This window comes from Streptomyces sp. NPDC050704, assembly GCF_040654355.1.
Classification (GTDB): Bacteria; Actinomycetota; Actinomycetes; order Streptomycetales; family Streptomycetaceae; genus Streptomyces.
On sequence record NZ_JBFAHW010000010.1, the window covers coordinates 56,545 to 114,215 of the forward strand.

Below are 57,671 nucleotides of genomic sequence, written 5' to 3' on the forward strand. Positions count from 1 at the left end.
CGCGGACGCGACGTCGTTCGACGTGTCGGAACGCACCGTGGTGATCGACTTCCGGGACGGCCGCGTCGTCGGCATCGACCTGCGCACGGGCAAGCCGCGGTGGCGCACGGAGACGGAGCCCGAGACCGAGACCGGCGAGGAGGAGCGGTCGCTCGCGGAGGCCATGCACGGCGGGCCGAACGGAATGAACGGGATGAACCAGCTGAACGGGACCGTGAGTCTCGCCGACGGCCAGGCCGTCACCGAGACGACGACGGCTACCGTGCTCGCAGTCTCCGAACGCGACGGCCGGCGTCTGTGGACGGCGAAGGCGCCCAAGTCCTGTCCCGACGTGAGTGTCCGGACCGCGTACGCCTTCCCGGACCACCTGACCGCCGTCCTGGTGGACTGCGACCCGACGAACCCCGAGACCAGTCACGAGCTCCTGCTCGGTGTGGACAACCGCACGGGCGACGTGCTGTGGCAGCGGCCCGCCGACTGGGGCAACCAGCCGCTGAGGGGCGACGAGAACACACTCGTCGCCCTCGACCCGAACCCGCTCACCCCGCGCGCCGTCCACCTGCTCGAAGTGAACCGCGACGGGGTCTCCGAGCGCGCCGACTTCTCCGTGACCCGGGGATACGGGCTCGCCGCCGCGGAGGGCGTCGCGTTGTCCAACATCGACCCGGAGATCTACCACCTCGACTCGAAAACCCTCCTGAGCGCCTACGCCACCAAGAACGGACACCGCATGTGGCGGGTCCGCGCACCGTCCGGCCAGGCGTACGGAGGCCCGGCGATTGCCGACGGCCGCGTGTACGTCGTGCGCCAGCCGATCTTCATCCATGTGAACGGGGACGGCGGAAGCCCGGCCCGGGCCGAGCTGCTCGTCCTCGACGCGGACACCGGACGCCTGCTCCACACCCTGCGGCTGCCCGGCCTGACCGTGCCCGAGGACGTCGACCTGGCCACGCTGAGCGTCTGCGGCATCGGCGGCGGGGCGGTGAGCGTCTGCTGGCCGGGGGAGACGCAAACGCGGATGATCGCCACGGACTGAGCTCTCCGGTCCTGTCCGGCCCTCACACTCCGGTGCTCACACCCCGAGGGCTCACCTGTCCGTCCGGTCCTCGGGCTCCGATGCGCGTCCTCACAGTGCGAAGAGCCGCGCCCCGTTGTCGTGGCACACCGCCCGGAGCCAGTCGTCGCCGAGGCCCGTCCGCTCCAGGGCCTGGAGCTGATGGACGTACGGATACGGGATGTTGGGGAAGTCCGAGCCCAGCAGAATCCGGTCCCCGAGCCCGGCCAGCCGGGGGAGCGCCCGCCGCGGAAAGGGCGCGAGCCGTTCGCTGAAGTCGGTGAACGCCATCGTCGTGTCGAGCCGCACCTCCCCGTACCGCTCGGCGAGACCGAGGAAGTCCTCGTACTCGGGCATGCCCATGTGCGCGACGACCAGCCGCAGCCGGGGGTGCCGGGCGAGCACCTTCTCCACCGGCTCCGGCCCGGTGTGCTTGCCCGGCGAGGGCCCGGACCCGCAGTGGATCACGACCGGTATCCCGGCCTCGGCGAGCAATCCCCAGGCCGGATCGAGCAGTTCGTCCGCCGGGTCGTACGCGCCCACCTGCACGTGCGCCTTGAAGACCCGCGCCCCCTCGTCCACCGCCGTCCGCACGTACGCCCCCACGCCCGGCTCCGGGAACAGGGTCGCCGTATGCAGGCAGTCCGGGGTCCTGCGGGCGAAGTCGACGGCCCACCGGTTCAGCCACTCGGCCATGCCCGGCTTGTGCGGGTAGAGCATCGCCGTGAAGGCACGCACCCCGAACTCCCGCAGCAGACCGACCCGTTCGAGCTCCTCGGCCCGGTAGGTGATGGGCCACGCGACACCGCCGGTCAGCGGCCCGAGCGAGTCGAAGTACGCCCACACCTTCCGCAGGACGCGGTCGGGCATGAAGTGGGTGTGGACGTCGACGAGCCCCGGAAGCCCGAGACGCTCCCAGAACCGGCGTACGTCGCCGGCCTCACCCTCATCTCTCACCCCACGCCCGTCTCCGACTTCACCTTCGCCGTCGCCCTTGCCGTCGCCCTCTTCCGCAACCGGGCCCGCGCCCCGGTCAGGGACCTCAGCCCTGCTCACGCCGGAACCCATGGCTTCGCTCGGCCTTGGCAACATTCAGGGTGCGGCTCTCGTAGCGCTCGGCGCGCCCGTGCCGCTGTGCCGCGCGGTGCTCGACATCGCTCCGCCATTCCTTGATCGCCTCCTCGTCCCGGAAGTACCCGACAGTGAGACAGTGATGGACAGCCCGAGGGTTGAACAGCCCGAGCGATGGACAGCCCGCCCGTCCCACCCGGCGTCCTCCCTCTCCTCCGGGCCGGTGCTCCTCAGAACAGCCCATCCTGGACGCCACCGAACTCCCGCACGGGAACGGTGAGCTGCCCCTCCTCCGCCCCGGCCAGCTGCCAGCCGGCCATGAGCCGCGTATCGAGGACGACGACCCCGCGCTCGGTACGCAGATGCAGATCGGGCCCGGCGGCCGCGACCAACTCCCCACTCATCACACCCCCCGCCACAAGTTCGCCGACCACACCCACGGCCGACGGCAGCCCACTCAGCCCGAACACTCCACCGTGATCGACCGCCTCGAACGGCATCCGCTCCAGGGCCTCCGGCCACCCCCCGAGCCGCACGGCCCGCCCATGCAGTTCGCGAACCTCCGCCACCCGCGCCCCCACCTCCGGCAACGCACTCCGCACGGCCCGCTTGGCGTCGTACGAGATCCGGTCCGGCACCCCCAACGCCGTACGCAACAACTCCTCACTCCGCCGAGCGGCCATCAGCGGGCCCCGCCCCAGCCAGCTGAAGACAACGGCTCCCTGCTCCAGAAGCCGTGCGGACCCACGCTCGACGGCGGTGATCCCGACCTTGACCATTCCCGGCCCGAACCACGCCAGATAGACGGAGTACGGCCGGGGGTCGTCGGCCAGGGTGTCAGCCGCCACGGAGTGAGCCCGGTCCAGCCGCCCGCACTCCTCACACCGCGCGTTGACACTTCGCCCGGCCACCACAGCTCCGACGGCCTCCGTGTCCCCCGTACCCCTCATGGGACAACTGTTCCCACGCGCCCCCACACATCTCCGTACACCCCCGTCGACTACGGCGAACGCGACCCTCTTCCCCCACGGCAACGCACTGCGACGCCCCCCGTCCCACATCAGCACAGGGCTTTCCCCGACCCACCGAAGCCCCGCGCACTTCCACTCCTGTGCCATCACTCACGAGCGTAGAGGCCGGCACTGACAACGGGCGGACACCTGAGGTCCGAGGTCAGGCGCCGGCCTCCGAGCCGCCGGATTCCGCGGTGACAGGCTCCGCGACGACGGGTTGCGATACGGCCGACTTCGAGACGACAGGTTGCGAGACGGTCGACTGTTCCGAGGAGAGAACGACCGCGGAGGCCCTCACCGGCCGCCGCCCCCGCCCGGCCAGCCGGCACCCCACGCACCCGGCATGCCCGTCCCGCGCGGCGCGGTCCCTCACCCGCCAGCCCCGCTCGGCCACCGGCCGGATCCCGGGCGGCTTGCCCCACCCCGACAGATGAAGTCCCCAGGTCACCAGCGCACTGAGCCCCACCACCGCGAGCCCCAGCCAGATCCCGGCCGAGGGCCCCACGGTCATCCCCAGCCCGGCCACCGACGTCCCGATGACGGCTATGGCGAAACCGGTCCATCCGGCAACGGTGTGCCCCTCGTCATGGTGGTGCTCGCTCACGTGCGTACCTCCGGTCGACCGGCGACTAGAATCACTTAGGAGCTAAGTAATTTATCTCACGAGCTAAGGGAATTCCAGATGTCAGGCAGGGAGAACGACAAGAGGGGGAGCGAGAGGGGAGAGGAGAAGGGAAACGGAGGGGAGAAGGGAAGCGGAGGGGGGAACGTGGAGGCTGACGCAAAGGCCCCGAAGGCCCCGGACAGGCAGGCCGGCGCACGCCCACCGGCCACACCGACGGAGGCCCTGTCGGCGATGGACCACCTCATCGCCACCAGCACGGTCGGCCAACAGGAGATGGCCCAGCGCCTGGGCCTGAACGTCACCGACCTGACCTGCTTCGCCTACGTCCTGGAGGCCGGCGAGAACCTCGTCACCGCGGGCGACCTGGCGACCCGTGCCCACGTCACCACCGGCGCGGTCACGGGCATCATCAACCGCCTGGAACGAGCGGGCTACGTGACCCGCCGCCCCGACCAGACCGACCGCCGCCGCGTACGCATCGCCGCGGTTCCGGCGGCGGTCACCCGCGTCACCGCTCTCTACGGCCCGTACTACGCCCGCCTGACCGAGCAGTTCAACGACTACTCCCCTGCCGAAATCGCCGTCCTGAACGACTGGTTCACCCGAACCGGCAAGTTGATGAGCGACTACCTCCAGGAAATCCGCCAGAACACGACGCCGTGAACGGGGCCGGGCCACGGCGCGACCGAGCCCGGAGCCACAACTGTGCGGGCCTTGACGCGTGTTCGCGCATCCCGGCCACCTCACTCCCGTAACCGACGAGCGCAGCGGAACGACGGAATCCGACGCCATCTAAGATCACGAAACACGCGGGCGATACACGTCAACGTGTCGACTGAAAGGCGGAGTTGACCCCCATGCGACCCCCCACGAACAAGCTTCTCCACCGCGGACTCGCCACAGCCGTCGCCGGACTGGTCCTTGCTCTCACCCAGGGCCAGCCGGCCACCGCGAACCCCGCAGTGGGACACGCCCACCGCACGGTCACCACCACCGACGGCGCCACCTTCGCCCTGAAACTGGCCGCCTCCCCGGTCACCCTGCCCTCCTCGGGAGGCACGGTCGGAGTCGCGGGCGCCGGATACAACACGGCACAGGGCATATTCCTCTCGTTCTGCGTCATCCCCGACACCGTCCGGGTCGGTGACCCGTCGACGTACACGTCCTTGCCCACCCCGTGCCTCGGCGGCCGCGAGTCCACGGACGGCTCGTCCCGCCGCATCACCGACACCGGCACGGGCACGCCCGGGGTGACCATCCCCTACGGCCCGAACGGCTCCTTCCACACCACGCTCAACCTCTCCCCCAAGATCGCCGACGACATCGTCTGCGGCACCACCGTGAAGTGCGCGATCGTCACCCGGGCCGACTTCACGGCCACCAACGACCGGACCTTCGACCAGTACATCCCGGTCCACTTCACGCGGTAACCGATCGGCGCCTTCGACACGTGGATGAACCTCACCTGAGGCGCGATCCAGATTTTTCGAAGTTCGGCAGTCCGCGGATGTCGAGAACGTGCCACCGGCTCCGTCCCAGGGACATCAGCGGCCACCCCCGGCCGCACGAGGAAGAAGGAGAAGCCGGCATGGCGATTCAGCGGATGGACAACGTGGGCATCGTCGTCGAGGACATGGATGCCGCCATCGCGTTCTTCGTGGAACTCGGTATGGAGCTGGAGGGCAGGGCGGAGGTCTCGGGCCTCGTCGCCGACCAGTGCACCGGACTCGACGGCGTCCGCTGTGACGTCGCGATGGTCCGGACCCCGGACGGTCACAGCCGGCTCGAACTGTCGAAGTACCACAGCCCCGCGGCGATCAGCGACGGGCCGCGCAACAAGCCGCACAACATTCTGGGCACACACCGCGTCATGTTCGCCGTCGACGACATCAAGGACACCCTTGCCCGCCTGCGCCCTCACGGCGCCGAACTCGTCGGCGAGCTCGCCCGGTTCGAGGACAGCTATCTGCTCTGCTACGTCCGCGGCCCGGAGGGCATCATCGTCGGACTGGCCGAGCAACTGCACTGAGAAGAAGCAACCGAACCACGCAGCCGAACGGCGCCGGGCGGTACCGGCCGATGAGCGGTACCGGCCGATCGCCGGCCGCCGCGGTTGCCGTACTTCGCTGCTGTACGGCACGGAAACGCAAGAAGCCCCGGATCTCTCCGGGGCCTCTTACCTGTGTGCACTCGGCAGGATTCGAACCTGCAACCTTCTGATCCGTAGTCAGATGCTCTATCCGTTAAGCTACGAGTGCTTGTGTGTTCTGTTGTGTTTGCTCTTCCTTCCGGGCTTTTCGGCCTGGTCGGCGTTGCGGGAACAACATTACATGACTGGCGGCGTGAGGCGAAATCCGTTTGTCGGACCCGGCCCGACCTGCGAAAACGACCCAGAAGCGGCCTCGGCGCAGGCCGGCGGCCACCCCGAAACGATCAAGGAACGAGCGAAGCCCCGGTCACTGCTGACCGGGGCTTCGGGATCTTCGGCGGAGGCGGAGGGATTTGAACCCTCGATGGGATTTAAGTCCCAAACCGCATTAGCAGTGCGGCGCCATAGACCGGACTAGGCGACGCCTCCAGCACAACCACCCGCGCGAGCGCGAATGGTGCGTGCAGATGATGACACAGCCGAGCGTGGTGTCACCAATCGCCCCCCACGGTACTAGGCGGAAAGGTCGGAGGGCAAAGCCCTTCTCGCGGCGCAACGTCACGGGGCGGGCGGCGTTAGAAGGGTGGGGCGCACGCCCCTGGCGGACGGAGTCTCGTCAGGACCCGTCAGGGCCCGTCGCGAACCGCCAGAGCTGGTCAGGATCTGCCGCCGAGGCCGATCAGGATCTGCCAGAGGTCATCAGGGCTCGTCAGCGTCAGTCAGCCGTCAGCGGGTTCCTCAGGGAAAGGGAAAGGGGCCCCCAAGATCGCTGCCAGTCCCCCAAGCCCTTCTCCAGTCCCTCTCCAGCCCTTCTCCAACCGCTCCTCCAACGCGTCCCTCCAGAATCCGCCCGCACCCCGTGGAGTTCCCCTTGTTGCGCCGTCTCGCCCTCACCGCCGTCTCCGCCGCCGCGTCCTTCGTCGCGCTGTCCGCCGCGCCCACGGCCGCCGCGTATGCCGAATCGCTGCCCCTCATGCCGCCGCCGGTCAGCGGTGCGGACGACGCCGACCATCTCACCGTGACCGTGCGCGACTCGGGCGGCGGTACGGACGGGACGTACGAGCTGGACTGTCATCCGGTGGGCGGCAGCCATCCCGACGCCCCGGCCGCCTGCGAGCAGTTGGACCGGAAGACCTCCTGGGGCAAGGGCCCCTTCGCGCCGGCTCAACCGGGCGGCATGTGCACGATGCAGTACGGCGGTCCGGCCACCGCGCGGGTCACCGGGACCTGGGCCGGGCAGCCCGTGGACGCGACGTACGAGCGCGGTGACGGGTGCGAGATCGCACGGTGGGACGCCCTGGTACCCGTGCTTCCGCGACTCGGTTCCTAGGCAGGACATGGATTAGGCAGGACATGGATATGGACAGGGCGCGGGCAGGGCATGGGCCGAACACGGACGGGGCAGGGGCGGAGCCGGCCCCGCTCGTGGTTCCGGCAGGTGGGATGGGTGGTCACAGCTTCTCCGTGTCTTCTGTCGTCGTTCTGCGTCCCATCTGCGTGCGACCTCCCTCTCATCCGGCGTCGCGAGCGCAACCACTGCCCGTAGACTCCCTCGCGTGACACGTCGCGGACCGGTTGGCAAGATGGCCCCCGCGGTCGGAAGGGTGCGGTAACAGGGAGGAAGCGTCTCGTGAGCAGCAGGCCATCCCGAGGCGCTGCTCGCCTCGCAGCCATACTCGACGCGCTTCCTGATGCGTTGGTGCTGGTCAACGCCAATGGAACGGTCGTCAACGCCAACACCATCGCCCTGGAGGCCTTCGAGGCCCCGGGCACCGCGTTGGTCGGGCGCGGGCTGCTCGATCTGCTGCCGCAGTTCGACTCCCGGCTCATCCCTGGCACCATGCGGCGGCCCGAGACCGTCGACGAGAGCGGCCGCACCAGGCCCACCCGGATGATCGCCCGCCGCACCGACGGCAGCGAGTTCCCGGTCGAGGTCACGAGCGCGAATCTTGAAAACGGGCAGCAGGCGTACGACGGTTACGGCTACACCAACGACGAGCTGCTGATGCTCGTCGTGCGCGACCTCTCCGGCACCGTCGACACCGAGGCCGAGCTCGCCCGTTCGCAGCGGCAGACGGAGATGATCCTGCGGGCCGCCTCCGAGGGTGTCGTGGGGACGGACACCGACGGACGGGTCGTCCTCGTCAACCCGGCCGCCGCGCAGATACTCGGCTTCCGGGCCAGCGACCTGGGCGGGCAGGAGCTCCACCCGCTGATGCTGCACTCGCGCGCCGACGGCGAGCCCTTCCCGTACGAGGAGTCGCCGCTCGCCGACACCCTGCGCTCCGGGCGCAAGCACCGGGTGCGCGGGCAGGTGGTCTGGTCCAAGAACGGCGACAAGGTGCCGGTCGACCTGACCACCGCACCCGTACGGGACGGTGACCAGCTCGTCGGGGCCGTGATGACCTTCACGGACCGGCGGGCGTACGACACGCTCGCCGAGGAGAAGGACGCCCAGGCCCAGCGGCACCAGGAGGAGCTCGACCGGACCGCCGAGGAGCACGCCGCGGAGCTGGTTTCGCTCCGCGAGCAGCACGGCAGGGAACTCGCCGAGCTGCACGAGGGGCACGAGGAGGAGCTGGCCGCGGGCGACGACCGGTACGCGGCACTCGGCGAGCGCGAGAAGGACCGGTACGAGGCGCTGTCCGCGCGGCACGAACAGTTGCTCGCCGTGCTGGGGCGCTCGCTGCGCGGGCCGCTGGATCAGCTGCGCAATCAGCTCGCGACCCTCGCCGCGGACGACGCCGGCCAGTTGTGGCCCGAGGCCAACCAGGTCCTGCACCACCTCTCGGCCGGCTACTCGCGCATCACCACGCTCGTCGACAACGTGCTCGCCTACCAGCGCCTGGACTCCGGGACCGAGGAGGTCACGCGTACCAAGGTGATGCTGGACGCGGTCGTCGCGGCCGGTGTCGACGGGGCGGTCGAGCTGATCGGCCCCGGGCGGGTGCAGTTCGCCGTGCACGCGCCGCCCATAGAGGCCGAGGTCGACGCGCGGCAGTTGGCGACCGCGCTCGCGCATCTGGTCGCCGACGTCGCCGGCGTCGACTCGACGGGCAACGCGCCCGTCTCGGCCGGCGGCTACATGGACAACACGGTCGTCGTCGCGGCGGCGCAGCGCGGTGAGGTCGTACGGATCGAGGTGCGCGGGCCGTACGCCGGGGGAGACCCGGTGCACGAGCCGATCGTGCGGGGCATCGTGCGCGCCCACGGTGGGGTGCTGCAGACGCATGAGGTGCCGGGGATGAGCGGCAGTGCGTTCGTTCTGGAGGTGCCGATCGGGGGTGGTGCCGGGGCGGTTCCGGCTCCCGGTACGGACGCGGGCGTGGGTGCCGGTGTGGCTGTGATCGCGGGGTCGGACGGAGGCTCGGGCCCGGTTCCGGATGGCGGCGGGTCCGGGGGTCCGGCGGCCGGCGGGGTCGGTTCCGCGCTCGCGCTGCCCGAGCAGGCCTCGCCTCAGGGGGGCGGGCGGCGGCGGGCTCGGCGGGCTTCTGTCGATGCCTTCCTGGAGAGCGGGGACGTGCCCTCGACCGAGACGGCCGTGCCCACCGGGCGGCGCAGGCGGGCCGCCGGGGACGGGGCGCAGGAGGCGCTCGCGGCTCAGGGCGTGCAGGATCCCGCCGATGACGGCGCGGACGGTTCCGGTGGGACCGGGCGGCGGCGCGGGCGGCCGAGTCCGGCCGAAGGCGACGGGGTCGCCGAGGGCGCGGTCGTGACCGCTGCCGAGCACGCGGCCGGTGCCGCGGCCACGGGGCTCGGCGCGACGGTGCCTCCGCAGGGTGTGCCCGCGCCCGGTGGCGGACAGCGTGCGCGGGGAGACGTCGAGCGGCAGGCGCTGCCGGCGGCGCTGCCCGCGGCTCCGTCTGTTGCACCGGATGGGAGTGCGGCTCCGGATGGCGTCGGTGGCGGGGCTCAGCCGAGCGGACGGCGTCGCAGGGCACTGGCCGCCGCGGCGGAGCGTGCGGCGGCTCAGGACGCCGGCCCTCGTGCGGTGTTCGCGCTGCCGCCGGCCGAGGCGGACCGCTCTCCCGAGTACGCCGCTCAGTACGCCGAAGGTCACGGTGCCGAAGGTCACCGCGCCGAAGGCCACGGTCAGGCCGACGACGGGCGTCACGATGTGGCGTTGCAGAACCCGGCCGACGACCACACACCACCCCAGCCGCATCCTCTGCAGGCCCCCAACGGGCGTCGGCGGGCTCGGCGCGGACCTGCCGAGACAGGCGGGGCAGGCGGGGCGGATGGAGCTGCCGGGGCACCGGCGGAGACAGCTGGAGTTTCGGCGGCCAGGGTTCCCGGACAGCAGGGGCTGCCGCAGGGACAAGGAGTTCAGGGAGTTCCCGGGCAAGGCATCCCTGGGTATGCAGGCTCCACGCAAGGTGCCCCTGGTGCTCCCGGCCAGGCCGTGTCGGTTCCAGGCCAGGCCGTGTCGGTTCCCGGGCAGGGTGTGCCCGGGCAACTGCCCCCCGCGCAGGGAGTCCCCGTACCGGAAGTCGCCGTACCGGGCGTTCCCGGCACGCACCCTCAGGTTGCCCCCGGCCAGCCCGTATCCGTGCCTTCCCAGGGAACCCCGGGCCAGAGCGTCCCCGCTCAGGGCGTTCCAGGTCAGGGCGTTCCTGTTCCCGGACAAGCCGTTCCCGCCCAGGGCGTGCCCCAGCCGGGCGCCCCGGGCCAGGCGCTCCCCCCGCAAGCCGCTCCCGGCCAAGCCGCACCCGCAGCTCCCCCGGCCCCCGCGAGTCCCGCGGCTTCGGCACCTTCGGCAGCTGCTTCCGCGGGCGGAGTACCGGCACCGGGCACTCCCGCCCAGGGCAGCCCCGCAGCCGCGCCGCAGGCCGACCAGCCGCAACCGCCCCAGGCCGCTGCCGCGGCAGCGGCCCAGCAGCCGTGGCCGGGCACGGCCGACGGCCTGGCCGGTCCGGAGCACAACCCGGTCCCGGCCCCCGAGCAGCCCCGCGCGGCCCAGCCCCTCCCCGCAGAGGCCGCCGCGCCGCCCATCGACCCCAACTCGACGCAGGGGCGCGCGATCAGCGTGCGCACTCTCGGGCAGGGTGTCCCCTTCGGCCGGCGTATGAACGACGCGCAGCAGCCCCGGCCGAGCCAGCCCGCGCCCGCGGCGCCCCAACCGCTGCCTCAGGCGCAGGCCCAAGGCCAGGCCCAGCCCGCGGCGCAGGCGGGAGCCGCGCCGCAGCCGCAGGCCCCGACGCCTCCCCCGAACGCGACCAACGGTTCCGGTCGGCGCCGGAAGCTCGGCACCCGCCCCGAGCCTGTCGCCGAGCAGGCGGAGGCCGCGGCCCGTCCGCACCCACAGACCGGACCACAGTCCCGGCTGGCCAATACCACCGAGGGCACCGGCCGTTCGTACGCCATAGGAGCTCCCGACGAGAACGCCGACGAAGGTCCGGAGCCGCTCGACGGTCCCGGCGGTGCGGTCGAGGTCGCGAACCGGCCGCAGCCGCAGCCGATGGACGACGAGCTGCCCCCCGAGCCGCTGGACAATCCGCGCCGGCTGCTCGTCTGGCCCGCGCCGGACGTCACCACCCAGCAGGCGCTGAGCGACCGCGGCTATCGGCCCGTCATCGTGCACTCGCGCGAGGAGGTCGACGCGCAGATCGCCGCCTTCCCGGCCGCGCTCTTCGTCGACCCTCTCACCGGTCCCATCACGCGTACGGCGCTCCAGTCACTGCGCCAGGCCGCCGTCGCCGCGGAGGTGCCGGTCCTGGTGACGGCGGGCCTGGGCCTGGCGACGCGCGAGGCGGCGTACGGCGCCGACCCCGCCGTACTCCTCAAGGCTCTCGCCCCTCGTGACAGCGACCAGCACCCGCCGCGCGTCCTGCTCATCGAGGAGCACGCGGAGATCGCGCTCGCGCTGACCTCGACCCTGGAGCGCCGCGGGATGCAGGTGGCACGCGCCTCGTCCGACGCGGACGCTGTCACGCTGGCCGGGCAGATGCGGCCGAACCTGGTCGTGATGGACCTGATGCAGGTACGCCGCCGACGTGCCGGAATCGTCGACTGGCTGCGCGCGAACGGACAGCTCAACCGCACGCCGCTCGTCGTCTACACCGCCGCCGTCGACCCGACCGAACTCCCGCGCCTGGCCGCGGGGGAGACGGTGCTGTTCCTGGCCGAACGGTCGACGAGTGCCGAAGTACAGAGTCGGATCGTGGACTTGCTGGCACGGATCGGTACGAACTAGGTCGTTTCTGATGGCTCTTGTGCGGTGGGTGGATCAGCTTCTGGTCCGGGCAGGCGTCGGGCATGGTACGGCGACATGAACTGACCGATGCGCAGTGGCAGAAGATCGAGTCCTTGCTGCCGGCTAACGGTCGGCCTGGCGGGCAGTGGTCCGATCACCGGACGGTGGTCAACGGGGTGTTGTTCCGGGCCCGTACCGGGGTGCCCTGGCCGGACCTGCCGGGGCGGTACGGGCCCTGGCAGACCGTCTATGAACGGCATCGCCGCTGGTCGGCGGACGGTACCTGGCAGCGGATCCTGGCCGAGCTGCAGATCGAGGCCGATGCCGGCGATCCGGATGGCGCCCTGGCCCGCGAGCGGGAGCGGGAGCGGGAGTGGGCGGTGAACATCGACTCCACCTCTTGCCGGGCTCATCAGCATGCGGCCGGGGCCCGGCACCGGCCGCCGCGCGACTTCCCGGAAAAGGGGGCGGGGCGCGTGTGGAGGCCGATGGGCGGGAGGCACTGGGGCGCTCACGGGGCGGGCCGACCACCAAGGTCCATCTGCTGGCCGACGACCGGGCCCGCCCGCTGACCTGGCTCACCTCGCCGGGCCAGCGGGGCGACAGCCCCATGCTCCTGCCGGTGCTGGAGACGCTGCGCGTTCCTCGCCGCGGACCCGGCCGCCCGCGCCGCCGCCCGGACCGGGTGCGCGGCGACAAGGCGTACTCCAGTCGCGACAACCGTGCCTACCTGCGCCGTCGGGGCATCAAAGCGACCATCGCGGAGCCGGACGACCAGCGGGCCCACCGCCGCAACCGTGGCCGGGCCGGCGGCCGTCCGCCCGCCTTCGACAAGACCCAGTACCGGCGGCGCAGCGCGGTCGAGCGCTGCGTCAGCAAGTGGAAACAGTTCCGGTCCGTGGCCAGTCGCTACGACAAGCGTGACTACATCTTCAACGGCACCCTCACCATCACCGCGATCCTCATCTGGCTCCGCGACACCGTCCAAGAGCCATCAGAAACGACCTAAGCGTGTGCAGACGTGGGTTGGGGCACTGTTTCACGTGAAACAGTGCCCCAACCCACGGACTGACTGGCCCAAAGCTCATCAGAAAGCAGGCAGTTCAGCAGAGCAGACCGTCAGATCTGCGTGACGTCCATCTCGCCCTGCGCGTACTTCCTGCGCAGTACCTTCTTGTCGAACTTGCCGACGCTCGTCTTCGGCACCGCCTCGATGATCGTCCAGCGCTCGGGGAGCTGCCACTTGGCGATCTTGCCGTCGTCGGCGAGGAAAGCGCGCAGGGACTCGAAGTCGGCGCTGGAGCCTTCCTTCAGCACGACGGTGGCGAGAGGACGTTCGCCCCACTTGTCGTCCGGGACTGCGACAACAGCGGCTTCGACGACGTCCGGGTGGGCCATGAGGGCGTTCTCCAGGTCGACCGAGGAGATCCACTCACCGCCGGACTTGATGACGTCCTTGGCGCGGTCGGTGAGGGTCAGGAAGCCGTCGGGGCTGATCGTGCCGACGTCGCCGGTCTTGAGCCAGCCGTCCTCGCTGAACTTGTCGGCGGGACGCAGGACTTCGGCGTCCTGACCGCCGTAGTACGCGCCGGCGACCCACGGGCCGCGCACCTCCAGCTCCCCCGCCGACTCGCCGTCCCACGGCAGCCGCTCGCCGCCCGGACCGGTCAGCCGGGCCTCGACGCCCGCCGGGAAACGGCCCTGCGTGAGACGGTACGCGAACTCCTTGTCCGTACCGACCGCGTCGGCCGGAGGCCGTGCGATCGTGCCGAGCGGCGAGGTCTCCGTCATGCCCCAGGCGTGGCAGACACGCATGCCCAGCTCGTCGAAGGCCTTCATGAGCGCGGGCGGACAGGCGGAGCCGCCGATGGTGACCTGGGTCAGCGAACTGACGTCCCGGGGCTTGGCCTTGAGCTCCCCGAGCAGCCCCTGCCAGATGGTCGGGACGGCGGCCGCGTGCGTCGGGCGCTCGCTCTCGATCATCTCGGCGAGCGGGCCGGGCTGGAGGAACCGGTCCGGCATCAGCACGTTCACGCCGGTCATGAACATCGCGTGCGGCAGCCCCCAGGCGTTCACATGGAACTGCGGGACCACGACGAGGGACGTGTCCGCGTCGGTGAGACCCATGGACTGGGCCATGTTGACCTGCATCGAGTGCAGGTAGATGGAGCGGTGCGAGTAGATGACGCCCTTGGGGTCGCCGGTGGTGCCGGAGGTGTAACACATGGCCGCGGCCTGGCGCTCGTCGAGCTCCGGCCAGTCGTAGCTGTCCGGCTTGTCCGCGATCAGGTCCTCGTACTCGTGCACCTGGACCGTCGCCCCGGCGAGCAGCGAACGGTCGCCCGGCCCGGAGATGACCACGTGCTCGACCGACTTGAGGTGCGGCAGCAGCGGCGCGAGCAGCGGAAGCAGCGACCCGTTGGCCACGACCACCTTGTCGTCGGCGTGGCTGACGATCCAGACAAGCTGCTCGGGGGGCAGCCGGAGGTTGAGCGTGTGCAGGATCGCGCCCATGGCGGGGATGGCGTAGTACGCCTCGACATGCTCGGCGTTGTTCCACATCAGCGTCGCGACCCGGTCGTCGTCACGGACGCCCAGGTCTTCGCGCAGCGCGTGCGCCAGCCGGGCCGCCCGGACTCCGATCTCGGCGAAGGAACGCCGCTGCGGCTCACCCTCACCGGTCCAGGTGATCACCTGCGACGATCCGTGGATGGTTGACCCGTGGGTCAGAATCCTCGAGATCAGCAGCGGTACGTCCTGCATCGTGCTCAGCACGGCGTCCTCCCGGGGGCGACATTGCCTACGCGGTAGTAAGGGTTGGGCTGATTCTGCTCACATACCGCTCGGTATGTCACTAGTACCGAGAATGATCGATCAAGGACAGGCCTCTCAGGCCGTCACAGGCGTCCCGCTGCTCGCACGCGGCTTCCACGACGGTGCCCTGCCGGTCAGCGGACAGGACCGAGTTCGGGGTCCTCACGAAGCTTGCCCAGTGCACGCGACACCGCCGACTTGACCGTGCCGATCGACACGTCCAGCACCTCCGCCGTCTGCGCCTCACTCAGGTCCTCGTAGTACCGCAGTACGACCATCGCCCGCTGCCGCGCCGGCAACTTCATGATCGCGCGCCACATCGCGTCGTGCAGCGCCTGCTGCTCCGCCGGGTCCCCGGCAGGCGGAGCCTCCGGCTCCGGCAGTTCGTCGCACGCGAACTCGTCGACCTTCCGCTTCCGCCACTGCGACGTCCGCGTGTTCAGCAACGCCCGCCGCACATAACCGTCGAGCGCCCGGTGATCCTCGATGCGCTCCCAGGCGACGTACGTCTTCGTCAGCGCGGTCTGCAGCAGGTCCTCCGCGTCGCTCGGATTCGCGGTGAGCGAGCGCGCGGTACGCAGCAGCACCGGTTGGCGAGCCTTCACGTACGAGGAGAACGACGGGTACGCAAGGGTCCGCGTCGCCGCATTCGAAGCGCTGGTGCAGACGGTTGTGGTCATAGCTCCACGCTAGGAGTGCCCCCTACTCCAGCGGATCGGCCGCAGGTCCCGAAGCCGTGTCCGCCTCAGGTTGTAGGAAGGGGGTTGACCCCACCTCCTGAAGGTGGACGCCAGGGCCCGGCACCCTGAGGGTTCACCCCTGAGAGACGGCTCCCCTGGTAGTACCCCGGGACCCGGAGTGGTCCCGGGGCAGTAGGGCCTCGCTCCGCGACGGTTCCGGGGGACCAGGGAGGTGCCACTGCCGCGCAGTACACACGTGCGGGGCGAGGACCGCGCCGCGGGGCAGCCGCACCGAGACTCGGCGACAACCCTGCCCAGCCTCCCCGGACTTCACTCGGACCCTGACCGTCACCCCCGGCCATTCCGGGGACCGCGGGGTCCGCAGATCCGCGGGTCCGCCGGGCCGGCCGGGTCCGCCAGGGCCGCCAGAGCCGCCAGGGCCGCCAGGGCCGCCAGGGCCGCCAGGGCCGCCAGGGCCGCCAGGGAAGGCAACACCTCCCTCCGGGAGCGGGAGCCCCGGGACAACTCGTCCCCGTCAGCCGATGCGCGCGACCGGCGCGTGCACCAGGTTGCGGTCGATCAGAAGCGTGCGGCCACCGTGCCGCTCACGTGCGTTCCCCGCGTACTGGTGAATGCGCCGCGCCGGCACCCACGCGGACGGCCGCAGCACGGGTTCCCGGTACAGACCGGCCCGTACTCCCCACCGCGCGAACCACATCACCGACGGAAGATCCCGCACCCCCGCCCGCCGTGCACTCTCCATGTGCCGGACCCCGGACTCGGCGCTGCTGTAGAACCCCGGCAGATACCCCCGTCGCCACACCTCCCGGTCCCAGCCCCGCACGAACAGGAGCGTGGATCGAGCACACCTCTTGTTCCGGTACCCATAAGCCTCCATGTCCAGGTAGATCGGGCTGCCCGGCCGAATACCGAGCGCCGCCGCCTTCCGTACCGCGTCGCGCGCCTCCGCCGTCCCCTGCCGCCAGGGGTGCCGGCCGATGCGTACGTTCCTCTTGTGCTCCGCGAACACACAGGTCGCCTGCGAGCCCACGTACAGCGGCAGCACCTGCCAGCCCTGCCCCCGCACCGCCCTCATCCATCGGTGGCTCAGATGCGGCTGCGCCCGGCAGGCCCGCCCGCGCCCGCCGATGTAGACCCCCACCGCCCGGTACCGCGACGCCCGCCAACGCCGCATGGTCTCCGCGGACGGCGCGAGACAGGTGTCGAACGCGCGGCCCTTGAAGACGGGCGCCTTGGGCCGTGCCCGGGGATCCGGGGCGTGAGCAGCCACCTCACCGCCAGCCCCGGCACCGGCACCGGCTCCACTGTTGGCCCCCGGTGGGCCGGAGGCACCCGCCCGGCCTGCCCCTCCCACGGCTCCCGCGGCTCCCGGTGTCCACGGGCCCGCCTCCGCCGGTGGTGCCGCGGTGAGCCCCAGCAGGAGCAGCACGAACCCGAGTCCGACGGTCACCCTTTGACGACGCAGCCAACGCATAGGGCGAGTGAACGGTCCCGCACCGGCCCCCGGCCCAGGACACGCACCGCGTTCATCCGTCCGCCCCCGGAATCAGCCCCGATCGTCCGAACCCAGGATCAGCCCCGACGTGGGAACCCCTGTCCCCGCGGTCACCATGACCCGACGGGCGCCGGGTATCTGGTTCACGGACGTCCCGCGCAGTTGCCGTACCCCCTCCGCCACGCCGTTCATCCCGTGCAGATACGCCTCCCCGAGCTGCCCTCCATGCGTGTTCAGCGGCAGCCTCTCCTCGGCGACGAAGTCCGCGGCCTCACCCGGCTTGCAGAACCCGAACTCCTCCAGCTGCATCAGCACGAACGGCGTGAAGTGGTCGTACAGAATCCCCACGTCGATCCCGGCCGGCGTCAGCCCCGACGTACGCCACAGCTGCCGCGCCACCACGCCCATCTCCGGCAGCCCGGTCAGGTCGTCCCGGTAGAAGCTGGTCATCTGCTCCTGCGCCCGTCCCGCGCCCTGGGCGGCCGCGGTGATCACGGCGGGCGGATGCGGCAGGTCGCGCGCCCGCTCCACCGAGGTGACGACGAGGGCCTGGCCGCCGTCGGTCTCCTGGCAGCAGTCCAGCAGCCGCAACGGCTCGACGATCCAGCGCGAGGCGGCATGGTCGGCGAGCGTGATCGGTTTGCCGTGGAAGTACGCCGCCGGGTTGGTCGCCGCGTGCTTCCGGTCGACCACCGCCACATGTCCGAACGCCTCGGGCGTCAGTCCGTACGTGTGCAGATACCGCTGGGCCGCCATCGCCACCCATGACGCGGGGGTGAGCAGGCCGAAGGGCAATGACCAGCCGAGCGCGGCGCCCTCAGCCGACGGCTCCCGGCGCTGCACACCGGAACCGAATCTCCGACCCGACCGCTCGTTGAACGCCCGGTAGCAGACCACCACTTCGGCCACCCCCGCGGCCACCGCGAGCGCGGCCTGCTGGACGGTCGCGCAGGCCGCCCCGCCCCCGTAGTGAATCCGCGAGAAGAAGGACAGCTCTCCCATACCGGCCGCCTGTGCCACGGTGATCTCCGGGCTGGTGTCCATCGTGAACGTCACCATCCCGTCCACATCGGCCGCCGTGAGCCCCGCGTCGTCGAGCGCGGCCCGCACAGCCTCCACCGCAAGCCGCAGCTCACTGCGTCCCGAGTCCTTGGAGAACTCGGTGGCCCCGATCCCGACGATCGCCGCCCGTCCGCCTAGGCTGTCCCTCGTCCGTACGCTCATGACCGGCCCCCGGACCCGTCCGAAGCCGCGGCGCCGACACCGGCCGTGTCCTCCGCCGGAACCGCACCCGAGGCCGCCCCGGCAGCCGAGTCCTCCCCGGCAACCATGCCGGCCACCGGGAGAGTGACCGTCACCGTCCCCGTGACGTGTCTGCCGATGCCGTTGCTCCCGACGACCCGCACCGTCGCCCTGTCGCCCACGACCTCCTCCACCGTGCCGGTCAACACCATCGTGTCGCCCGGGTAGTTGGGGGCGCCCAGTCTGATCGACACCCCGCGCAGCACGGCCCCGGACCCGAAGTAGTCGGTGATGTAGCGGCCGACCAGCCCGTTGGTCGTCAGGATGTTCATGAAGATGTCCGGCGAACCCTTCTGCCGCGCGAGCTCCGCGTCGTGGTGCACGTCCTGGTAGTCGCGCGACGCGATCGCCCCGGCGACGATGAGTGTGCGGGTGATCTCGATCTCCAGCGGCGGCAGTTCGTCCCCTGCCCGCACCGGGCCGACGTCGGTGTTCACGCGTCCCCCTCTCCGTGCACGATCAACTCGCCCAATTCCTGGAGCACTTCGCTCCCGCAGCCCAGATACGCGTCCAGCTGCCGCCCCCACAGAAAGTGCCGGTGCACGGGATGGTCGAGATCGGCCCCCGTGCCGCCGTGCAGATGCTGCCCCGTGTGCACGACACGCTGCCCCGCCTCCGACGCCCACCAGGCGGCGGTCAGCGCGTGCGTGGCGTAGTCCAGCCCTTCGTCACGCCGCCACGCTGCTTCGTACGCCGTGACCCGTATCGCCTCCGTGTCCATGTACGCGTCCGCCGCCCGGAGTTGGACTCCCTGCTTGGCCGCGAGCGGTCGCCCGAACTGCTCACGGCTGTTGGTGTGGGCCACCGCGCGGGCCACCGAACCCGCGCACACCCCGGCCTGCAGCCCCGCGAAGGCGGTACGAGCGGTGGCGAGCACATCGTCGTACGCCCCGGCGTCGTCCGCGTCCGGGCCGCCGAGCCGCTCGCCCGGAGTGCCGTCCAACGTCAGCCGCCCCGCCGACCAAGGCGCCGTCAGCTCGACGGGCTCGCACCGCGCATCGGCGGTCCGCACCAGCCACAGTCGGCGTTCGTCGTCCGCGACCAGGACGTGCGTGGCGTCGCCGAGCCACGGCACCACAGGGACAACACCGCTCAACTCCCCGGACACGCCCGCCTTTACGACAGCGGCAGCTTCGGGCAGCGCCCCGCTCACCACCACCGTCCCGTCGCCCATCCCCGGCAGCAGCCGCTCTCGCTGCTCCGCCGAACCGTGTGCCGACACCGCCAGCAGCCCGTACACGGCGCTCACCGCGAACGGCACCTGCGCCGTCGTCCGCCCCTGTTCCTCCAGCAGGAGCACCAGCCCGAGAAGGCCTGTGTCCTCGACGGCGGCCAGAAGCCCGGCCTCGCACAGTGCCTTCCACAGCTCGGCGTCACTGCCCGTCCCGGCGGCAGCCAGTCGCTCGGGTGTGGACAGGTCGCCGAAGATCCGCGCCGCCAGGTCACGAGCCGCCGTCTGCTCCTCCGTGGGCGTGAAGTCCATGTCAGCCACCGCTCCCCTCGACGGCGCGGAAGAGCGGCAGCTCCAGCTCCTCGTCCACCCGCTCGAATTCCAGCCGCACCGGCATCCCGATCCGCACCCGGTCGTACGGCACCCCCACCACGTTGCTGATCATCCGCACGCCCTCGGCAAGCTCGATGAGCCCGACCGCGTACGGCCTGGCCACGTGCGGTCCGGACGCGGACGACCCGGACGCGGACGACCTGGACGGGCCGAACGGGCCGGACGCGGCCGCGCCATGATCGGGCCCGGAGAAGGCCGGGAAAGGCGGGTGATGCATCACCACGTACGAGTAGACGATCCCCTCACCGGCCGCCTCGACGGTGTCCCACTCCAGGCACCCGCACGCGTTGCACCCCGGCAGCCAGGGAAAGCGGAGCGTCTTGCATCCGTCGCAGCGCTGGATGAGCAGCCGGTGCCGGGACACGCCCTCCCAGAAGCCGGCGTTGTCGCGGTTGACGACGGGGCGAGGACGCCGGGGGCGTACATCCTTCGCGCCCGCCTCCCCAGCCGCCGGTCCCGCCCGTTCCGCCGACTCCTCCGAGGCCCCGGTAGTCCCTCTAGCCCCGGTAGTGCTGGTAGCCCCTGTAGCGCCGGTGACCGCGATGGTCCTGGTGGGCCCCAACGCCGCCGCCCCTCTCCCTGCCACCGCCCCTGCCCCCGCCTTGGACGCCGTCTCCGCTCCCCTTGGAATCGCCCCCGCCGTCTCCGTAGTACTCGCTCTCCGCGCCGCAGGCACGTACTTGAGGATCCGGAACCGGTGCGTCCCCGCCGGCTCACCGCCCGCCCGTACATCCATCCGCGTCGTGACGAAGTACCCCGTCCCCAACTTGGTCGTCTTGCGCTCGGAGACCGACTCGATCACCGCGTCGAAGGTGATCTCATCCCCTGGCCGCAGCGGCCGCAGATACTCCTGCTCGCAGTCGGTGGCGACGACCGACGTGTACCCCGCGCCGTCGAGCAGCCCGAGCAACTCGTCGTACGCCTCGGAACGCCCTCGCCCTCCGCCCCCGTGCCCGGACAGACCCCCCATCGTCCACGCCTGGAGCATGGTGGGCGGCGCTACGGCGTCCGGCCCCGCATACGCCGGATTCGTGTCTCCCATCGCCTCGCACCAGTGCCTGATCATCGGCTCGTTGACCAGGTCCTTGCCGACACCCCCGACGGCGGCCGCCCGCCCCTCGTACGCCTTCAGCCGCGCGTACACGTCCTCATGGCCGCCCCGGCTCTCAGCCGCACCCTCGCTCCTCACGACCGTGCCCTCTCCGCTCGAAGCCGCGCCGTCTCCCGCCGCCACCGCCCCGGACCTCGAACTCACCGCCGCCCCCTCACCATGCCGAGCCGCATCGTCGCCACGATCTCCCGCTGCACCTCGCTCACGCCGCCCCCGAACGTGTTGATCTGCGCCGCCCTGTTCATCCGCTCCAGCTCGCCGTCCCCGAACACACCCGGCGAACCGGAGCGCACCAGCGCGTCCGCTCCCACAATCTCCTGACACATTCGGTACACCGCGACCGCCGATTCGGTTCCCGCGAACTTCACGCCACTCGCATCGCCCGGGGCCGGCCCACCGGCCCCGGCGTCACCCACCAAACGCCAGCTGAGCAGGCGCGTTGCCGCCAGCCGGGCATGCACCTCGGCCAGCCTCGACCGCACCCACGGCTCGTCAACCCGGCGCCGCCCCGTCACCGGATCGGGTGTGCGGGCAGCGGTCAGCGCGACGGCGTAGAAGTCCTCGGCCTGCATGCCGATCGCCGCGAGCGCGACCCGCTCGTGGTTCAACTGGTTGGTGATGAGCCCCCAGCCGCCGTTCTCCTCACCGACGAGGTTCGCGGCCGGGACCCGGATCCCGTCGTAGTACGTGGCCGTCGTGGTCAGCCCGCCCACCGTCTCGATCGGCGTCCACGAGAAACCGGGGGCGTCGGTGGGCACGAGCAGGATCGAGATGCCCCGGTGCTTGGGCGCGTCAGGGTCCGTACGGCAGGCGAGCCAGATCCAGTCGGCGTGCTGGGCGTTGGAGGTGAAGACCTTCTGCCCGTCGACGAGCCACTCACCGCCACCACCGTTCCCGCCACCACCGTTCCCGCCGCCGCCACTGTCAGGGCTGCTCCCGGGCCCGGGAGCGATTCCGGTCCCGCCCCCCACCCGCACAGCCCGCGTCCGAAGCGACGCCAGATCCGTCCCCGCGGACGGCTCGCTGTACCCGATCGCGAACACGAGTTCCCCGCGCACGATCCGCGGCAGGAAGAAGTCCTTCTGCTCCTCGGTGCCGTACTTCATGAGCGTCGGCCCGACCGTGTTCAGCGTGACCATGGAAACCGGAGCGCCTGCTCGATACGCCTCGTCGAAGAAGACGAACTGCTCGTCGGCGCCGCGCCCCTGACCCCCGTACGCGACGGGCCAGCCCAGCCCCAGCCACCCGTCGGCGCCGATCCGGCGCAGCAGCGCGCGTTGTCGGCGCGCGTCGGCGGTCGGCGGCCCGTCCGGCATCAGGTCCCGGAAATACGCACGGAGTTCGGCGCGCAGTCGTCGCTGGCGCTCGGTGGGGGCGAGATGCACGACGACGGCCCTCCCGGACCTCGTACGAACAAGGGTTTCTGACTGTCCGTCAGATACGTGCGACTGTCAAGGTCACAGACCTCGGCCACCCCGAGCCGCGCGGGCGCGCGAAAACGTCTGCGCGGCGGCACCGAAGCACCGCCGCGCAGACGCGTTACCACCCCACAAAGCACCCCACGAGGGAGGCGTACGACCGCCGGGGGTCTCCAGTCCCCGGCAGTCGCCGGCTCACCAGAGGTTGGTGAAGTTGACGGCGGTGTTCTCGTTCGACTGGTCGATGGCCGTGAACGCGGAGCCGTTCACCTGAGCCGTGTTGCTCTGGTTCGAGGCGCCGGAGCCGACGGCCTGCTGCTGTGTCGTGGACGACGTCCCGTAGTTGTCGCCACCGACACCGCTGCCGCTGACCGTCGCCACAGCCGCGTTCGATCCGTTGTCCGCGAAGGCGCCGTTGTCGGCCGCCGCGACACCCGAGAAGAGGGCGGCCGCGAGCGGCAGGGCTGCTACAGCGGCGAGAACGCGGGCGGTACGGATGCTTGCCATGTCTATTCCTCCAGAAGCGGAAGTACGCACCAGCCAGGGCCGGCTAAGTACGGCTTGTTCCCAGGCAGTTGGCCGACCGCCTCGGTGTGTGTCACAACGTCGCGAGATCAGGATTGCCCACCGAATCCCCGGCGAACCACCCCGGAAGCCACTATTCGCTCGCAAGCGTGAGGACATGTCGATAAACCCCCTTCACGCCCCCTAAACCGCAGTTCAGGACGGTACGGGCCGCTCAACCCCATACGCCGCAAGGGATGAAGCGTTCCGGCACATTTTCGGCCAATCTCTCCGGGCCGGTTTCACCCCGTCCGTCGGACGCCCCTCTCCATCCACCGGACGACCCCCTCCACCTCCGCACCCGCCTCGCCTCGCTCCGCCCGCCCCGCCTCACCCGGGCCTCCAGGACCGAGCCGCCCTCTTCCTTTTTTCGAACACTCGTACGAACATGGAGTCATGGCCACCATCGACCGGCAGGCCACGACGCTGGCCCTCGCACACGCCCTGTCAGCCGCCGAACGCGGACTGGCCGTCATCCCGCTGTCCCGGACCAAGCTCCCGGCGCTGCGCTCACCGCACCGCGACGACCCGACGGCACCGCCCTGCCACGGCGAGTGCGGCCGCTTCGGGCACGGTGTGTACGACGCCTCGACCGATCCACGGCGCATCCGCGAGCTCTTCGCCGCCGCCCCCTGGGCCACCGGCTACGGCATCGCCTGCGGCCTGGAGCCGCACCACCTCATCGGCATCGACCTCGACACCAAGTCGGGTACGGACTCGTCGTCCGCCCTCCGCGAGCTGGCCCTGCGCCACCTGTTCACGATCCCCGCCACGGTCGTCGTGGTGACCCCCAGCGGTGGCCGGCACGTCTGGCTGAGCGGCCCGCCCGACGTCGTCGTCCCCAACTCCGCGGGGCGCCTGGCCCCCGGCATCGACATCAGGGGCGCCGGCGGCTACCTCGTAGGACCCGGCTCACGTACCGAACACGGCGTCTACAGCACGGCTCCGGGCACCGCCCACCTGTCACCCGCCCCCTGCCCTCCGTCCCTCCTGCGCCTGCTCATGCCGCCGCCCCGCAGCCACCACCCCACCCCGGCATCGACGGGCCAACACGGCCAGGGCCTCGTCCAGTTCGTCCTCGCCGCCCACGAGGGCCAGCGCAACACCCGCCTCTTCTGGGCCGCCTGCCGCGCCTACGAGAACGGCATCGGCCCCAACCTCGTCGCTCCCCTGGTCGACGCCGCCATCCACACCGGCCTCACCGAACGCGAGGCACGCGCCACCATCGCCTCGGCGGCCCGGATGACGGGACACCATCCCTGAGGGGCCATCGAGCGAAGGGGAAGGCGGTGAACATGGACCGAGCGAACGGCAGGCTGCCCCCATGACCACCGCATCGGACCCCAAGGCCGACCTTCACTTCTACCTGCAGTCCGCCCGCGATGCCCTGCTGTGGAAGCTCGAAGGGCTCTCGGAGTACGACATCCGCCGCCCGCTGACACCGACCGGCACCAACCTCCTGGGCCTGGTCAAGCACGTGGCCAGCATGGAGTTGGGCTACCTCGGGGACACCTTCGGGCGCCCGTCCGGCGAGCCGCTGCCCTGGCTGGAGGACGGCGCTGAGACCAACGCGGACATGTGGGCCACCGCCGACGAGTCGCGCGAGCACATCGTGGGCCTCTACCGCCGGGCGTGGTCGCACTCGGACGCGACGATCGACGCGCTGGAGCCGGACGCGATCGGCAAGGTGCCGTGGTGGCCGAGCGACAGGGACGAAGTGACGCTGCATCACGCCGTGGTACGCATGATCGCCGAAACACACCGGCACGCCGGGCACGCCGACATCGTCCGGGAACTGATCGACGGCGCCGCGGGAATGAACAAGGGCAACGACAGCATGGCGCCCGGGGACTCGGCGTGGTGGGAGTCCTATCGGGGCCGACTGGAGAAGGCGGCAAGGCAGTCATCTGATTCGGCATAGGTTTCGGCCCGGGACAAGGGCGGAGTGCCTGGCTCCTGACGGGCTGCGGACGCTGTTTCAGCGGGTGATGCCCTATCCCGGCACCCTTCCTATGGTCGGCCGTCCAAGTGGCCCGGCCGCTCACCCGCCAGAACACCTCGGTCCGACGGCCCAAACGCCTCGGATGCCTCGGATCTGCGCCCTACTCCCACCCATAGGGGACCAGCGAGCTCTCTCATAGAACCGGCCGGGTCTCTCATGGAACCGGCCAAGCCGATCCGGTTCGGGGACCCGGTCCCCATCGACTCGGGACCCGGTCCACGCGCGGCCACGGCGGCCCGCCCCTGGCCCATACAAGTTGGAAGGGGTGCCCCTGGTCCGGGACGCCCCTTCTGACCAGCACATACGCAGAGCCGCTGCGGTGGGTGTGGGATTTGAACCCACGGTGACATCGCTGCCACGACGGTTTTCAAGACCGTTCCCTTAGGCCGCTCGGGCAACCCACCCCGCGCCGATCACAGATCGGCGCGGGAACAAGACTAACGGGTCAGCTGTCGCCCTTGCGCTCGCCCAAGGTCACTTCGGCCGTCTGCTGCTTGCCGTCGCGGGTGAAGGTGAGCTTGACCGTGTCTCCGGGCTGGTGGGTCCAGATCTCGCCGATGAGGGTGGGGCCGCTGTCGATCACCCTGTCGTCGAGCTTGGTGATGACGTCGCCGGGCTTGAGGCCGGCCTTGTCGGCGGGGCCGTTCGGGGTGACCGCGTCGGCGTTGTTCGCGCCCTCTTCGGTGATCTTCGCGCCGCCCGTGCCCTCCTCCAGGGTGACCGAGGCACCGATCACCGGGTAGACGGGCTCACCGGTCCTGATCAGCTGCTGGGCGACGTTCCTCGCCTGGTTGATCGGGATCGCGAAGCCCAGGCCGATGGAACCGGACTGGCTCGTACCGCCGAGGCCGCCGCTCGTGGACTGGATGGCCGAGTTGATGCCGATGACCGAGCCGTTCGCGTCCAGGAGCGGGCCGCCGGAGTTGCCCGGGTTGATCGACGCGTCGGTCTGCAGGGCGCTCATGTAAGAGGCCTTGCGGCTGGCGCTGCCGTCACTGGAGGCCACCGGACGGTTCTTGGCACTGATGATGCCCGTGGTGACCGTGTTCGACAGACCGAAGGGCGCGCCGATCGCGATCGTCGCGTCGCCGACGGCGATCTTTTCCGAGTCGCCGAGCGGCAGCGGCTTCAGACCCTCCGGCGCGTCCTTGAGCTTGATGACCGCGACGTCGTAGCCCTGGGCGTTGCCCACCACCTCGGCGTCGTACTTCTTGCCGTTCGAGAAGGTGGCCGAGAGCTTGCCGCCGTCGACCGCCTCCGCCACCACGTGGTTGTTGGTGAGGATGTGGCCCTGCGTGTCGAAGACGAAGCCGGTGCCCGTGCCGCCCTCGCCGTTGCTGCCCTCGGCCTCGATGGTGACCGTGCTCGGCAGTGCCGTGGCGGCCACGTCCGCGACCGCGCCCGCGTCGCGCTTGAGGTCGCCGCCGCTCTGCGGGGCGGACACCGTCGTGGAGCTCGTGGAGCTGTCGTTGCGGTCGGCCGCCCAGTAGCCGATCCCGCCGCCCACGCCACCCGCGACCAGCGCGGCCACGAGGATCGCGGCGACCAGACCGCCGCGACCGCCGCCGGACTTGGGCGCGGGCTGCTGGTACGAGGAGCCCCAGACGTCGCCCGAACCACCACCGCTCGCATACGAGGGCGTGGTGGGCGGCGGAGGCGGCCAGGCACCCGCTTCGGGAGCGGGGGCGGCGCTCTCGGGCGCCCCGGGGGGCGCCGGCGGCAACGCGGCCGTCTGCGCGCCCTCTTGAGCGGAGTGCGCCCCCTGGGAGGAGGCCACTCCGTGGGACGGCCCCGGGCCCTGATAGGGGCCCGCGTGGTCCGCTCCCTGGGAAACCGCCTGCTCCGGAGGCACGGAAGCAGCGGGAGTGTCCACCGGCACAGGAGGTGCAGACGGGGCCGGGGGGACCGCAGTGCCCTCGTTCTCGGTGCTCACAGCTCTTCCTCTCGATTCACGGCCGTTCATTCAGGTCGCACCCGGTCAGGCTCACTCACGTGTGATCATGACTTCGCTCACGTGTGTTCATGAACCGGCGCGATTCAGCTGTGCAGGTGCTTTTGTATGCCGACAGCTTTTCCCACGGGGCGTCAGGGCACCATAAGCGGTCCCTGTGACTCCCCGATCTTCATTTATATCGGACAGGTCTGACAAAACCATCGCATCTCCTGCGTCGCCGCTCCCACGCGTACCCCGTTGCGATGGCACCATGACGCGGTGACCCACGCACGACAGCACCTGACCCAGGTCGTCGCCCACCGCGGGGCCTCCGAAGAGGCCCCCGAGCACACCCTGGCCGCGTACGAGAAGGCGATCGAGGACGGGGCCGACGCCCTTGAGTGCGATGTACGGCTGACCGCGGACGGACACCTCGTCTGCGTCCACGACCGCCGCGTCAACCGCACCTCCAACGGCCGCGGCGCGGTCTCCGCCCTGGAGCTCGCCGACCTCGCCGCCCTGGACTTCGGTTCCTGGAAGAACCGCGACGAGGCACCCGACTGGGAGCAGCAGCGGCCCCCCTCCTGGGAGCAGCAGTCCGTCCTCACGCTGGAGCGCCTGCTCGAACTCGTCGCCGACGCCGGCCGCCCGGTGAAACTCGCCATCGAGACGAAGCACCCCACGCGCTGGGCGGGCCAGGTCGAGGAGCGGCTGCTGGTCCTCCTGAAGCGCTTCGGCCTGGACGCGCCGCCCTCGGCCGACGAATCGTCCGTACGCGTCATGAGTTTCTCGGCGCGCTCGCTGCAGCGCATCCGCGCCGCGTCCCCGATGCTGCCGACGGTCTATCTGCTCCAGTTCGTCTCACCCCGGCTGCGTGACGGACGGCTGCCCGCGGGCGTCCGGATCGCCGGCCCCTCGATGCGGATCGTCCGCAATCACCCGGCTTACATCGAGCGTCTGAAACGGGCCGGCCATCAGGTTCACGTATGGACCGTGAACGAGCCCCAGGATGTCGATCTCTGTGTCGGGCTGGGAGTCGACGCCATCATCACCAACCGCCCGCGCGCGGTGCTTCGACAACTGGGCCGCTGACCTGCGGCCTCCCGGGACTCATCTCCTCCCTGTCCTGGGTCTCGGCCACAACGTCGAGATCCGGCCATGCGATTACAGGGAGTGCTCCGGCGCGTTCGGTCCGTATTCGATCGTTACGAGTGCGTCACTGCACGTGCATTGGCCGGTTTCCGGTCCAGTCCAGAGGGGCATTCACACCGTGGCGTGGGGCGAAGGAGGTCTCGGGGGTGGCGTTGGTGGTGGCACAGGAGGTGCCCGCGTCGTCGAGCATGGCCGTACCCCATGGCCCTGCGGGCGTGGGGGAAGCAAGACACCGGATGCGGGCTCAACTGCGGACCGGCGGTGTGGCGGAAACGGTCATCGACGATGCCGTACTGATCCTTTCCGAACTACTGAGCAACGCCTGTCGGCACGGCAGGCCGTTGGGCGACGCCCTGGCGGGCGACGGAGACGTACGGGCCGCGTGGCGGGTGGAACCCGGCGGCAGGCTCACGGTCGAGGTGACGGACGGCGGTGGTCCGACCCGTCCGGTTCCGGCCACCCCCTCGGTCACCGCGCACGGCGGCCGCGGGCTCAACATCATCACGGCGCTGGCCGACGACTGGGGCGTCCGGGACGACGCCCGGGGCGAGGTCACGGTGTGGGTGGTCGTGCACAAGGACGCGCACGCCGGACATCGCCGCGCCGACTTCGCCGCGCGTGTCACGGCCCCGTCGGTGTCCGCGATACCCGACCTGGGCTTCGCGGACGCCTTCGACGACCTGGACTGAAGCGCCGGTTGCGGGACGGACCGAACCACTGATTACGGGACGACTCGAACCACCGGTGGCGGGACGGCCCGACAGGTTGTCCACAGGTTCCCGTGGGTCTTCGTACGAGCGGCTAGGCTCGCGCCCGTACGAGACCAGCCGTAACCGGGAGACATCCACGATGGCCAAGAAGCGACCCCAGACGAAGGCCAAGCAGCCGCGGCTGGATGGAGCCCGCGCCGGAAGCACCACCGAGCCCGTGCCGGTGGTCGGAGCACGCGAGCCCTGCCCCTGTGACAGCGGCCGCCGCTACAAGGCCTGTCACGGACGGGCCGCCGCGCACGCCGTGACCGAGCTGGTGCAGCGCCCCTTCGAGGGGCTGCCGGGCGAGGGCGACTGGGTCGCGCTGCGCGAGCTGGTGCCCGCCGCCACCGTCGAGCTGCATCTCAAGGACGCCCTCCCGGAGGGGGTCCCGTCGGTCACGCTCGCGACCGTGCTGCCGATGGCATGGCCCGCGCTGCGCCGCGACGACGGCTCGGTCCTGATCGGCCTGCAGAACGACACCGCGTCCGGCGACATCAGCCGCGACCTGGCCGACACCCTCCAGCGCGCACTCACCGCGGAACCCGGCACTCCGGTGCAGGGCCGCCGCGCCCCGGCCGACGGACCGCGGTTGCAGGACCTCATCGACCCCGAAGGCACGTTCGAGCCAGTTGTGCACGCGGGCTTCGAATTCTGGGTTCCTGACTCGCAGAACGCGACCACGGAGGTGACCGCTTCCCTGGAGCGGGCCAACGCCGCCGCCATCCCGACCGTGAAGCTCTCCGGCGTCGACGCGGCCTACTGGTGCGAGACGCCCGACAAGAACCACCTGCGCTGGGTCATGCCGCACGGGGAGGAGCAGCTTCTGGACGCGCTCGCGCGGCTGCACGCGGCCGGCCGGTCGAGCCTCGGGGAAGGCACCCGTCTCGTGGGCTCCTTCCGTGCCCACGGCCTCACCGTGCCGGTCTGGGACCTGCCGACCGGCGTCACCGCGGACGACGTCGAGAAGCCGGCGGCCGAGTTCGCCGAGCGGCTCGCCGCCGCGCTGGCCACGGACGCGCCGCTCACCGCGGACGAGCGCCGGGCGCGCGGCGGCCTCACCAACCGCCAGGTCACGCTCAGTTGACACACGGCGGACCCTCGGAATCGGCTGACCGACCGGTCAGCCGGCGAGGCCGCTCACGGAACGGGTGAGTCCTGTCACAACTCCCGCTCAGGACAAGCCAATCGGTGTCTGAATAGCCGAGATCGAATTTGCGAACCGCCGATCTCTTGTTACCGTTCCAGTAGCCCGGTTGCTGGTGCATCCCCCGTCGCCAGCAACCGGGTCTTTCTGTTCCCAGGTCCCGCCTTGCCCGTCAGCCGGTGCCTCAACTCCCCGCCTACGCAGGCGAGTTGCTCCCCGAGCGCAGCATGAGCGGTCCGTCGGCACCCGCCGCGAACTCGACGATCGCCGTGTACGTCCGCAGGGCCCCCGTCGTACGTTCCCGCGGTGTCTCGCACACCTCCGGCTCGTCGTCCGCGCCCACCGCGCAGTGCATCCGCACGGTCCGGCCGCCGGGCCCCATGAGGGTCAGCACGGACGTGAGACCGTCACCGGTCGCGTTGCGGTAGTAGGTACGCGCCCAGGTGTCCCGCCCCTGCCTCAGGACACAGGTCTGCGCCTCGATGCCGTCCGGGGACGCCAGTTCGGGTCCGCAGCGGGCAGCGGTGGCGAGGCCGAGACCGAGGAGCAGAGGGCTCCTGGAGGGCGCGGGACGCGGCTCGGGCGGCGCCTTGCCGTCGGCGCGACCAGGGACGTCACCGGTGCCGCGTTCTTCGGCGGTACGCGCGTCGCCGGAGGGAGCCGCTCGCGGGATACGTACGGTCTCGTCGGACGTACGTCCGGACGCGCGGCCCTCGCCTTCCACAGGTCCCGCGGAGGCCACGGCCAGCGGCAGCGCGACCGCGAGCGTGACGACGCCCGTCAGCGCCATCAGGCGAAGGTTCATGAAAGGGACGATAACGACAGAGGGCGGGCGCGCGGTTCGCCGCGCGCCCGATCCCCTACAACTCGGGGGCGCTCACACCCGTACGAGTGAGAGCCTCCACCACGGCGTCCACCACGGCCTCCACATCGGGCACCCAGGGGGCGGCCGAGCCGGGCAGCGGGGCCCGCTCCCAGCGGATCTGCCCCAGGCCCGTCTCGGACGGGGGCAGCGCCACATAGCCGCCCTCGCCGTGGAAGCGCAGCGAGCCCGGCACGAAGTCCTTGGCGTACAGCAGCTCACCCAGCTGCTCCAGGGAGTACGGCTTCACGAGCAGTGCCCAGCGCGTCGGGGACGCGATCACCGGGCCGAGGCGCATCCCCATGTGGTCGAGTGCCGCGAGCGCGCGGGAGGCGGCCAGGGCCGGCAGGCTCACCGCGCACGGGGCCTGGCCTCCGGTGGCGAGGACGATCGGCGCCGCCGGCCGGTTCGTCCACCACCAGCGCACCATGCGCTCGTCGGTGGTGGCCGCGAGCAGGCCGGGGTCGAAGGGGTGGGCACCGGGCACCGTGCACTCCGGGTCGGGGCACGCGCATCGGGCCCGCCCCTGCGGGTCCGGCGCCACGCCCGGCAGTACCGGCCACTGCCATGCGGTCGTGAAGGTCAGGGCCGCGCTGAGCATCTCAGACTTCCCGCCGTTCCGTTTGGACAGGAGCCTGCGTCGCCTTCCGAGGATCTCGCGCATGAGCGCTCGTTCCTTTCCGTTGCACGCCTGGCAACACCGAGGACCACATCACACCATGTGTCGATCTCTTCACTGTGCGTACCTACTGGCGCATCACACCCCTGTCCGAGACAAGGGGACCCCTATGGGCCGAGCGTTGGCTGCGTCCGCGTCCATACTGCGTCTGTCAAAAGCATGGGCATGGCGTGGGGTGGCGGCGCCTGGCGTTTTGCTGTCCCGCGTATTTCTTGCCGCCTCCGCCACGGGAGGATGGGGCACGGTCGTCGGTGGTTAAGACGCCCGGGTCCGTCGCCAGGTTCCGGGACGATCCCCATCAGCCCTGGCCTTCACCGAGTACGTACCCATCGCGACCGCTGTGACGCTCCGTCGAACAAGGCCAGTCGACCGCAATATGCCATGACTCGAGTCAGTTTTAAGCCAACTTTGCATTTCCGCAACAGTCCCATGGACACCAGGAATCCCGGCAGGACAATGCTGGACATCCCCTCACGAGTGCGTGTACATGTGGAGACACTGCTAGCGGCGCAGAATGACATGGGGGTTTGCGATGCTATCGAGCAATACGCACCGGTCGGAAAGCCGGACGCCATGAACGCCCCTCACCTTCCGAAAGTGGCCGGAATCGATTCAACGGTTCCCTCGCCCGCACACACTGTCGCGCCCGCGCCTGCCGTCCCGGGTACCTCTTCGACCACTTCTCCAAACGCTCCCGGGGCCGTTCTCCAGGACAGACTCGCAGGCTGGGTCTCCGATCTCACCACCCTGCACGAGCTCACCGAGCGACTGGCCCGCACCGCCTCGCTGACGGACGCACTCCAGGAACTGCTGCGCGCCGGAGCCGCCCTGGTGGGCGCCCGACGCGGTCTCGTGGTCCTGGAACCGGGTGACGGACTCGGCCCGGACACCACCATCGGCCTGGGCCTGGGACGGGCCGACCTCGGCCACATCGAGACCGTCCCGCGCAGCTCCATGTCGTACGGAAAGCTCCTCGACACGCCGGCCGGACCCCCCGGGGCCGAGAGCGGTATCGCCCAGCCCGATCTCCTCTCCGAGGACGGGCTCGACCCGCGGCACCGCGAGGTCGCCGCCCGGCTCGGCTACGCCGCGAGCTACGCGCTGCCGCTCGCCACGGAGGCGGCAGGCCGGCTGGGCGCCGCCGTGTGGCTCTACGACGAGCCCGCCGAGCCCGTGGAGCGGCAGCGGCACCTCGTCGGCCTGTACGCCCGCTACGCGGCCGAGCACCTGGCCCGGCTGGTGGAACTGGACCGCACGCGCGCGTGCATGGCGACCATCTCGGAGGAGCTGCTCCCCTCGCGGCTGCCCCGGGTCTCCGGCGTCCAGCTCGCCGCCCGGCACCGCACAGGGCCGCGCGGCGGCGGCGACTGGTACGACGCGCTGCCCCTGCCGGACGCCGCGCTCGGCCTCGCGGTCGGGTCCGTCACCGGGTCGGGCCCCAGCGCGGTCGCCGCGATGGGACGCCTGAGGGCCTCCTTGAGGGCGTACGCGGTGATGGAGGGCGAGGATCCGGTCGCCGTCCTGTCCGACCTCGAACTGCTGCTGCGGCTGACCGAGCCCGCCCGGTCCGCCACCGCCCTGTTCGCGTACTGCGAGCCCGCGCTGCGCAAGATCACGCTGGCCGGGGCCGGGCACAGCCCGCCGCTGGTGATCGGTGAGCGGCGCACCGAGTTCGTGGAGACGTCGCTGTCCGCGCCCCTGGGGATGCTCGCCTGCTGGGAGGCGCCGAGCGTGGAGTTCCTCGCGGAGCCCGGAGAGACGGTTCTGCTGTACACGGACGGGCTGCTGCACCGTACCGGCGACGCCATGGACCGCGCCTTCGCGCGCCTGCACGCCGCGGCGGCGGGCGTCCCCAAGGCGCTGCGCGGCGATCCGGACGCGGTCGCCGACCACGTCCTTCGGAGCATGCTGCCGGACGGTCTCGACGCCGCCGACAGCGACGAGGACGTGGTGCTCCTGGCGGCGCGCTTCGAGTGAGCCGCACGTGACGGGCCTTCCGGCCCTGGGCTCCCTTCCGTACGACCGTACGATGGAGGGCGTCCAGAGACGTATCGAGGAGGCAGACCGTGTCGGAGGCGCTCAACCCGGCCCTATCCAGTAGTGCTGCTGACGCGGCGGACGACCAGGCGGACGAAGAAAAGCCGGTCAAACAGCGCAAGAACGGCCTGTACCCGGGCGTGTCCGACGAGCTCGCCGAGAACATGAAGTCCGGCTGGGCGGACACCGAGCTGCACGGCCTGCTGCCGATCCCGCAGGCCGAGTACACCGCCGCCCGCCGTGCCGCGCTCTCCGCGCGCTTCCCCGGCGAGCGCCTGGTCGTCCCCGCGGGCAACCTGAAGACCCGTTCGAACGACACGGAGTACGCCTTCCGCGCGTCGGTCGAGTACGCGTACCTGACCGGCAACCTGACCGAGGACGGCGTCCTGGTCCTGGAGCCGACCACCGCCTCGGACGGGAAGAGCGGCCACAAGGCCACGATCTACCTGCTGCCCCGCTCCGACCGCGAGAACGGCGAGTTCTGGCTCTCCGGCCAGGGCGAGCTGTGGGTCGGCCGCCGCCACTCCCTGGCCGAGGCCGAGCAGCTGTACGGCATCCCGGCCTCGGACGTCCGCGAGCTCCCCGACAGGCTGCGTGAGGCCACAGGACCCGTCCGGGTCGTCCGCGGCCACGACGCCGGCATCGAGGCGGCGCTGACCGACAAGGTCACCGCCGAGCGCGACGACGAGCTGCGCGTCTTCCTCTCCGAGGCCCGGCTGGTCAAGGACGAGTTCGAGGCCGGCGAGCTGCAGAAGGCCGTCGACTCGACCGCGCGCGGCTTCGAGGACGTCGTACGGGTCCTGGACAAGGCCGAGGCGACCAGCGAGCGCTACATAGAAGGCACGTTCTTCCTGCGCGCCCGGGTCGAGGGCAACGACATCGGCTACGGCTCGATCTGCGCGGCAGGGCCGCACGCGTGCACGCTCCACTGGGTGCGCAACGACGGGCCCGTACGCTCCGGGGACCTGCTTCTGCTGGACGCGGGCGTGGAGACCCACACGCTCTACACCGCCGACGTCACGCGCACTCTGCCGATCAGCGGCACGTACACCGAGCTCCAGAAGAAGATCTACGACGCCGTGTACGACGCCCAGGAGGCCGGTATCGCGGCCGTGCGGCCGGGCGCCAAGTACCGCGACTTCCACGACGCCGCGCAGCGTGTGCTGGCCGAACGGCTCGTCGAATGGGGGCTCGTCGAGGGCCCGGTCGAGCGCGTGCTGGAGCTGGGGCTGCAGCGCCGCTGGACGCTGCACGGCACCGGTCACATGCTCGGCATGGACGTCCACGACTGCGCGGCCGCGCGCCGGGAGACGTACGTGGACGGCACGCTGGAGCCGGGCATGTGCCTGACCGTCGAGCCGGGCCTGTACTTCCAGGCGGACGACCTGACCGTGCCCGAGGAGTACCGCGGCATCGGTGTCCGTATCGAGGACGACATCCTGGTCACCGAGGACGGCAACAGGAACCTCTCGGCGGGACTGCCGCGCCGCTCCGACGAGGTCGAGGCGTGGATGGCGTCCCTCAAGGGCTGACGCCGCCCAAGGGCTGACCGTCCTACGGGGAACTGATACAAGACTGATGGCCGGGTGTCCTGGTGGGTACCCGGCCATCAGTGTGTCTAGGGGGGCGGCTTTTTCGTGGACGACTTCTGGTCGGGCGTCGGTGTCGATCTGCATCTGGATCCGGATGCCACGGCGGGACGCCGGACGGGGCTCGAACGGGCCCTTCGGGACGCCGTACGCGGCGGACGGCTCGCTCCGGGGACCCGGCTGCCCGCCACCCGAAGACTCGCGGCCGAGCTGGGCATCTCGCGGGGCACGGCGAAGGCCGCCTACGACCAGCTGATCGCCGAGGGCTACCTGACGGCGCGACAGGGCTCGGGGACCGAGGTGGCGGTCCTGCCCACGGCGTCCCTGGCCGCGACGGGGGACGGGGCACGCGCGCGTGCGCCCCGTTTCGATCTGCGGCCCGGCAGCCCCGACGTCGGTACGTTCCCGGCGGCGGCCTGGCTGCGGGCGCTGCGGCGGGCGATCGCGACCGCGCCCTCCCTGGCGTACGACTACGGGGACCCGCGCGGCAGGATCGAGTTGCGCACGGCGCTGTCGGGGTACCTGGGGCGGGCTCGCGGGGTGATCGCACCGCCCGAGCGGATCGTCGTCACGTCCGGGTACGTGCAGGGGCTCGCGCTCCTCACGCGTGTGCTGGACACCGGCGTGATCGCCATGGAGGATCCGGGGCTGCCCTTCCACCGGGACGTGGTGCGGCACAACGGCGGAACCGTGGCCCCTGTGGAGGTCGACGACCAGGGCGTCCGCGTAGGCGAGTTGGGGGATGCGGCGGCCGTGGTCGTCACGCCCGCGCACCAGTACCCGACCGGGGTGACGCTGCACCCGGAGCGGCGGCGGGCTCTCACGGACTGGGCACGCGCGCGTGGCGGGCTGATCGTCGAGGACGACTACGACGGGGAGTTCCGCTACGACCGGCAGCCGGTGGGCGCCCTCCAGGGGATGGCACCCGGGCACGTGGCCTACCTGGGGACGGCGTCCAAGACGCTCGGGCCCGCACTGCGGCTCGGCTGGATGGTGCTGCCGCCGCACCTCGTCGACGCGGTCGCCGACGCCAAGCTGCACAGCGACCACCACACCGAGTCCATCGGCCAGTTGGCCCTCGCCGAGCTGATCAACAGCCACGCGTACGACCGGCACGTGCGCGCATGCCGGCTGCGGTACCGGCGACGGCGGGACCAGCTGCTGGGGCGGCTGGGGACCCGTCGGGGCGTACGGGGGATCGCCGCGGGGCTGCACGCCCTGATCGACGTGGCGGACGAGGCCGCGGCTCTGGCGCGGGCCGCCGAGGAGGGGCTCGCGGTGGGGCACCTCGGGGAGCACTGGCATGCGGCGGCCGAGGGACGTCCGCAGGGGCTCGTGGTGGGGTACGGGACGCCTCGGGAGCGGGTTTACCCGGAGGCGTTGGAGGCGTTGGGGCGGGTGCTGGAGGGGGCCTGAGACGGAGGGCTCCGGAGGCCGGACCCGGGCGAGGGCTCCGGAGGTCGGGCCCGGCGGTTCGCCACCAAGATTGGGTCATGGAATGACGTACCGATTGGGCCTGGTTAGGGGTCCACCTCGCCCATAGCGTCGTCCTCATGACGAACCGAGTCGCACCCGCCGCAGTCCTCGCGAAGAGGAGCCGCCCGGTCCGGCCCGCAGGCCCGCGGCGTGTCCTGGCGCTGGCCCAGTTGAGCAACTCCGTCGGGGACGGTGCCTACTACGTCACGTCCGCCCTCTACTTCACCCATGTCGTCGGGCTCGCCCCCGCGCGCGTGGGGCTGGGGCTCACGGTCGCCTGGGCGGTCGGATCGGTGGTGGGGGTGCCACTGGGGCGGCTGGCCGACCGGCGCGGGCCACGTGGCACGGCGGTGCTGCTGGCGCTCGCGACCGGCCTCGCGGTGGCGTCCTTCCTCTTCGTACGCGGCTTCGTGCCGTTCGTGCTCGCGGCGTGCGCGTACGCGGCCGCGCAGTCGGGGCTCGCGGCGGCCCGGCAGGCACTGCTGGCCGGGCTGGTGGCCCGCGAGGAGCGGACGGGGCTGCTCGCGCACCTCCAGGCGACGCTCAACGCCGGTCTCGCGGTGGGCGCGGGACTCGGCGGGCTCGCTCTTCACCTGGGGACGCGGGAGGCCTACCTGGGGGTGTTCGCGCTGGACGCGGCCACCTTCCTGCTGTGCGCGGCGGTGCTGCTGCGGCTGCCGGTCGTAGAACCTGTGCACGCGCGCGTGAGCGTCGATCAGGGTCGCGGACGGGGTGACGACGCCCTCGGGGTCCTGCGGGACCGCCCCTACGCCGTCGTCACGCTCCTCAACACCGTGCTCCTGCTGCGGATGCCGCTGCTGAGCCTGGGCATCCCCCTGTGGATCGCCGAGCGCACCGAGGCGCCGACCTGGCTGGTCTCCGCGTTGTTCGTGCTCAACACCGGTGCGGTGATGCTCTTCCAGGTGCGGACGGCCCGTGGGGTGACGGGACCGGTGTCGGCCACCCGCGCGGTGCGGCGTTCGGGGCTCGTGATGCTGGCGTCGTGCGCGGTGTTCGCCCTGTCGGCCGGGGTCTCGCCCTGGGTGGCGGTGGGCCTGCTGACCATCGGCGCCGTGCTCCAGGTCGTCGCCGAGATGCAGCAGTCGGCGGGTTCCTGGCAGCTCTCCTTCGACCTCGCCCCGGCCGACCGCGTCGGCGAGTACCAGGGCTTCTTCGGTACGGGTGTGACGGTGGCGAGGACCATGGGACCGCTGGTGCTGACGGCGCTGCTCGTGGGATGGGGTACGCCGGGCTGGCTGCTCCTCGGCGGCCTGCTGCTGGCGGCCTCGTACGCGATGGGCCCTGCGGTGCGGTGGGCGACGGGCGGCCGGCCCGCCGAACCGATCAGGCAGCCGGTGCCGGTGCCGGTGAACTGACCGTCACCGGCAGCGAGTCCAGGAACAGGGCCCCCGCGAGCAGCCCGCCGCTGCCGCGGGGGCTCCACGCGCGCGCGTGGAGGTCGTCGTCGAAGGCCGCCAGGGCCGAACGGCCCGCCTCGGTGGACGTACTGCCCGCTTCGAGGACCCCGCGGGCGCCCGCCTGGACGTGCCGCAACCCGTGCGGGCCCACCGTGTACAGCAACTCGGTGTCCTGGAGCGTCGAAATGACGGTGAGCAGGGCGTCGAGCCGTGCGTACGGTTCGGGGACACCCGCCGAGCGCGCCGCGGCCAGCGCTTGCGACGCCCGCCGCACGTGCGGGAATCCGGCCCTGGCCTCGCCCTTCGCCCCGGCCGCGCCGTACTTGGCGGAGACCGACGAACCGCGGGAGGGCCGTCGTGGCGCCCTTCGGTCGGGGTGCGCCGCGATCCGCTTGGCGGTGGCGGTGAGGTCGCGGCCGGTGCCCCGGGGTTCCAGGGCCGCCGCGGCGACCAGCAGGCCGAGCACCCAGAGCGCCCCGCGGTGCCCGCCGCCCGCCAGGGCCACCGAGTGCTCGGTGGACCGCCCGATCGCGCCCAGCTCCGCCCGGAGTCCGGGTGTCGCGGAACCGGTCCGGCGGGCGGCTGCCGCCATCGCCGCCAGGCCCGGCGCCAGCGCCTTGGCCGACCAGCGCTGGGAGCAGTGGTCCCGCCCGGTCGCCCGGGCACCGAGGTCACGGGGATCGGGCAGTCCTGGCTTGGGCGCCAGTGCCAGATGCCCGGTCAGCGCGGTCACGGCGGCCCACGCCAGCATCTCGTCCTCGCGGCTGCTCATCGACATGCTGGCGTGGGCCGCCGTGACCGCGATCGCGCGGCGCCGGGTGGTCGTCGTGTCCTTGCGGCTTCCCGTCATGCCGAGAAAGTTAGGAACGGCACCCGTCAGGCACATGGGCGGCGGCTGTGAGGAGGCTGAGAATGCGGGGGAAGTCGAAGTCCGCGAGAAAACAGCGCTCTACAGGAAGGCACTTCTCAAGGGCACCTCTTGGGAGTGCACTCAGGAAAGAACTCCCCCGGGGAGGTGCTTCACGTGGCCACCAGCGGAGCGCCGTCCTGCCACTTGAGCATCTTGTCGAAGCTGACGACCGCGCCGCCTCTGCCGGGTTTGTTCCCGATGTGGACGTGGTCGGCGAGCTCCTCGATCAGACACAGCCCCCGGCCGTGCTCGGCGTCGCTGTGGACAGGACGGACCGGGGTGCGGCCTCGGCCGGACGGGAAGCCGGGTCCGGAATCGGCCACTTCGATGCGGCACTTCTCGCCGTCCAGATAGGCCGTGACCCGGTAGGCCTCGGTGGACGCGTCAAGGACGGAGTCACCCCCGTGCTCCACGGCGTTGGCGCAGGCCTCACTCAGCGCGACAGAGAGATCGTAGGAAATGTCCGGATCAACCCCTGCGGACTCCATTGTCCCGATCAGCAGGCGCCGGGCGAGCGGCACACTCGCCGCCTCACGCCGGAGATGGAGGGACCACCAGATGCTCATGCTCCAGCCTCCTGGCCGCGGCTCGACATACCGTTACGTATTGCCGCAAGGGGCCGGGTGTAAGCACGTAGTTGACGTGATACCGCCCATACGGGGGATGTGCCGACGAGATCGGTCGGTGTATGTGACGAGATCGACCGGTGTATGCAGGGCGGCTCAGGCCAGAACGTAATCTTCCGGTTCGTACGTGGCCTTGCGGTTCGTACGTGACCTTGCGGACCTGCCGTATGGCGGAGGTAAGCCCAGTGCGATGATGGGCCCGCCATGACTGCCCCCCACCGGCACGCACGCACCGGAGGTGATCTCCGGGTCCTGAGGGCCGCGGTGTTCGCCGCGGTCTGTGTCGTGCTGGCCGCGGCCACTCATGCGATCACTTCCTACGCCACGGTTCCGCTGTGGTCGCTCGGCGCCGGGTTCATCGCCGTCTTCGCCGTCGCGGCGCCGCTCGCCGGACGCGAGCGCTCGCTACCGGGCATCGCCGCACTGCTCGCGGTCGGCCAGACCGTGCTGCACACGCTCTTCGGGCTCGGCCAGCACGGCACCGCGGCGACGGCCTCCGCAGCCGTGGACACCTCGCTCACGGCCCGGGCCGCACGGCTGCTGTGCGGCGCCGGCCTCTCGACGCTCAGCCCCGCACAGGCGCAGCGGATCCTCGCCGACGCACGGCTCGACACCAGCGGGACAGGCGGCACCGGCACGGGGCACGCCCTGCACGAGCAGGCGGGCGGCATGGCGGACACCGCCGGATTCCCGGCATCCCTGCTGCCGTCACTGCCCATGCTCCTCGGCCACGTTCTCGCGGCCGTCGTCACCGGGTGGCTGCTGCGCCGCGGGGACATCGCGCTGCGGGGCCTCCTGCGGCTCTCGGCACACGGCGTCGCCGAAGGGGCGCTCACCTCCCTGCGCGCGGCCCTCGCACTCGTACACGCTCTTCTGGCGGGTCTCCCGGGTACGCCCGAGGCGGCGCCGCGTACGCCGCGTACCGCGGAGCTCCCGCCGCCGGTTCCTCGTACGACCACTCTTCAGCATTCGGTGATCCGGCGTGGCCCGCCGTCCGGCGAAATCCTCGTCCTCGCCGCCTGACGCGACGCACCCGGCGTACCACTCCGGGGGTGCCGTCGTGCGGCACGCGCGCGTGCCCGCTCCTTCGCACGCGCAACCCCGTTCATTCACCGAACCAGTGCTGAAAGTGGAGTGTTCCCTGCCATGAAGGCTTCCCGTATCGCCGCCACCGGTGTCGCCGCCGCCTCGGCCGTCCTCGTCCTGTCCGTCCCCGCCTTCGCGCACGTCAGCGTGCAGCCGGAGGGCACGGCCGCCAAGGGCGGGTACGCGACGGTCAACTTCAAGGTGCCGAACGAGCGCGACAACGCCTCGACCACCAAGCTCGAAGTGAACTTCCCCGCCGACCACCCGCTCGCCTCGGTCATGCCCCAGGCCGTCGACGGCTGGACCGTGAAGGTCACGAAGTCCAAGCTCGACAAGCCGCTCGAACTGCACGGCGAGAAGATCAACGAGGCGATCACCAAGGTCACCTGGACCGCCGACGGCAAGGGCATCCAGCCCGGCTACTTCCAGAAGTTCCCGCTCTCCATCGGCGCGCTTCCCGAGGACACCGACGAGTTGGTGTTCAAGGCGATCCAGACGTACTCCAACAAGGAGGTCGTCCGCTGGATCGAGACCCCGAAGGAGGGCGAGGAAGAGCCCGAGGCCCCCGCCCCGGTGCTCGCGCTGTCCGCCGCCGAGGACGGCCACCACGGGGCCGCCGCCTCCGGCGCGTCCGACGACGCCGACGACGCGAAGGCCGCCGCCAAGACCTCGACCACCGAGACCGCCGCCTCCTCCGACGGCAGCGACACCACGGCCCGCGTGCTGGGCGTCGTGGGCATCGTCGTCGGCGCGGCGGGCGTGGCCTACGGCGTTCTGGCCGGTCGTCGACGCACCAACGCCTGAGGCCCAAGCACTCCTCTGGTGCGCGTCAGGGCGTCGTACCGTCTCGTACGCCCCCCGGTGCGGACCGGAGCTCTCACATCTGGGACATTTTTCTATGCGCAAGAAGACGTACGCCATGGCCGCCCTGTTCGCCGCGGCCGCGATGACCCTTTCCGCCTGCGGCAGCGGGGACGACGACAGCGGCAAGTCCGTCGCCGACGTGTCCGTCGAGTCCGGCCCGGCCAAGGCCGCGACGATCCTCGACAAGCCGTTCGAGAAGCCGGACCTCGTCCTCACCGACACGCAGGGCAAGAAGTACGACCTCCGCAAGGAGACCGAGGGCAAGCCGACGCTGGTCTACTTCGGCTACACCAACTGCCCCGACGTCTGCCCGCTGACGATGAACAACATCGCCGTCGCCAAGAAGCAGCTGGCCCAGGACAAGCAGCTCTCCCAGGCCGAGAAGGACTCGCTCCGCGTCGTGTTCGTCTCCACCGACCCGGTGCGGGACACCCCCTCCGCGCTCGGCAAGTGGCTCAAGGGCATCGACTCCGACGTCGTCGGCCTCACCGGTGACTTCCCCACGATCCAGGGCGGCGCCCGCACCCTCGGCATCTCCATCGAGGCACCGACGAAGGACAAGGACGGCAAGCCCGTCTCGATGCACGGCACGCAGGTCATCGCCTTCTCACCGAAGACCGACGGCGGATACGTGCTGTACGGCGAGGACGCCACCGTGGACGACTACACCAAGGACCTCCCCAAGCTGATCAAGGGCGAGAAGCCGTGACGCGTCGTACGGCGTCCGCTCGTACGGCATCCGCCCGTACGGTGTCCGCGGGCGCCCTCGTGATAGCCGCCGCGCTGGCCCTGACGGGCTGCGGTGACTCGGACTCCGGCCCGTCGGGCCCCGAACTGTCCGTCGACTCCGCCTACATGCCGCAGCCGGTCTCGGACTCCATGGCGGCCGGCTTTCTGGCCGTCGCCAACGAGAGCGGAGCCGGGGACGAACTGTCCTCCGTCACCAGTGACATCGCCGGCGAGGTCACGCTCCACACGACCGCCGGGCAGTCGATGACCGAGGTCGACGGCTTCGACATCCCGGCCCACGGCGAGCTCGTCCTCGAAAGCGGCGGCAACCACCTCATGTTCGAGAAGCTGAAGCGCAAGCCGAAGGAGGGCGAGAAGGTGTCCCTGGAGCTGCACTTCACGAAATCCGAGCCGATCAAGGTCGAGATGCCGGTGAAGTCCGCGACCTACCGGCCGACGACGTCCACCAAGTCGTCCGCGAAGTCGTCCTCGACGGCGCACCACTGAGGGAGGGGCCACCGTTGAGCCAGACCATCGCTCCCCGCGCCCGGACGCTGCTGTTGCTGCTCCTCGCCGTCACCGGCGCGCTCCTCGCCGGGGCCGCACCCGTCTCCGCGCACGCCGCGCTGACCGGGAGCGACCCCCGGCAGGGAGCGGTGGTCGACAAGGCGCCCACCCAGGTGTCGCTCACCTTCTCCGAGCAGGTCGCGATGTCCGACGACTCGGTGCGCGTGCTCGACCCCAAGGGCGAACGCGTCGACACCGGGAAGACCACCGAGCAGGGCACGAACACCTACGGCGTGAAACTGCGCACGGGCCTGCCCGACGGCACGTTCACCGTCACCTACCAGGTGGTGTCGGCGGACAGCCACCCCGTCGCCGGCGCCTTCACCTTCTCCGTCGGCGCACCCTCCAAGACCTCCGTCTCGGTCTCCGACCAGACCGCCGGCGGCGGAGTCGTAGGCGGCCTCTACGGGTTCGCGCGCTATGCCTCGTACGCGGGATTCATCCTCCTGGTGGGCGGCGCGGCCTTCGTACTGGCCTGCTGGCAGCGCGGCGCCGGGATGCGGCCGGTGCAGCGGCTCGTGGTCTCCGGGTGGCTCGCGCTCACCGGGGCCACACTCGCCATGCTGCTCCTGCGCGGTGCGTACACCAGCACGGGCAAGGTCGGGGAGATCTTCGACCTGACCCTGCTCAGCCAGGTCCTCCAGACCAAGACGGGCGCCGCCCTGGTCTCACGGCTGCTGCTGCTCGCCGCGGCCGCGCTGTTCATCGCCGTGCTCTTCGGAGCGTACGAAAAGCGCGACGACGACAAGGAGAAGGGCGATCTGACCTTCGGGCTCGCCATCGGCGGGTTCGTCGTGGCGGCGGGTCTCGCCGCGACCTGGGCGATGGCCGAGCACGCCTCGACCGGCATCCAGACGGGAATCGCGATGCCCGTCGACGTCCTGCACCTGCTCGCCGTCGCCGTCTGGCTCGGCGGTCTGTCGACGCTGCTCGTGGCGCTCTACCGCACACCGTCCGTCGAGGCCTCCGCCGTACGCCGCTTCTCCAGCGTCGCGTTCGGCAGCGTGGTCGTGCTGGCCGCGACCGGGATCTACCAGTCGTGGCGCCAGCTCGGCTCCTGGTCGGCGCTCACGGACACGTCGTACGGGCAGCTGCTGCTCGTCAAGGTCGGCCTGGTGGCCGTCCTGATCGGCATAGCCTGGATCTCGCGGCGCTGGACCTCCCAGCTGTCGCGGGAACCCGCCGGGGAGGCCGTCGTGGTCGGGGCCTCGGCTCCGGTGAACGAGGAGCGTACGGCCGCGAAGGAGCCCGGCGAGAAGGAGCGGGCCGCCGCGCGAGTTGGTGGCGGTGACGGCAAGCGTGCCGCCCAACTGGCCCGGCAGAAGGCCGCGGTGGCCACCGCGCGCGAGAAGCGCCTCCGGGACGCCGATCCGCTCCGTTCGGGCCTGCGCCGCTCGGTGCTCGCCGAGGCGGGCGTCGCCGTGGTGCTGCTCGCCGTCACCACCGTGCTGACGTCCACCGAACCGGGGCGTACTGAAGAGGACGCCAAGGCCGCCACGGCCGCCACCTCGCAGGAGCCCGGTGCGGCGCTGTCCCTGGACATCCCGTTCGACACGGGCGGCCAGGACGGCAAGGGCGTGGCACGCGTCGAACTCGACCCGGCCCGCGTCGGCGGCAACGAAATGCACCTCTTCGTAGAGCGGCCGAACGGCAGGGCCTTCGACATTCCCGAGGTCAAGGTCGCCTTCACCCTTCAGGCCAAGGACATCGGGCCACTGCCCGTCGTTCCCGACCGCATCGCCACCGGACACTGGACGGCGACCGGGGTGCAGATTCCCATGGCGGGCAACTGGGAGATCGCGGTGACCGTACGGACATCCGACATCGACCAGGTGACCGTGGACAAGAACGCGCAGATCGGCTGAACCACACCATGGCTGACCAGTCCACTCCGGAAACGTCCCCCTCGGGGACCACTGCCGAGAAGGCCTCTCCTGACGAAAAGGCCTCCCCCGGGGAGACGCTTTTCGAAAACGGCCCTCCCGGGGAGGCCGTTTCCCAAGAGCCCTCCCACAAGGGGGCCATTTCGCGGCGTCGGCTGCTCGGTACCGCCGGTGCCACCGGGCTCGCGCTCGGTGCGGCGGGCGGGGCCGCCGGGTACGCCGCCGCGCCCTCCGCCGACCAGGCCACGCCACTCACCTCGCTCGGCTCGGACGAGGTGATGTTTCACGGGAAACATCAGCCGGGCATCACGACGCCCCTTCAGGCGAGCGGCCACCTCGTCGCCTTCGACCTGGTGGCGGGCGCGGGCCGCAAGGAGGCCGTGGCCCTGCTGCGCCGGTGGTCGGCGACCGCCCAGCGGCTGATGGCGGGCGAAACGGCCGCGAACGACGACACGGACGTGGCACGCGACGCGGGACCCTCCTCCCTCACGGTCACCTTCGGCTTCGGCCACAGCTTCTTCGCCCGTACGGGACTGGAGAAGCAGCGCCCGATCGCCCTCGACCCGCTGCCCGACTTCTCCTCGGACCGCCTCGACAAGAAGCGCAGCGACGGCGACCTGTGGGTCCAGATCGGCGCGAATGACGCCCTGGTCGCCTTCCACGCCCTGCGCGCGATCCAGAAGGACGCGGGCCGGGCGGCCAGGGTCCGCTGGCAGATGAACGGCTTCAACCGCTCACCCGGCGCCACCGCCCACCCGATGACCGCCCGCAACCTGATGGGCCAGATCGACGGCACGCGCAATCCCAAGCCGTCGGAACCCGACTTCGACCAGCGGATCTTCGTGCCCGACGCGGGCGACCCGTCGTGGATGGCGGGCGGCTCGTACGCCGTCGTACGCCGTATCCGCATGCTCCTCGACGACTGGGAGGAGCTCTCGGTCAAGGACCAGGAGGACGTGATCGGGCGGCGGAAGTCCGACGGGGCAACGCTGTCCGGGGGGAACGGGGCGACCGAGACGACCGAGATGGACCTGGAGAAGACGGGGCCCGACGGCAAGGTGATCGTCCCCATGAACGCGCACGCCCGCATCACCCGGCCCGACCAGAACGGCGGCGCCGCGATGCTCCGCCGGCCCTTCTCCTTCCACGACGGCTTCGACGCGGACGGTGTACCGGACGCGGGCCTGCTCTTCGTCTGCTGGCAGGCCGACCCCGTGCGCGGCTTCGTTCCGGTGCAGCGCAAGCTCGACCGGGGCGACGCGCTGTCCACGTTCATCCGGCACGAGGCCAGCGGACTGTTCGCGGTACCGGGCGGGGCCGCGAAGGGGGAGTACGTGGGACAGAAGTTGCTGGAGGGATGAGACCCGCTCCCTGGGACCGACGGAACCGGAAGCGGGAGCCGGGCCGCACAAGGCCCATTAGGGTGAAGCCATGCCAGCCAGCTACGCGTATCTCGGTCCCGAGGGCACCTTCACCGAAGTCGCCCTGCGGACGCTCCCGGAGTCGGCCACCCGGGAGCTCATTCCGATGGTGTCCGTGCCCGCCGCGCTCGACGCGGTCCGCAACGGCGAGGCCGAGGCCGCGTTCGTACCGATCGAGAACTCCGTCGAGGGCGGCATCACGACCACGCTCGACGAACTGGTCGCCGGCACACCGCTGATGATCTACCGCGAGGTGCTCCTCTCGATCACCTTCGCGCTGCTGGTCCGGCCCGGTACCAAGATCTCGGAGATCAAGACGGTCACCGCGCACCCGGCCGCGCAGCCGCAGGTGCGCAACTGGATGAAGAACAACCTCCCGGACGTCATCTGGGAGTCGGCGGCCTCCAACGCGGACGGCGCGCGCCTGGTGCAGGAAGGGCGCTACGACGCCGCCTTCGCGGGCGAGTTCGCGGCCGAGCGGTACGGACTGGCGGCGCTGGAAACCGAGATCCACGACGCCGAGAACGCGCAGACCCGGTTCGTCCTGGTGGGCAAGCCCGCCCGGCCCGCGGCGCCGACCGGCGCGGACAAGACGTCCGTGGTCATCTGGCAGCGCGACGACCACCCCGGTGGGCTGCGCGATCTCCTGGGCGAGTTCGCCGTGCGCGGGGTCAACCTGATGCTGCTGCAGTCCCGTCCGACCGGCGAGGGCATCGGCAACTACTGCTTCGCCATCGACGCCGAGGGTCATATCGCGGACCGTCGAGTGGGCGAGGCGCTGATGGGCCTCAAGCGGAGCTGCCCGCAGGTGCGGTTCCTCGGGTCCTATCCGCGCGCCGAGGTCACTCCCCAGGATGTGCGCGCGCTGCGGGCCGGCACGTCGGACACCGAGTTCGCGGCGGCTTCGGACTGGCTGGCGCGCTGCCAGGACGGCCGTTTCTAGTCAGTCCTACCTGCAGATTGTCTCCGTCCACAGAAGTTATCCACAGGCTGGCTTCTCGACCTGGGGACAAGTCGACAACGAAGTGCGACTCAGTCGACAAATCGGCCTACGAGCTACATCTGCGTCCACAGCCCCACAGGTCACCCTTCGTCCACCCGTTTCTGTTGACCAATCCCTTAGAGCGACCCATTTCCACTCGAACGTGGGTGTAAGGAGGGTTTGGCCCGGGAATTCCCCGTCCTGGATGCGGCTTTCGGAGCGATCACTTCCAATGTCCACAGATCTTTCGCACAGCCTGTGGATAACTTTCCGGGGGTGTGGATTTCTGTGGACAACCTCGCCCCAAGTCCCGTTCCCCGCAAGGGAATCAAGTCAACTCGACGCGTCACGCCTGCCCCATTTCAGGGATATGGCATCCTTTTATTGACATGCCGTAACAATTCACCCATAACGTGACAGATATGGCGGATCGGAATACCGAGTCGTGGGGCGGAACCCCGCACCGGTAGCCTTGTGGGGTGATTGACCTTCGCCTGCTCCGTGAGGACCCCGACCGTGTGCGTGCGTCGCAGCGCGCCCGTGGAGAGGACGTCGCACTCGTCGACGCCCTGCTCTCCGCCGACGAGCGGCGCAGGTCGTCCGGCGTCCGCTTCGACGAGCTGCGTTCCGAGCAGAAGGCGCTCGGCAAGCTGATCCCCAAGGCCTCGGCCGACGAGAAGGCCGAGCTCCTGAAGAAGGCCGGCCAGCTCGCCGCCGACGTCAAGGCGGCCGACGCCGAGCAGCACGAGGCGGACGAGGAGACCAAGCGCCTGCTGCTCCAGCTCGGCAACCTCGTGCACCCCGACGTCCCGGTCGGCGGCGAGGAGGACTTCGTCGTCCTGGAGACGCACGGCACGATCCGCGACTTCGGTGCCGAGGGCTTCGAGCCCAAGGACCACCTGGAACTGGGCGAGGCGCTGGGCGCCATCGACGTCGAGCGCGGCGCCAAGGTGTCCGGCTCGCGCTTCTACTACCTGACGGGTGTCGGCGCGCTCCTGGAGCTCGCCCTCGTCAACGCGGCGATCGCGCAGGCCACCGAGGCCGGCTTCATCCCGATGCTGACCCCGGCGCTGGTCCGCCCGCGCGCCATGGAGGGCACCGGCTTCCTCGGCCAGGCCGCGGAGAACGTGTACCACCTGGAGAAGGACGACTACTACCTGGTCGGCACCTCCGAGGTCGCGCTCGCGGCGTACCACATGGACGAGATCCTCGACGCCGACAAGCTGCCGATGCGCTACGCGGGCTTCTCGCCGTGCTTCCGCCGGGAGGCCGGGACGTACGGCAAGGACACCCGGGGCATCTTCCGCGTGCACCAGTTCGACAAGGTCGAGATGTTCTCGTACGTCGCTCCGGAGGACGCGGAGAACGAGCACAAGCGGCTCCTGGAGTGGGAGAAGCAGTGGCTGACCGGCCTTGAGCTGCCTTTCCAGGTGATCGACGTGGCCTCGGGCGACCTTGGCGCGTCCGCCTCGCGAAAGTACGACTGTGAGGCGTGGATCCCGACCCAGGGCAAGTACCGCGAGCTGACGTCGGCCTCGAACTGCGACGGCTTCCAGTCCCGCCGGCTGTCGGTGCGCATGCGTGACGGCAAGAAGGTGCAGCCGCTCGCGACGCTGAACGGCACGCTGTGCGCGGTACCGCGCACGATCGTGGCGATCCTGGAGAACCACCAGCAGGCCGACGGCTCGGTGCGGGTGCCCGAGGTGCTGCGTCCGTACCTGGGGGGCCGGGAGATCCTGGAGCCGGTCGCCAAGTGAGCTCTGCCGCCTCCGACTCTTCTGCCGCCGCTCCGACTTCATCTGCGTCTGCGTCTGCGGAGTTTCCCTACAAGCTCGTCGCGACCGATCTCGACGGAACGCTTCTGCGCTCCGACGACACGGTCTCCGAGCGCACGCGCGAAGCGCTCGCCGCGGCCACCGTGGCGGGCGCCGCGCACCTCGTCGTCACCGGGCGGGCGGTGCGCTGGACGCGGCACATCCTCGACGAACTCGGCTACGAGGGGCTCGCGGTGTGCGGTCAGGGCGCGCAGCTGTACGACGCCGGGGCGCATCGTCTGCTCACGTCGGTGACCCTCGACCGGCAGCTGGCCGGGCTGGCGCTCGCCAAGATCGAGGCGGAGGTCGGTCCGCTGGCCCTCGCCGCGAGCCGTGACGGCGTGGACGGCGACGTCCTGATCGGGCCCGGCTACCAGATGCAGGGACTGTTGCAGACCGTCCCGTTCACCGACATCGCGGAGCTGTGGGCGGCGCCCCTGACCAAGATGTACATCCAGCACCCCCGTCTCACCGACGACGAACTGGCGTCCGCGGCGCAGCTGGCCGTGGGCGGTCTGGTGAGCATCACGATGGCGGGCGAGGGCATAGTGGAGATCCTCCCGCTCGGCCTCTCCAAGGCCACGGGCCTGTCCCTGGCGGCCCGCCGCCTGGGCGTGAAGGCCGTCGACACCATCGCCTTCGGTGACATGCCCAACGACATCCCGATGTTCGCCTGGTCCGCGCACGGGGTGGCCATGGCCAACGCCCATGAGGAACTCAAGGCGGTGGCGGACGAGATGACCCTGTCCAACGAGGAGGACGGGATCGCGGTCGTGCTGGAGCGGTTGCTGGGCTGAGCGGTCGCCGGGTGGATGCCGAGCTGACGGCTCGGCCACCGGTCCCACGAGTCCCTCGGGAACCTGAAGCGCCCACCCGCCCTGAGAAGGGCGGGTGGGCGTGGAACATCCGCCGCGAAGCAGCGGATCAGGATGCCGCCAGGCCACAGCGGCAGCGTTTGGGTGGGCGGCCCGCGCGAGATGCGCGCTCGAAGCGGCCGCCCCGGGCAGCTCCCCGTTGCGGAGCGGACTCTACGGAGGTGTGACTACTCCGGAGCCCGCCGCGGGCTGCCCTGCCGGGAGCACGACGAACTGCTACTGACGGGCATCGTCGCGCTCCTCTCCCAGAATCCGGCGCCGGCGAAACCCGGCGACTTGGACATAACCACTGTGCCCGTACGCCGAGTTGGACGCCACCGAATAAAGCGGCGCCCACAGTCGTAGGGGCGCTCGCGGCCTCCCGGGACGGCTACCGGCGGCGCCACCTGCGGCGGCGTGCCTTGCTGAAGAACCACCCCGCGGGCGGCTCGTCGGACCGCCAGGGCTGCGGGTCGGGCCCGCCGTCGCGCCAGCGGGCCGCGAGCATGCGGGCGCGCGCGGACGGCTCGGCCGTCTCGGCGGACCGTATGAAGTCCTCGTCCAGGAGGAGGTCGTCCCAGACGTCCTCGGGCTCCCCCTGTCCCCGGCCCTGCCCCTGGCTGTCGCCGGAGCCTTGTCCGTCGCTCCGCGGTGCCTTCCTTGCCATCCCCGTTCCTCCTCGCTGTGCATCCCCTTCGGCAAGTGTGCCGTTCCGCGTGTAAAGCCGATCTCAAGATCAGAGGAGGCTCCACGCGCGCGTGGCCCCGGAAAACGGGCACGCGCGCGTGGAGCCGCCCCGACTCCCCGGGACGGTTACTCCTCCCCGGCCAGCGTCAGTGTCCGCAACTTCTGTCCCGCGAACCACGTGGCGGCCACGGTGACCGCGATCAGCAGCACCGTTCCTGTGGCGAGCCCCACGTCCGAGGTGACGAGGTCCGCGCCGGAGACCTTGTGGGCCACGGCGAGCGCCCACTGCTGGACGCTGAGCGTGCGTGCCCCGGACACCAGGGTCCCGAAGAGGGCTTCCCATACGAGCGCGTAGACGAGTCCGAAGACCACCGCGTGCCGGGTGATGGTGCCGAGCAGCAGGAAGAGCGCCGCGTACGCGATGGAGGCGACCAGCGCGGCCACCGTGTAGGCGACGGCGATCTGCTGTCCGTTGCCGTTGAGGATCATGCCCGCGATGAACGTCGGGATCGCCGAGAACGCCATGGTCACGGCGATGGCGACGATCAGCTTGGTGAAGATGATGGTGGGGCGCTTGATCGGTTTGGCGAGCAGGTAGACGACCGAGCCGTCGTCGATCTCGGGGCCGATCGCGCCGGTGCCCGCGATGACTCCGATGATGGGCACCATCGTGGCGAGCGCGAACCCGCCGAGGAGATCGGAGGCCACCTGGTCGTCGGCGCCCGCGAAGGCGCGTACGGCCACGGAGATGACGATCAGCAGGGCGGGCAGGGCGCCCAGGATGAGGGCCCGGCGGCGGCCGAGCAGGCCGCGGTAGGTGAGTCGGGCGACTGTGGGGTCGTACATCTTGGCCTCCTACGCCGCGACGAGATACGAGAAGACGGACTCGAGGGACTCGTCGGACGGCGAGACCGTGAGCAGTCGGATGCCGTGGTCGCGGGCCACTCGCGGCAGGAGTGCCGTGAAGCGTCCGAAGTCGACCGCCTGGATGCGCAGCGCGCCCTCCTTGAGGTCCACTTCGATGCCGGACGTCGACGGGTCGGCGATGAGCGCGGCCGCGAGCGCCCGGTCGTCGCTGGAGCGGACCAGGTAGCGGTGCGGGCGGTCGGTCATCAGGCGGCGGATCCGGCGGAAGTCGCCGCTCGCCGCGTGCCGTCCGGCGACGATCACCTCGATGTGCGAGGCGAGTTGCTCGACCTCTTCGAGGATGTGGGACGAGAACAGCACCGTGCGGCCCTCGTCGCCCATCCGCCGCAGCAGGTCCATGAGCTGCATGCGCTGGCGCGGGTCCATGCCGTTGAAGGGCTCGTCGAGCAGCAGCACGGACGGGTCGTGGACGAGCGCGGAGGCCATCTTCACGCGCTGCCGCATGCCCTTGGAGTACGTGGAGATCTTCCGGTCCTGCGCGTACTCCATCTGGACCGTGGCGAGGGCCCTTTGGGCGGCCTTCTTGCCGAGGCCGTGCAACTCGGCGTTGGCGACGACAAATTCGCGGCCCGTGAGGAAGTCGTACATCGCTTCCCGCTCGGGCACGATACCGATCTGCTTATAGATCTGCTCGTTGCGCCAGGTCGGCTGCCCGTCGAGCGTGACGGAACCCGTGGAGGGGGCGAGGAAGCCGCCCATCATGTTGAGGAGGGTGGATTTCCCCGCGCCGTTCGGGCCGAGCAGACCGGTCACGCCGGGGCTGATCGTCATGGTGATGTCGTTGACGGCCACCACGTTGCCGAACCAGCGCGAGACGTGGTCGATGGTGAGCGTGGTCACAGTCCGACCTTTCGGTAGCGGCGCATCAGGAGGCCGTAGCAGCCCGCGATGAGTCCCAGGACGACGATGAGATAGACGACGCCCTGCCCGGACGAGGGGCCTTCCCCGCCGGGGAAGGAGGACGCGGCGCCGAGAAAGGCGGTCTGGACTCCGTCGATGAGCGTGATGGGCGAGAAGAGTCCGAGCCAGGCGAGCGCGTCGGTGCTGGACTGGTTGTACGCGATGGCCTGGACGGTGGACACCGCCCCGTAGGAGATGGTCAGTACGGCGATGACGGCCGCGATACCGAAGCCACGGCGCGGAGTGATCGCCGAGATGACCAGGCCGATGCCGGCGAAGAGCAGGGAAAGCAGTGCCACGGAGACGAGCCCTTGTGCGAAGCCCTTGGTCTGGTCGGCGAAGTCGAGTTTGGCCAGCAGCGCGCCCACGTAGAGCACGAGCAACGGCGCGGCCGTGAGGGCGAACAGCGCCGAGGCCAGGGCCGCGTACTTGGCGCGCACGTAGTCGACGGTCTCGATGGGCCGCGAGAAGTACAGCGGTACGGTCTTGAAGCGCAGGTCACGGGAGACGGACTGCGGTCCCTGGGAGGCCACGTACAGGCCGATGACGGCCTGCATGATGACCGCGTAGCGCGTGTAGTCGACGGGCAGGTCCTTCGCCTTGGTGGCGACCGCGACCGCCACCATGATCAACGCGGGGACGCACATCACCACGAAGAGCAGCATCGGCAGCACTTTGGACTTGACCGAGCGGCCGAGACCGTAGGCACCGCGCAGGGACTGCGAGTAGAGCGAGCGGCGGGCGTACCCACGGCCCAGGCGTGGGCCGTCGTAGTTGCGGTAGCCGATGTTGTGGATCCGGGTCTGCTCGCCCGGGCGAGCCGGGGCCTGAGCCGAGGGCTGCTCAACCGCCATGGCCGACCGCCTCCTTCCGCTGTTCGTCGCCGTCCTTGGAGGCCTGCGCCTGACTGTCCTTGAGGACCTGCTCGTCGCTGTCCTTGAAGACCTCCGAGATGTGGTGCCTGCGCTGCTCCATGCGGACCAGGCCGAGACCCAGGTCGGCGACGACGTCCCGTACGAGGTCGTAGGTGTCCTCGCTCTCCGCGGTGAGCAGGAGGATGTGGCCCGCGCCGGGCAGTCCGCTGCCGTCGTGGGTGTCGATCCCGCGCGCGTGGAGCACGTCGCGCACCGCGCCGGTGCCGTCCGGGTGCTCGTCGGTGTCGGTGACCTCGATGGCGAGGATCGCCGTGCGCTGGGTGAAGTCCGTGGTGGAGCTGGACCGCAGGAGCTTGCCGCCGTCGACGACGATGACGTGGTCGCAGGTGCGCTCGAGTTCGCCGAGGAGGTGCGAGGTGACCAGCACGGAGATGCCGAAGTCGGTGTGGATACGGCGGATGAGGCCGAGCATCTCGTCGCGGCCGGCCGGGTCGAGGCCGTTCGTCGGCTCGTCGAGGAAGACCAGCTGCGGGTCGTGGACGAGGGCCTGCGCGAGCTTCACGCGCTGCTTCATGCCCGTCGAGTAGCCGCCGATGGGCCGGTAGCGCTCCTCGTAGAGGCCGACGTGGCGCAGCGTGTCGGCGGTGCGCTCGCGGGCCGCCGCCGGCGGCAGGCCGGACATGCGCGCCATGTGGACGACGAACTCGGTGGCGGAGACATCGGGCGGCAAGCAGTCGTGCTCCGGCATGTAGCCGACCCGCTCGCGGATATCACCGCCCTTGGTGGCGACATCGAGTCCGAGCACTTCGGCTCGGCCCTCGGTGGCGGGGGACAGACCCAGCAGGATCTTGATCAGTGTGGACTTGCCGGCTCCGTTGGCTCCGACGAGTCCGGTCACACCGGGTCCGACGTCCACGGAGAGCCGGTCAAGAGCGGTCACCCTCGGGAACCGCTTGCTCAGGCTTTCGGTCGCGATCACAGTCACGTTTCGAAGGTAGTGGCGCAGACCACACCGGTCGTCAGACCTGGGAGCTGTATCGGCGTCCCTCTCCAGGCGTACGGGCCCGTAGGGGTCCCCCTCAGGTCGAACAACCGACGGCCGCTGTCCGCCCTCCATGAGGCCTTCATGGGGTCGGTCGAGGGGTGGGTTGTCCACAACGGTCCGGTTGTCCACAGGCCGCACGCACGCCTATTGACGCAGCCTCCAACAATTGTCACATTCATCAGTGTCAAGTTACGAACCGTAGCGCGCACACCCGACAGGGACGGACGGTGGCATGACCTCAGCAGTGGCTTCAGGAGTGGCCTCACCAGGCGAACTCACCGCGGAGCTGCGCGGGTTCAGGGACGTGCAGCGGCTCGCGTACGAGTGTGCGGAGGCGGTCGCGGCGCAGCTCAAGCCCGGCGTGACCGAGCGCGAGGCGGCACGGATGCAGCGTGTCTGGCTGCGCGAGCGGGGCGTGCGGGACTGGTTCCATCTGCCCTTCGCCTGGTTCGGGGACCGCACGGCGTTCGTGAACTTCCGGATACCGCTGCAGTTCTTCCCCACCAACCGGCGCCTTGAGGCGGGCATGCCCTTCATCCTCGACCTGGCGCCGGTCCACAAGGGCTACACCGCCGACATCGGGTACTCCGGCTCGCTGGGGCTGAACCCCGTGCAGGACAAGCTCCTCGCCGACCTAGAGGCACACCGCGAGCTGATCCTGCGCGAGGTGCGCGAGCGGCGTCCGCTGCGCGAGATCTACGAGGACGTGGACCGGCTCATAGTCCGCCAGGGCTATGCGAACCGGCATCGCGCGTATCCCTTCGGAGTGATCGCGCACAAGGTCGACCGGGTCGGGGAGCGGCGCTGGTCACCGCATCTGTTCGGGTTCGGCACACAGTCGCTCAAGGGCCTGGCGAGCGACGCGGTCCGTGGTCACCGCGACGGCTGGTCCCCGCTGTGGTCGCCGTACCGGTTCTCCGACCATCCGCCGCAGCCGGGTCTGTGGGCGGTCGAGCCGCACCTCGGGTTCCGGGGTACGGGCGCGAAGTTCGAGGAGATCCTGGTGGTCACCGACTCCGAGGACCCCGAGCAGAGCGCGTTCTGGCTGGACGACGATCTGCCGCACGTGCGGCGCTGGGCGGAGGACAGGTGACGCTTCAGGGGGCGCGCGAGCGCTGGGTGCGTACGGGCGGGGTCGAGCTGTGCGTCGCCGAGCTGGGCGACCCCGCGCAGCCCACGGTCGTCCTCGTGCACGGCTATCCGGACTCCAAAGAGGTGTGGTCCGCGGTCGCCGCACGCCTCGCCGAGCACTCCCGGTTCCACGTGGTGCTGTACGACGTGCGGGGCCACGGCAGGTCCACGGCGCCACGGCCGTTGCGCGGCGGGTTCACGCTGGAGAAGCTGACGGACGACTTCCTCGCGGTCGTGGACGCGGTCAGCCCGGACCGGCCGGTGCACGTCGTGGGGCACGACTGGGGCTCCGTGCAGGGCTGGGAGTTCGTCACGGTCGAGCGAACCGAGGGCCGGATCGCGTCCTTCACGTCGATGTCCGGGCCGTCCCTCGACCACTTCGGGCACTGGATCAAGAAGCGCATGACCCGCCCCACGCCGCGCAAGGTCGGCCAGCTGCTCGGCCAGGGCGCCAAGTCCTGGTACGTGTACCTGCTGCACACGCCCGTGCTGCCCGAACTCGCCTGGCGCGGCCCGCTCGGCAAGCAGTGGCCGAAAATCCTGCGGCGCCTGGAGAAAACGCCCGACGACGGCTATCCGACCCCGTCGCTGCCGACGGACGCCGCCCACGGCGCGTGGCTGTACCGGGACAACCTCCGGGCTCGCCTGCGCAGTCCGCGCACCGACGCGTACGCACACGCGCCCGTGCAGCTCATCACGCCCCTGGAGGACGCGTTCCTGTCGGAAAAGCTCTACGACGAGCTGGAGCTGTGGGCACCGCGTCTGGTGCGCCGCACGATCCCGGCCAAGCACTGGGTCCCGCGCACGCGTCCTGACCAACTGGCCGCCTGGATCACCGAGTTCGTGACGGGTACCGAGGGCGGCAGGCCCGCGCCGGTGGCGACCGGCAAGTACGCCGACCGCTTCGGCGGGCAGCTCGTGCTGGTCACCGGCGCGGGCAGCGGCATCGGGCGGGCCACCGCCTTCGCGTTCGCCGAGGCCGGCGCGCGCGTGGTGGCCGTCGACCGGGACGCGGAGAGCGCGGTTCGTACGGCGGAGCTGTCCCGGCTGATCGGTGCCCCCGAGGCGTGGGCCGAGACGGTCGACGTCTCCGACGAGCAGGCCATGGAGAAGCTCGCCGAGAAGGTCGCCGCCGAGTACGGGGTGGTCGACGTGCTGGTGAACAACGCGGGGATCGGGCTGTCCGGCTCGTTCTTCGACACCACGGCGGAGGACTGGCGGAAGGTCCTCGACGTCAACCTGTGGGGTGTGATCCACGGCTGTCGGCTCTTCGGGAAGCAGATGGCCGAGCGCGGGCAGGGCGGTCACATCGTCAACACCGCGTCGGCGGCGGCGTACCAGCCCTCGAAGGCACTGCCCGCCTACAGCACCTCCAAGGCCGCGGTGCTGATGCTCAGCGAGTGCCTGCGCGCGGAGCTGGCGGGCCAGGGCATCGGGGTCTCGGCGATCTGCCCCGGCTTCGTCAACACGAACATCACCTCGACCGCGCACTTCGCGGGGGTCGACGCCGTCGAGGAGAAGCGGCGCCAGAAGAAGACCGCGCGGCTGTACGGGCTGCGCAACTACCCACCGGAGAAGGTCGCCGATGCCGTGCTGCGCGCGGTCGTCCGCAACCAGGCAGTGGTGCCCGTGACCCCGGAGGCGCGCGGCGCGCACCTCCTGTCCCGCTTCACGCCCAGGGCACTGCGCGCGATCGCACGGATGGAGCCGCCGCTGTGAGAGACCACCACGAAATCACGCCTCGGCGGGTGTCCTTCGACTGGGACGGGACTCCGCTCCACTGGATACCGGACGAGCCGACCGCGACCCACGTCATCAACGTGCTGCATCTGCTGCTGCCGGCGGGGGAGCGGTGGTTCGTGAAGGTCTTCAAGGAGGGCCTGCCGCTGGTCACCGATCCCGAACTCCTCAAGGACGTCAGGGGTTTCATGGGGCAGGAGGCGACGCACAGCGTGCAGCACTCGTACGTGCTGGACCACCTGGCGGCGCAGCACCTGGACACGGCCGCCTACACGAAGCACGTCGACTTCCTCTTCCAGCGGATACTCGGCGAGAGACCGCCGTTCGGCGCGCCGATACCGGCGCCGGAGTGGCTGCGCTTCCGGCTTTCGGTGATCGCGGCGATCGAGCAGTTCACGGCCGTGCTGGGCGACTGGGTGCTCGCCGCCGAGGGGCTCGACCGCGCGGGGTCCGACGAGGTCATGCTCGATCTGCTGCGCTGGCACGGCGCGGAGGAGGTCGAGCATCGCGCG

The 57,671-nt window shown here is 70.7% G+C and carries 49 protein-coding genes, 3 tRNA genes and 1 pseudogene (2 of these 53 only partly in view); 28 read left to right on the forward strand and 25 right to left on the reverse strand.

The genetic code is table 11. The annotated features are described in order from the left end of the window. Positions 1–1,036, forward strand: the 3' portion of a protein-coding gene (locus AB0I18_RS07745) for a PQQ-binding-like beta-propeller repeat protein (protein WP_363104477.1). 353 nt of this gene lie to the left of the window's left edge; only the last 1,036 of its 1,389 coding nucleotides appear in the window; its start codon lies beyond the left edge, outside the window; its stop codon occupies positions 1,034–1,036. 90 nt (positions 1,037–1,126) lie between these two features. On the opposite strand, the gene AB0I18_RS07750 is transcribed toward AB0I18_RS07745, so the two are convergent. The 3 genes from AB0I18_RS07750 to AB0I18_RS07760 form a co-directional block, all read right to left on the reverse strand. Next, complete coding sequence (locus AB0I18_RS07750; RefSeq protein WP_363104478.1) at positions 1,127–2,011, reverse strand: amidohydrolase family protein; 885 nt, start codon at positions 2,009–2,011, stop codon at positions 1,127–1,129. Between the two features lie 344 nt (positions 2,012–2,355). Continuing rightward, complete coding sequence (locus AB0I18_RS07755; protein WP_363104479.1) at positions 2,356–3,243, reverse strand: DUF2797 domain-containing protein; 888 nt, start codon at positions 3,241–3,243, stop codon at positions 2,356–2,358. A gap of 55 nt (positions 3,244–3,298) precedes the next feature. Continuing rightward, a complete protein-coding gene (locus tag AB0I18_RS07760) occupies positions 3,299–3,742 on the reverse strand; it encodes an HGxxPAAW family protein (RefSeq protein WP_363104480.1) in 444 nt (147 codons plus the stop codon). 252 nt (positions 3,743–3,994) lie between these two features. On the opposite strand from AB0I18_RS07760, the gene AB0I18_RS07765 reads away from it, so the two are divergent. From AB0I18_RS07765 to AB0I18_RS07775, 3 genes are all read left to right on the forward strand, one after another. Continuing rightward, positions 3,995–4,426, forward strand: coding sequence for a MarR family transcriptional regulator (locus AB0I18_RS07765; protein WP_363104572.1), 432 nt, complete (start codon positions 3,995–3,997; stop codon positions 4,424–4,426). Between the two features lie 194 nt (positions 4,427–4,620). Continuing rightward, complete coding sequence (locus AB0I18_RS07770; protein WP_363104481.1) at positions 4,621–5,193, forward strand: hypothetical protein; 573 nt, start codon at positions 4,621–4,623, stop codon at positions 5,191–5,193. Between the two features lie 158 nt (positions 5,194–5,351). Continuing rightward, positions 5,352–5,792 carry a VOC family protein gene (locus AB0I18_RS07775; RefSeq protein WP_363104482.1) on the forward strand — a complete coding sequence of 147 codons (441 nt, stop codon included), beginning with the start codon at positions 5,352–5,354 and terminating at the stop codon, positions 5,790–5,792. Between the two features lie 156 nt (positions 5,793–5,948). Here the strand turns inward: AB0I18_RS07775 and AB0I18_RS07780 are convergent. After that, positions 5,949–6,021: transfer RNA gene (locus AB0I18_RS07780), tRNA-Arg, on the reverse strand. A gap of 229 nt (positions 6,022–6,250) precedes the next feature. Then, positions 6,251–6,341, reverse strand: a tRNA-Ser gene (locus AB0I18_RS07785). A gap of 442 nt (positions 6,342–6,783) precedes the next feature. Between AB0I18_RS07785 and AB0I18_RS07790 the strand changes: the two genes are divergently transcribed. The 3 genes and pseudogenes from AB0I18_RS07790 (at position 6,784) to AB0I18_RS07800 (ending at position 13,114) form a co-directional block, all read left to right on the forward strand. Then, positions 6,784–7,242, forward strand: a complete 459-nt coding sequence (locus AB0I18_RS07790; protein WP_363104483.1) for an SSI family serine proteinase inhibitor — start codon at positions 6,784–6,786, stop codon at positions 7,240–7,242. A gap of 300 nt (positions 7,243–7,542) precedes the next feature. Then, a complete protein-coding gene (locus AB0I18_RS07795; protein WP_363104484.1) occupies positions 7,543–12,105 on the forward strand; it encodes a PAS domain-containing protein in 4,563 nt (1,520 codons plus the stop codon). A 62-nt stretch (positions 12,106–12,167) separates the two neighbouring features. After that, positions 12,168–13,114, forward strand: a pseudogene (locus AB0I18_RS07800) (IS5 family transposase). Positions 13,115–13,224: 110 nt separating this feature from the next. On the opposite strand, the gene AB0I18_RS07805 reads toward AB0I18_RS07800, so the two are convergent. The 9 genes from AB0I18_RS07805 to AB0I18_RS07845 all read right to left on the reverse strand — a co-directional run bounded on the left by AB0I18_RS07805 (position 13,225) and on the right by AB0I18_RS07845 (position 23,017). Then, positions 13,225–14,868 (reverse strand): long-chain fatty acid--CoA ligase, encoded by a 1,644-nt coding sequence (locus AB0I18_RS07805; RefSeq protein WP_363104573.1) that lies wholly within the window; start codon positions 14,866–14,868, stop codon positions 13,225–13,227. Between the two features lie 185 nt (positions 14,869–15,053). Next, entirely contained in the window at positions 15,054–15,599 is a 546-nt protein-coding gene (locus tag AB0I18_RS07810; protein WP_363104485.1) for a SigE family RNA polymerase sigma factor, read from the reverse strand. A gap of 535 nt (positions 15,600–16,134) precedes the next feature. Then, positions 16,135–16,890, reverse strand: a complete 756-nt coding sequence (locus tag AB0I18_RS07815; protein WP_363104574.1) for a glycoside hydrolase domain-containing protein — start codon at positions 16,888–16,890, stop codon at positions 16,135–16,137. Positions 16,891–17,166: 276 nt separating this feature from the next. Continuing rightward, the gene (locus AB0I18_RS07820) at positions 17,167–18,339 is read right to left on the reverse strand and encodes a lipid-transfer protein (protein WP_363104486.1); all 1,173 of its coding nucleotides are present in this window, start codon (positions 18,337–18,339) and stop codon (positions 17,167–17,169) included. Beyond that, positions 18,336–18,833 carry a MaoC family dehydratase gene (locus tag AB0I18_RS07825; RefSeq protein ID WP_363104575.1) on the reverse strand — a complete coding sequence of 166 codons (498 nt, stop codon included), beginning with the start codon at positions 18,831–18,833 and terminating at the stop codon, positions 18,336–18,338. Before AB0I18_RS07825 ends, AB0I18_RS07820 begins: the two co-directional genes overlap by 4 nt. A gap of 17 nt (positions 18,834–18,850) precedes the next feature. After that, positions 18,851–19,900, reverse strand: coding sequence for an acyl-CoA dehydrogenase family protein (locus tag AB0I18_RS07830; protein WP_363104487.1), 1,050 nt, complete (start codon positions 19,898–19,900; stop codon positions 18,851–18,853). Between the two features lies 1 nt (position 19,901). Continuing rightward, positions 19,902–21,125: an OB-fold domain-containing protein gene (locus AB0I18_RS07835; protein ID WP_363104576.1), complete on the reverse strand. Its 1,224-nt coding sequence runs from the start codon at positions 21,123–21,125 to the stop codon at positions 19,902–19,904. Positions 21,126–21,232: 107 nt separating this feature from the next. Continuing rightward, positions 21,233–22,477 (reverse strand): acyl-CoA dehydrogenase family protein, encoded by a 1,245-nt coding sequence (locus AB0I18_RS07840; RefSeq protein WP_363104489.1) that lies wholly within the window; start codon positions 22,475–22,477, stop codon positions 21,233–21,235. Between the two features lie 228 nt (positions 22,478–22,705). Further along, positions 22,706–23,017, reverse strand: a complete 312-nt coding sequence (locus tag AB0I18_RS07845; RefSeq protein ID WP_363104490.1) for a hypothetical protein — start codon at positions 23,015–23,017, stop codon at positions 22,706–22,708. 453 nt (positions 23,018–23,470) lie between these two features. Here AB0I18_RS07845 and AB0I18_RS07850 point away from each other — a divergent pair, with 453 nt between their 5' ends. Together AB0I18_RS07850 and AB0I18_RS07855 are read left to right on the forward strand one after the other, a co-directional pair. Continuing rightward, the gene (locus AB0I18_RS07850; protein ID WP_363104491.1) at positions 23,471–24,337 is read left to right on the forward strand and encodes a bifunctional DNA primase/polymerase; all 867 of its coding nucleotides are present in this window, start codon (positions 23,471–23,473) and stop codon (positions 24,335–24,337) included. A gap of 61 nt (positions 24,338–24,398) precedes the next feature. Beyond that, on the forward strand, positions 24,399–24,995 hold the full coding sequence (locus tag AB0I18_RS07855) for a DinB family protein (protein WP_363104492.1): 597 nt from the start codon (positions 24,399–24,401) through the stop codon (positions 24,993–24,995). Positions 24,996–25,393: 398 nt separating this feature from the next. Here AB0I18_RS07855 and AB0I18_RS07860 read toward each other — a convergent pair. Both AB0I18_RS07860 and AB0I18_RS07865 read right to left on the reverse strand, forming a co-directional pair. Then, a tRNA-Ser gene (locus AB0I18_RS07860) sits at positions 25,394–25,480 on the reverse strand. A gap of 41 nt (positions 25,481–25,521) precedes the next feature. After that, positions 25,522–27,009: a trypsin-like peptidase domain-containing protein gene (locus AB0I18_RS07865; RefSeq protein WP_363104493.1), complete on the reverse strand. Its 1,488-nt coding sequence runs from the start codon at positions 27,007–27,009 to the stop codon at positions 25,522–25,524. Positions 27,010–27,288: 279 nt separating this feature from the next. Here AB0I18_RS07865 and AB0I18_RS07870 point away from each other — a divergent pair, with 279 nt between their 5' ends. The 3 genes from AB0I18_RS07870 to AB0I18_RS07880 all read left to right on the forward strand — a co-directional run bounded on the left by AB0I18_RS07870 (position 27,289) and on the right by AB0I18_RS07880 (position 29,997). Continuing rightward, entirely contained in the window at positions 27,289–28,101 is an 813-nt protein-coding gene (locus tag AB0I18_RS07870) for a glycerophosphodiester phosphodiesterase (RefSeq protein WP_363104494.1), read from the forward strand. A 206-nt stretch (positions 28,102–28,307) separates the two neighbouring features. Beyond that, positions 28,308–28,850, forward strand: coding sequence for an ATP-binding protein (locus tag AB0I18_RS07875; protein WP_363104495.1), 543 nt, complete (start codon positions 28,308–28,310; stop codon positions 28,848–28,850). Positions 28,851–29,010: 160 nt separating this feature from the next. After that, positions 29,011–29,997 (forward strand): DUF5926 family protein, encoded by a 987-nt coding sequence (locus tag AB0I18_RS07880; protein ID WP_363104496.1) that lies wholly within the window; start codon positions 29,011–29,013, stop codon positions 29,995–29,997. A gap of 256 nt (positions 29,998–30,253) precedes the next feature. Here AB0I18_RS07880 and AB0I18_RS07885 read toward each other — a convergent pair whose 3' ends face one another. Then, the gene (locus AB0I18_RS07885) at positions 30,254–30,862 is read right to left on the reverse strand and encodes a hypothetical protein (RefSeq protein WP_363104497.1); all 609 of its coding nucleotides are present in this window, start codon (positions 30,860–30,862) and stop codon (positions 30,254–30,256) included. A gap of 55 nt (positions 30,863–30,917) precedes the next feature. Then, positions 30,918–31,583, reverse strand: coding sequence for a bifunctional DNA primase/polymerase (locus AB0I18_RS07890; protein WP_363104498.1), 666 nt, complete (start codon positions 31,581–31,583; stop codon positions 30,918–30,920). 471 nt (positions 31,584–32,054) lie between these two features. On the opposite strand from AB0I18_RS07890, the gene AB0I18_RS07895 reads away from it, so the two are divergent. From AB0I18_RS07895 to AB0I18_RS07910, 4 genes are all read left to right on the forward strand, one after another. Then, on the forward strand, positions 32,055–33,575 hold the full coding sequence (locus AB0I18_RS07895; protein ID WP_363104499.1) for a PP2C family protein-serine/threonine phosphatase: 1,521 nt from the start codon (positions 32,055–32,057) through the stop codon (positions 33,573–33,575). 89 nt (positions 33,576–33,664) lie between these two features. Next, positions 33,665–35,167, forward strand: coding sequence for an aminopeptidase P family protein (locus tag AB0I18_RS07900; RefSeq protein WP_363104500.1), 1,503 nt, complete (start codon positions 33,665–33,667; stop codon positions 35,165–35,167). Between the two features lie 105 nt (positions 35,168–35,272). Next, positions 35,273–36,640: a PLP-dependent aminotransferase family protein gene (locus AB0I18_RS07905; RefSeq protein ID WP_363104501.1), complete on the forward strand. Its 1,368-nt coding sequence runs from the start codon at positions 35,273–35,275 to the stop codon at positions 36,638–36,640. A gap of 137 nt (positions 36,641–36,777) precedes the next feature. Next, positions 36,778–38,076, forward strand: coding sequence for an MFS transporter (locus tag AB0I18_RS07910; protein WP_363104502.1), 1,299 nt, complete (start codon positions 36,778–36,780; stop codon positions 38,074–38,076). Here AB0I18_RS07910 and AB0I18_RS07915 read toward each other — a convergent pair. Both AB0I18_RS07915 and AB0I18_RS07920 read right to left on the reverse strand, forming a co-directional pair. Beyond that, positions 38,045–38,968, reverse strand: coding sequence for a triphosphoribosyl-dephospho-CoA synthase (locus AB0I18_RS07915; RefSeq protein WP_363104503.1), 924 nt, complete (start codon positions 38,966–38,968; stop codon positions 38,045–38,047). The genes AB0I18_RS07910 and AB0I18_RS07915 overlap by 32 nt on opposite strands. A gap of 170 nt (positions 38,969–39,138) precedes the next feature. Beyond that, positions 39,139–39,594: an ATP-binding protein gene (locus AB0I18_RS07920; protein ID WP_363104504.1), complete on the reverse strand. Its 456-nt coding sequence runs from the start codon at positions 39,592–39,594 to the stop codon at positions 39,139–39,141. Positions 39,595–39,858: 264 nt separating this feature from the next. Between AB0I18_RS07920 and AB0I18_RS07925 the strand changes: the two genes are divergently transcribed. From AB0I18_RS07925 to AB0I18_RS07965, 9 genes are all read left to right on the forward strand, one after another. Beyond that, positions 39,859–40,677: a hypothetical protein gene (locus AB0I18_RS07925; protein ID WP_363104505.1), complete on the forward strand. Its 819-nt coding sequence runs from the start codon at positions 39,859–39,861 to the stop codon at positions 40,675–40,677. 123 nt (positions 40,678–40,800) lie between these two features. Then, entirely contained in the window at positions 40,801–41,544 is a 744-nt protein-coding gene (locus AB0I18_RS07930; protein ID WP_363104506.1) for a YcnI family protein, read from the forward strand. A 94-nt stretch (positions 41,545–41,638) separates the two neighbouring features. After that, positions 41,639–42,313, forward strand: coding sequence for an SCO family protein (locus AB0I18_RS07935; RefSeq protein WP_363104507.1), 675 nt, complete (start codon positions 41,639–41,641; stop codon positions 42,311–42,313). Then, positions 42,310–42,840, forward strand: coding sequence for a copper chaperone PCu(A)C (locus AB0I18_RS07940; RefSeq protein WP_363104508.1), 531 nt, complete (start codon positions 42,310–42,312; stop codon positions 42,838–42,840). Before AB0I18_RS07935 ends, AB0I18_RS07940 begins: the two co-directional genes overlap by 4 nt. Before the next feature lie 14 nt (positions 42,841–42,854). Then, positions 42,855–44,765 (forward strand): copper resistance protein CopC, encoded by a 1,911-nt coding sequence (locus AB0I18_RS07945; RefSeq protein ID WP_363104509.1) that lies wholly within the window; start codon positions 42,855–42,857, stop codon positions 44,763–44,765. An 8-nt stretch (positions 44,766–44,773) separates the two neighbouring features. Continuing rightward, positions 44,774–46,144: an iron uptake transporter deferrochelatase/peroxidase subunit gene (efeB, locus tag AB0I18_RS07950; protein ID WP_363104510.1), complete on the forward strand. Its 1,371-nt coding sequence runs from the start codon at positions 44,774–44,776 to the stop codon at positions 46,142–46,144. 70 nt (positions 46,145–46,214) lie between these two features. Further along, the gene (gene pheA, locus AB0I18_RS07955) at positions 46,215–47,147 is read left to right on the forward strand and encodes a prephenate dehydratase (protein ID WP_363104512.1); all 933 of its coding nucleotides are present in this window, start codon (positions 46,215–46,217) and stop codon (positions 47,145–47,147) included. Positions 47,148–47,665: 518 nt separating this feature from the next. Continuing rightward, positions 47,666–48,943, forward strand: coding sequence for a serine--tRNA ligase (gene serS, locus AB0I18_RS07960; RefSeq protein WP_363104513.1), 1,278 nt, complete (start codon positions 47,666–47,668; stop codon positions 48,941–48,943). After that, positions 48,940–49,797, forward strand: coding sequence for an HAD family hydrolase (locus AB0I18_RS07965; RefSeq protein ID WP_363104514.1), 858 nt, complete (start codon positions 48,940–48,942; stop codon positions 49,795–49,797). Before serS ends, AB0I18_RS07965 begins: the two co-directional genes overlap by 4 nt. A gap of 448 nt (positions 49,798–50,245) precedes the next feature. Here AB0I18_RS07965 and AB0I18_RS07970 read toward each other — a convergent pair whose 3' ends face one another. From AB0I18_RS07970 to AB0I18_RS07990, 5 genes are all read right to left on the reverse strand, one after another. Next, the gene (locus AB0I18_RS07970; protein WP_363104515.1) at positions 50,246–50,521 is read right to left on the reverse strand and encodes a hypothetical protein; all 276 of its coding nucleotides are present in this window, start codon (positions 50,519–50,521) and stop codon (positions 50,246–50,248) included. Between the two features lie 146 nt (positions 50,522–50,667). Beyond that, a complete protein-coding gene (locus AB0I18_RS07975) occupies positions 50,668–51,387 on the reverse strand; it encodes an ABC transporter permease subunit (RefSeq protein ID WP_363104516.1) in 720 nt (239 codons plus the stop codon). A 9-nt stretch (positions 51,388–51,396) separates the two neighbouring features. Further along, the gene (locus tag AB0I18_RS07980; RefSeq protein WP_363104517.1) at positions 51,397–52,308 is read right to left on the reverse strand and encodes an ABC transporter ATP-binding protein; all 912 of its coding nucleotides are present in this window, start codon (positions 52,306–52,308) and stop codon (positions 51,397–51,399) included. Continuing rightward, positions 52,305–53,222, reverse strand: coding sequence for an ABC transporter permease subunit (locus AB0I18_RS07985; RefSeq protein ID WP_363104518.1), 918 nt, complete (start codon positions 53,220–53,222; stop codon positions 52,305–52,307). The genes AB0I18_RS07980 and AB0I18_RS07985 overlap by 4 nt, the downstream gene beginning before the upstream one ends. Then, positions 53,212–54,222, reverse strand: a complete 1,011-nt coding sequence (locus AB0I18_RS07990) for an ABC transporter ATP-binding protein (RefSeq protein ID WP_363104577.1) — start codon at positions 54,220–54,222, stop codon at positions 53,212–53,214. The genes AB0I18_RS07985 and AB0I18_RS07990 overlap by 11 nt, the downstream gene beginning before the upstream one ends. Before the next feature lie 298 nt (positions 54,223–54,520). Here AB0I18_RS07990 and AB0I18_RS07995 point away from each other — a divergent pair, with 298 nt between their 5' ends. The 3 genes in view from AB0I18_RS07995 to AB0I18_RS08005 are tightly spaced (each overlapping or abutting the next) and all read left to right on the forward strand, a layout consistent with a single transcriptional unit that may run on beyond the window. Continuing rightward, a complete protein-coding gene (locus AB0I18_RS07995; RefSeq protein ID WP_363104519.1) occupies positions 54,521–55,381 on the forward strand; it encodes a M24 family metallopeptidase in 861 nt (286 codons plus the stop codon). After that, positions 55,378–57,138, forward strand: a complete 1,761-nt coding sequence (locus AB0I18_RS08000) for an SDR family oxidoreductase (protein ID WP_363104520.1) — start codon at positions 55,378–55,380, stop codon at positions 57,136–57,138. Before AB0I18_RS07995 ends, AB0I18_RS08000 begins: the two co-directional genes overlap by 4 nt. Then, positions 57,135–57,671: the 5' portion of a metal-dependent hydrolase gene (locus AB0I18_RS08005; protein WP_363104521.1), read on the forward strand. 366 nt of this gene lie beyond the right edge of the window; the window shows 537 of its 903 coding nt (coding positions 1–537); its start codon is at positions 57,135–57,137; its stop codon lies off the right edge, out of view. Before AB0I18_RS08000 ends, AB0I18_RS08005 begins: the two co-directional genes overlap by 4 nt.

Bases quoted from the DNA above. Each gene is read 5' to 3' on its own strand.
- AB0I18_RS07755 (WP_363104479.1), bottom strand. From the start codon at position 3,243: ATGGCACAGGAGTGGAAGTGCGCGGGGCTTCGGTGGGTCGGGGAAAGC.
- AB0I18_RS07765 (WP_363104572.1), top strand. From the start codon at position 3,995: ATGGACCACCTCATCGCCACCAGCACGGTCGGCCAACAGGAGATGGCC.
- AB0I18_RS07770 (WP_363104481.1), top strand. From the start codon at position 4,621: ATGCGACCCCCCACGAACAAGCTTCTCCACCGCGGACTCGCCACAGCC.
- AB0I18_RS07775 (WP_363104482.1), top strand. From the start codon at position 5,352: ATGGCGATTCAGCGGATGGACAACGTGGGCATCGTCGTCGAGGACATG.
- AB0I18_RS07805 (WP_363104573.1), bottom strand. From the start codon at position 14,868: ATGCAGGACGTACCGCTGCTGATCTCGAGGATTCTGACCCACGGGTCA.
- AB0I18_RS07810 (WP_363104485.1), bottom strand. From the start codon at position 15,599: ATGACCACAACCGTCTGCACCAGCGCTTCGAATGCGGCGACGCGGACC.
- AB0I18_RS07820 (WP_363104486.1), bottom strand. From the start codon at position 18,339: ATGAGCGTACGGACGAGGGACAGCCTAGGCGGACGGGCGGCGATCGTC.
- AB0I18_RS07830 (WP_363104487.1), bottom strand. From the start codon at position 19,900: ATGGACTTCACGCCCACGGAGGAGCAGACGGCGGCTCGTGACCTGGCG.
- AB0I18_RS07845 (WP_363104490.1), bottom strand. From the start codon at position 23,017: ATGGCAAGCATCCGTACCGCCCGCGTTCTCGCCGCTGTAGCAGCCCTG.
- AB0I18_RS07850 (WP_363104491.1), top strand. From the start codon at position 23,471: ATGGCCACCATCGACCGGCAGGCCACGACGCTGGCCCTCGCACACGCC.
- AB0I18_RS07855 (WP_363104492.1), top strand. From the start codon at position 24,399: ATGACCACCGCATCGGACCCCAAGGCCGACCTTCACTTCTACCTGCAG.
- AB0I18_RS07880 (WP_363104496.1), top strand. From the start codon at position 29,011: ATGGCCAAGAAGCGACCCCAGACGAAGGCCAAGCAGCCGCGGCTGGAT.
- AB0I18_RS07885 (WP_363104497.1), bottom strand. From the start codon at position 30,862: ATGAACCTTCGCCTGATGGCGCTGACGGGCGTCGTCACGCTCGCGGTC.
- AB0I18_RS07890 (WP_363104498.1), bottom strand. From the start codon at position 31,583: ATGCGCGAGATCCTCGGAAGGCGACGCAGGCTCCTGTCCAAACGGAAC.
- AB0I18_RS07895 (WP_363104499.1), top strand. From the start codon at position 32,055: ATGCTGGACATCCCCTCACGAGTGCGTGTACATGTGGAGACACTGCTA.
- AB0I18_RS07910 (WP_363104502.1), top strand. From the start codon at position 36,778: ATGACGAACCGAGTCGCACCCGCCGCAGTCCTCGCGAAGAGGAGCCGC.
- AB0I18_RS07915 (WP_363104503.1), bottom strand. From the start codon at position 38,968: ATGACGGGAAGCCGCAAGGACACGACGACCACCCGGCGCCGCGCGATC.
- AB0I18_RS07920 (WP_363104504.1), bottom strand. From the start codon at position 39,594: ATGAGCATCTGGTGGTCCCTCCATCTCCGGCGTGAGGCGGCGAGTGTG.
- AB0I18_RS07925 (WP_363104505.1), top strand. From the start codon at position 39,859: ATGACTGCCCCCCACCGGCACGCACGCACCGGAGGTGATCTCCGGGTC.
- AB0I18_RS07930 (WP_363104506.1), top strand. From the start codon at position 40,801: ATGAAGGCTTCCCGTATCGCCGCCACCGGTGTCGCCGCCGCCTCGGCC.
- AB0I18_RS07935 (WP_363104507.1), top strand. From the start codon at position 41,639: ATGCGCAAGAAGACGTACGCCATGGCCGCCCTGTTCGCCGCGGCCGCG.
- efeB (WP_363104510.1), top strand. From the start codon at position 44,774: ATGGCTGACCAGTCCACTCCGGAAACGTCCCCCTCGGGGACCACTGCC.
- pheA (WP_363104512.1), top strand. From the start codon at position 46,215: ATGCCAGCCAGCTACGCGTATCTCGGTCCCGAGGGCACCTTCACCGAA.
- AB0I18_RS07970 (WP_363104515.1), bottom strand. From the start codon at position 50,521: ATGGCAAGGAAGGCACCGCGGAGCGACGGACAAGGCTCCGGCGACAGC.
- AB0I18_RS07975 (WP_363104516.1), bottom strand. From the start codon at position 51,387: ATGTACGACCCCACAGTCGCCCGACTCACCTACCGCGGCCTGCTCGGC.
- AB0I18_RS07985 (WP_363104518.1), bottom strand. From the start codon at position 53,222: ATGGCGGTTGAGCAGCCCTCGGCTCAGGCCCCGGCTCGCCCGGGCGAG.
- AB0I18_RS07995 (WP_363104519.1), top strand. From the start codon at position 54,521: ATGACCTCAGCAGTGGCTTCAGGAGTGGCCTCACCAGGCGAACTCACC.